Below are 57,671 nucleotides of genomic sequence, written 5' to 3' on the forward strand. Positions count from 1 at the left end.
TGCTAAAGTATTAATGCCTTCAATGCTATTTACATAATTATTTATAAGATGAAAAAAATAATATTATTGTCACTTTTTTTGAACATTGTTTCACTTTATGGTCAGAATAAAAAGGAAATTTCTAGGGATTGGACTTCTTTTAATCAGACAATAGATATTCAAACTGCATCATCAAAAAAATTTAAAGTCGTCGCTTCTGTCAGAGTCGATTCAGATGAACCAATGGCTTGGGCTGGGGTTTGGGCTAGGGTGGACGCTAAAAATGAAGAAGGTAGTTTTTTTGATAACATGAGCGATAGGCCCATTAAGAAAAAAGATTGGCAATCCTATACTATTGAGGGAACTATCGATGCTAATTCTAAATCATTGATTTTTGGTGGTTTGTGTTTGTATAATGGGAAATTCTACTTTGATAAATTTGAGTTATTTATCGAAAATGAGAAAGGAGCATTAGAGGCTGTTGAAATTTCTAATCCGAGTTTTGAGATGCTTGTAAAAAACAACGAAATCCCAAAATGGAATTTAGGCACATCTAATAATCAAATGATAAAAGTTAAAGAATATAAAATCACATCAAATAAAGCTAGTACCGCAGGTAATTATGGATTATTGATTGAGGGAAGTGGTATAAAAATTAAAGAGACTGGAAAAATAGGAAATATTAAAGGAGCTTCGCCTCAGGTAGCCGCAATGATTTCGATGCTTGAAAATCTCAAAGACAGAGTTGAAAATGTTGTGAAAAATATGGATCAATATGAATTAGATTATTTGCATGATGAGCAAGCGAATAGAATTGGTTCATTAATAATGCATTTGGCTGCAACTGAAGCCTATTATCAAGTTTTTACTTTTGAAAAAAGAGAGTTTAATATAGAAGAAAAGAAAAAATGGAATACTGCCTTAAATTTAGACCAAGGAGGTAGAGACGAAATTAAAGGCCATAATGTGCAGTATTATTTAGATATTTATAATGAAGTAAGAGCAAAAACAATAGCCGAGTTAAAACAACGAGATGATGCTTGGTTTGAAGAAGTTCAAACTGGTTATGACTGGACTAATCATTACTGTTGGTTTCATGTTATGGAGCATCAATCCAGCCATTTGGGACAGATTTTATTTCTTAAGAAACGAATTCCGCCTCAAAAAGAACTGAAATTAGAACAAAAACTTAAAAATTAAATTAAATCCGATAGTACGGATTATAAATCCGCGCTATCGATTCGCGGTGATTTAGGCTTCAATGTGTGCTAATCTGCTTAATTTATGGTTAAACTATAATAGCATGAATTTGTAATTCATCCTTATTGTCCCTTTCTTTATATTTGCAACTGTAATTAAAGAGTATAAACGATGGCAAAAGGACCCGAAAAAAACACTAAAAACAAGGCTTTACACACCAAATTACTAAACCGGAAAAAGGCTAAACTTCAAGAAGAGAAAAAAGAAAAATCCTTACGTTTGAAAGCTTTGGTTGCCAAAATGAATCAGCAAAAAAATGCTAATGATTCGGATTCCAAATAAATTATCTTCTTAATTTGCTGTCAAAATCAACAGCAACTCGATTATTTCTCCGAAATTTGCCGCAAACTCCTTAAACACAAAAACAAATGGAATTCGGTAGAATCATAATTTCAGAAACCGCAGCAAACAGCGAAAACCCACAAGACGTAATCAACTCTAATATTTCGGTGATTAACCTGATGCGCGAGGAAAAAATCGATGACGATTTGATTCACGAAGATGCCTTGATGAGTTATTACATGGATTATTATGTTTCGCAATGTACACAAGGAAATTTTGCTCAGTTTGTCTACAATTCAAAATGGAACATGGAGTTGAATGCACTTATAGCCGAAGGTTTGGAATTGTTGGGTGCCCAAAAGCATTTGGAATTATTTCAGGCACAATGCAAAAAAGTGAATTTGATGAGCAGTGTTAAAAGAGAAAAATTCTTTAAAAGCAAACTCGAAGGCGTAAATCCGATTCGTGATGTGATGAACAACGATACTTTTTTCGAAATAGAAGAAAATCTAGTGCACTTGAATGCTGATTTCTTAAAATCCCACCCTGATCTCGAAGTGCTTTCTGTAGATGAAATGTTTGCCGTTTTGGAAGAATTTGTAGGACATGAGATAAAAAGAGAGTAAGTTTTTATTTTTTTTACCACATAGAAAGATAGATTTTATAAACTTTCAAGGCGTTTCACTTTATTAGAGAAAATTAAGCTACGTGAACCCAAGGATTGGGCTATCGAATTCTTTTTTCTATGTATCTATGTGGTTAAATTTTTTAATCCGAAGTAAAAATAAAGGTTATAAGCTAAGTCAATAGAGCATACGACTTTTTCCAAAAAACTTTTGTCCCATTTCTATCAAACATTTCCTTAAATTTGCTTCCATTATTATAAAAGTTAGCGTTAAAAAAATCAAGCTATGTTACAAATCGCATTTATTAGAGAGAATCAAGAAAAAGTAATCACCGCTTTGGCAAAGAGAAACATCGATGCTACAAGTGTTGTTGAAGAAGTGGTACAACTGGATGAAAAACGTCGCGCTACGCAAGTGGAGCTAGACAACATTTTATCCGAATCTAATAAATTATCCAAAGACATTGGCGAATTGATGAAAGCCGGAGAGAAATCGAAAGCCGCAATTCTAAAAGAAAAAACAGTTTTAAATAAAGAGAAAAGCAAGAAATTAGCCGAAGCGGCTGATGAACTTGCGGCAGAACTTTTAGAAAAATTATATACATTACCCAATCTTCCTGCGGATATCGTTCCAGTTGGGAAAACACCAGAGGAAAACCTAAACGTTTTTGAAGAAGGTGAAATTCCGGTTTTGCACGAAGGCGCACAGCCACATTGGGAATTGGTGAAAAAATACGACATCATCGATTTTGAATTGGGTGTAAAAATCACGGGCGCAGGATTTCCGGTGTATAAAGGAAAAGGAGCAAGATTACAACGCGCTTTGATCAATTATTTCTTGGACAAAAACGCGGCTGCAGGATACAATGAAGTTCAGGTTCCGCACATGGTAAATGAAGCTTCGGCTTATGGAACGGGGCAATTACCGGACAAAGAAGGGCAAATGTACCATGATAAAACCGATGATTTATACTTAATCCCGACTGCTGAGGTTCCAGTGACGAATTTGTTTCGGGATGTGATTTTAAACGAAAATGAATTACCCGTTTTAACTACGGCTTATACACCATGTTTCCGTCGTGAAGCGGGATCTTACGGTGCACATGTACGTGGATTAAACCGTTTGCACCAATTTGACAAAGTGGAAATCGTTCGTGTAGAACATCCAGATAAATCGTATGAAGCTTTGGATGGCATGGTAGAACATATAAAAAACATTCTACAAGAATTGAAATTACCGTATAGAATATTGCGTCTTTGTGGCGGCGATATGGGATTCACATCAGCGTTGACCTATGATTTCGAAGTGTTTTCTACGGCTCAAGATCGTTGGTTAGAAATTTCATCTGTGTCTAACTTTGAGACTTTTCAAGCCAATCGTTTGAAATTGCGTTTCAAGGATAAAGATGGAAAAAACCAATTGGCACACACTTTAAACGGAAGTGCATTGGCTTTGCCAAGAGTTTTGGCCGGAATTTTAGAAAATTACCAAACTCCAGAAGGAATCGTAATTCCAGAGGTGTTGCGTCCGTATTGCGGATTTGATATTATTGACTAAATTAGTGTTCAGTCATCAGTGATCGGTGTTCAGTTTGTTTTTTGAACGATACATCGGTTGGCAAACTGAACACTGAATACTGAACACTTTTAACATGAAGCACTTTTTCCTTTACATCGCTTTGTCCTTCTCGCTTTTTGCTTTCGCCCAAAACGAACAATTAGCGCAGTATTATTATGATAAAGGCGATTTTGAAAAAGCTAAAATCAGTTATGAGGAATTACTCGAAAGTGTTCCTCAAAACTACCAATATTTTTTGCGAACCATTGATTGTTACCAACAACTATCACAGTTTGATTTTGCCCAAAAAGCAATACAGCAGCGTTTTGACAAATACAAACAAGGAGCGCTTCTGGTTGAATTGGGTTATAATTCCCAATTGCAAAAAGAGGATGCTAAAGCCAAAGATTACTACGATCAGGCTTTAGACAGAATTCAAAAAAATCCGAATGAAGTTTATGCTATTTCAAACTCTTTCGAGAAAAAAGTATTACTGGATTATGCCTTGAAATCATATCAGACAGCATCTCAATTAGCACCTAATTATAATTTTAATTATCAAATAGGCTTGCTTTACGGTCAATTGGGGAATGTGGAAATGATGATTTCTATATTTTTGGATGAAGCCTTTGCCAGTCCTCAACATTCAATTTTGATTCAAAATCAGTTGTCTCGCTTTATGTCAGGTGATGGTGATACTAATTTCAATGAATTATTGCGAAAAGCATTGATTTTAAGGGTTCAAAAAAGTCAAGACCTTTTTTGGAATCGGTATTTGAGTTGGTTTTATGTTCAACAAAAGGAGTTTTCTAAAGCTTTTATTCAGGAAAAAGCCATTTACAAACGCAATCCCGAATCCTTGTCTAACATTATAAATTTGGGACAACTTTCCATTGGAGAGGATAATGTAGATACTGCTAAGGAAATACTGGGTTTTGTTCTTGAAAACGCCAAAGATTTAGAGCTGCTGATTCAGGCAAATTCCTATTTGACTGAATTAAAAATAAAGAATGCGAAGGAAAAAGACTATCCGGGAATTAATGCGGAACTCGACGCTTTGTTGAAACAATATGAAATAAGTCCTTTTACCTTATCTTTGCAGCTGATTCAAGCTCGTTTTGTAACTTTTAATTTGAAAGAACCCGAAGAAGGTAAGGCAATAATAAAAAAAGCACTTGATTTACAGTTGAATGATTATGAAGTAGCGCAGGCCAAAATGGAATTGGCGGATATTTTGCTTTTCGAAGAAAAATTCAATCAGGCATTGCTTTATTATTCTCAGATTCAGATGGATTTGAAAAATGATGTCGTGGCGCATGAAGCAAGTTTGAAAGCAGCCAAAACTAGTTATTTCAAAACAGATTTTGAATGGGCATTAAAGCAGTTTAAGGAATTGAAATCGGCCAATACGCAATTGATCGCCAATGATGCGTTAGAATTTTTTTTGTTGATCAATGACAATACGGCTGCCGATTCGACACAAATGGCTCTGAAGGAATTTGCAAAGGGGGATTATCTTTTATATCAAAACAGAAATCAGGAAGCGTTGGCGCAATTTCAATTGATTTTGAAAAAATATAAAGGAGAGGAAATAGAAGCGGTTAGCTTATTACGGCTTGGTAAAATTTATGAAAAAACAGCAGATTATAATTTGGCTTTAAGTCAATACCAAGAAATAATAGACCACCACAGTGACGGAATTTACATTGATGAAGCGCTGTATTTTTCAGCAGAAATCTATAATAAGAAATTAGCGGCGCCAGAAAAGGCAAAGCCATTATACGAAAAGATAATTTTTAATTACGAAGACAGTATTTATTTTGTGGATGCCCGAATAAAATTCAGGGAATTGCGTGGAGATACGAGTCTTTAAATAAGATGTTTAGACTGTTTGGGTTATTAGAGGAATCTATTAATCTAAAAATCTATTAATCTGAAAATCTAACAAAAACATGATAATTTACAACGTTACCACAAACATACACGAAAGCGTTCATGACCAATGGTTAAGCTGGATGCAGCAAAAACATATTCCTGAAATTCTGGCTACGGGAAAGTTTTCTTCGGCTAGAATGGTAAAAGTTTTGATTGAAGAAGAAATGGGTGGAACGACTTATTCGGTACAATATACAACGGATAGCAAAGAAACTTTGGAAAAATACTATCAGGAAGATCAATCGAGGCTTCAAGCGGAAGCATTTCAATTATTTGCTGATAAAATGCTGTCATTTAGAACGGAATTAGAATTGATTTCGGAACACTAAATTTAGTATTCAGTTTTAGACGTTCAGCGAACAGTCAAGTAAGTTGTCTTTTGTCATAATGGTTTAAAGATAAGTTACAATCAAAATACATTTTGCGCCTTAGTGGCGAAATAACATTAAAAATAAAGCGAGCTTGCTTCGTGCCTCGCAATGATAATATGGAAAAAGTAAAAGCCAAAAAACACCTCGGACAACATTTCCTTAAAGATGAAAGCATCGCTAAGGATATTGCCGATACTTTGAATTTAGAAGGATACGACGATGTTCTAGAAATAGGACCGGGAATGGGTGTTTTGACAAAATATTTGTTAGACAAGCCAATCAATACTTATGTAATCGAAATTGATACGGAATCGGTTACTTATTTGGACGAAAATTACCCAAAATTAAAGAATAAAATTATTTCTAAGGATTTCTTAAAGTATAACATCAACGAAATTTTTGAAGGAAAACAATTCGCCATAATCGGGAATTTTCCGTATAATATTTCGACACAAATCGTTTTTAGAGCATTGGAATACCGAAACCAAATTCCTGAATTTGCTGGGATGTTTCAAAAAGAAGTAGCGGAACGTATTTGTGAAAAGAAAGGAAGCAAAGCCTATGGTATACTTTCTGTTTTAGCGCAAGCATTTTATGACGCCGAATACTTGTTTACGGTTGATGAAAATGTGTTTATTCCGCCGCCAAAAGTGAAGTCTGGAGTTTTGCGCCTGCGCAGAAAAGAGGATTTTAGTTTGCCTTGCGGCGAAAAATTGTTTTTTACAGTAGTGAAAACAGCTTTTCAACAACGTCGTAAAACGCTGCGAAATAGCTTGAAAACATTAAATTTATCTGATTCTTTAAGGGAAGATCCTGTTTTTAATCTTCGTCCGGAACAATTAGATGTAGCGCAGTTTATAGAACTTACTCAAAAAATAGAGGCCGATGGAGTTTAAAGTCAGCAAAGAATTAATTCTCGAATTAAAGCAGCACATTGTCAATAAAAATGATAAGGAACTCGAAGCCTTACTGAATGACATGCACCATGCCGATATTGCCGAGATTTTAGACGAGCTTGATTTTGATGAGGCCACTTATATTTTTAAGGTATTAGATAGTGATCAAACGGCAGAGATTCTTCTTGAGTTAGAAGATGATTTAAGGGAAAATATATTAAGTCGCCTTTCTCCAAAAGAAATTGCCGAGGAATTAGATGAGCTGGATACCAATGATGCAGCCGACATTATTGCGGAACTTTCCCAAGATTTAAAAGCCGAAGTAATCTCGGAGCTGAATGACGTTGAACACGCAAAAGACATCGTTGACTTGTTGCGTTACGATGAGAATTCTGCTGGGGGATTGATGGGAAAAGAATTGGTGAAAGTAAACGAAAACTGGAACGTTCTTACCTGTGTTAAAGAAATGCGTATTCAAGCCGAAAACGTTTCCCGTGTTCATTCTATCTATGTTGTAGATGACCAAAACCGATTGAAAGGAAGACTTTCTCTAAAAGATTTATTGACAACCTCCACAAAAACGCATATCAGCGACATTTATATAAGAAAGGTGAACTCAGTGAATGTGGATACCGAAGATGTTGAGGTGGCGCGAATCATGCAAAAATATGATTTGGAGGCCATTCCGGTGATTGATGAAATGGGACGATTAGTGGGGCGAATCACCATTGATGATATTATTGACGTTATTAGGGATGAAGCCGATCAGGATTACCAGTTAGCGGCAGGTATCTCTCAGGATATTGAGGCAGATGACAGTATTCTAGAACATACTAAGGCACGTTTGCCTTGGTTGGTTTTGGCTCTTTTGGGAGGGTTTATCTCCGTAAGGGTACTTGGATTGTTTGAAGGTGCAATGTTAGATCATGGCAAACTATTCTTTTTTACTCCTCTGATTGCCGCAATGGCAGGAAATGTAGGTGTGCAATCATCGGCAATTATAGTGCAAGGTTTGGCAAATAACACTTTGAGTGGCTCTTTGTTTAGCCGATTAGTGAAAGAGGTTTCTCTTAGTTTGCTTAACGGATTAATTCTTGCGGTTATATTGTTTTTGGGGAGTCATTTTCTTCTAAATGTTGAAGTTATTATTGGTGTAATTGTTACTATAGCATTAATTTCGGTAATTATAATTGCGTCACTTATAGGAACATTTGTGCCCTTGTTGCTCGATAAATTTGGTATTGACCCTGCATTAGCAACGGGTCCGTTTATAACAACAAGTAATGATATTTGTGGGATTCTCATTTATTTTTCTATTGCAAAAATAATTTTGGGATTCTAATTTTTAATAGCTCCTTTTTTAAACAATGAACTACTAATAATTGCTAAACTATTAACCAAAAACCAAAAAAACCAAAATGAAAGTACATATAATCGGAGGAGGTAATCTCGGGGTTTCCATAGCTTTGGGGTTGTCAAAATTTTCCAAAAACAATGAGATTACGATAACCAGAAGGAATACCACAAGCATAATGCATCTGGAAAAATGTGGAATTACTGTTTCAACAGACAATACCCTAAACATTCAAGAAGCGGATTTAATTATCCTTACGGTAAAACCGTATCAAGTGGATACGGTTTTGACAGAAATTCTTCCGAAAATAACTAATAAAACTATTGCTTCAGCTGTGAGTGGTTTGGATATTGTGGCGCTCCAAGATAAAACTAATAATGAGCATACGATTATTCGTATTATGCCTAATATTGCCGCCCAATTTGGAGAATCGGCAACTTGTATTTCTTTTCAGGAAAAAGACAAGGCTGCTGCCGAAAATATAATTGCACTTTTTCATGATTTAGGTACAGCACCTATAATTGACGAAAAATTAATGGATGCCGCCACTGTTCTTGCAGCCAGCGGAACCGCTTTTGCTTTGCGATACATAAGAGCTTCGATGCAAGCCGGAATCGAAATAGGATTTGATTGGAAAACAGCATTAGCTATTTCGGCGCAAACGGTAAAAGGAGCTGCAGAAATGCTAATGGAAGAGCAAGTACATCCCGAACAATTGATAGATAGAGTTACTACGCCTCAGGGTTGTACCATAGCAGGCTTAAATGACATGGAAATGCACGGATTTAGCTCTTCATTGATACGTGGAATCAAAACCTCATTAAAACAGATTAAAGGTTAGTTTTTAATTGTTTAGAATTGCTAATTAAAGTTTTTTCGAGAATTTAATAAAATAAATTTGTAGTTTATATCTTTCAAAATGAATTATTTGTGTGCATTTCGTCTGGCGTAAATAGCTTTATATCGAAAAGACAGGAATCTGTTTTTAATAAAATAAAATTTGACGTATATTAGTAATGCCTCTTCAATGTCTACGTTTACTTTTCGTATTGGTGTTTAATTTAACTCTAACTTAAAAAACATTATCATGAAAACATTATTTGACAGATTTTACGACAGGATTTCAAAATTTTTATTTGGAAATGAAAAAGTGATGAGATATTAAATGAAAAACAACTATCATTTAAAAGGGAGCAGCCTATGTAAAATGACTACTTAGAGTTTGAACTAATCAACATAAAAAAAGCCATTACTAAATTAAAATCAATTTAGTAATGGCTTTTTTATTTGTATAATCTATTTTCTTAAAAAGAATAAACCGGTGTTTTTTTGTTAATTTTGAAGACTAATCTTAGAAACATTTATGGATATTAAAATTCTTCACATCGATAGCAATAATCCTATTTTGATGGAGCAATTGCAAGAATTGGGTTTTGAAAACCACGAAGATTTTACTTCTTCTAAAGAAGAAATCGAATTAAAAATTAAGGATTACCAAGGCATCGTTATTCGTAGCCGATTCAAAATTGACAAAACCTTTCTGGATAAGGCCGTTAATTTGCAGTTTATAGCGCGCGTTGGTGCCGGTTTGGAAAGTATTGATTGCGATTATGCATTGACTAAAAACATTACGCTTATTGCTGCTCCTGAAGGAAATAGGAATGCGGTTGCCGAACATACTTTGGGAATGATTTTGTCACTTTTTAATAAATTGAATATTGCCGATAAGGAAATACGATCAGGACACTGGAATAGAGAAAGCAATCGTGGGTATGAGTTAGACGGAAAAACAGTTGGGATCATTGGTTATGGAAATATGGGAAAATCTTTTGCCAAAAAGCTGCGTGGCTTTGAGGTGGAGGTTTTGTGTTATGATATCTTGGACAATGTAGGAGATGCTAATGCAAAACAGGTTTCGCTACAAGAATTACAGCAAAAGGCGGATGTGCTTAGTTTGCATATTCCATGGACTCCCGAGACGAATAGAATGGTTAATGCGGAGTTTATAAATGCATTTGCGAAGCCTTTTTGGATTTTTAATACCTCAAGAGGTAAAAATATTATTACCGCCGATTTAGTGGATGCGTTGAGGTTAGGGAAGATTCTTGGTGCAGGTTTAGATGTTTTGGAGTACGAGAAACTATCATTCGAAACACTTTTTCAAGACAAAGAGACACCAGAAGCTTTTCAATATTTATTGGAAGCAGATAATGTAATTTTGTCGCCTCATGTTGCTGGTTGGACTTTTGAGAGTCATCAAAGATTAGCTCAGGTAATAGTCGATAAGATTAAAGCGAAATATTTTGAGGAAGTGCCAGAAATAGTCATAGAAAAGCGGGTTACAGGTATTGGCGGTGTTTTTTTTAAATCGAAAAATCCAAAAGAATTAGTCGCTTGGTATGCGAAACATTTAGGGTTAAAGACGGATCAGTATGGTTCTACTTTCTGGTGGAAAGATGACAAAGGAGAGGATTGTTCTACGCAATGGTCGCCATTTTCGGATGACACGACTTACTTTGCTCCAAGTGAAAAACAATTCATGCAAAATTTTCGTGTTCAAAATTTAGAAAATTTATTGTTGCAATTAAAACAAGAAGGAGTAACTGTAGTGGGAGATATGGAGTCCTTTGATTATGGTAAATTTGGTTGGATTGTTGATATTGAAGGGAATAAAATTGAACTTTGGGAGCCAGTAGATGCGGTTTTTAAATAATTTTTTTTATATTTAGTTCTTGAAAACCAATAAAATAACTAGCAATTTATGGAAGGAACAAAATATGAACATTGGAATAATCCTCAGCCGTTTCAAGAAGACAACAAGAAAATAGCGGCGGGTTTATTGGCTATACTTTTGGCACCTTTTGGGATCCATAAATTTTTATTAGGATATACCTCAGAAGGGATAGTTTGGCTAATAATCAGTCTTTGTACTTGTGGCTTTGTTACAAGTATTCTGGGAATTATAGAAGGAATAATTTATTTGACAAAATCAGATCAGGAGTTTTATCAAACCTATCAGGTTAACAAAAAAGGATGGTTTTAAACATAAAAAAGTCTCGATAATTCGAGACTTTTTTTATACTTGTTTTTGATGAAGACTGTTTTGGTTAATCTTCTTTATCTGCTGATTTTCGCTCCAGTTCTGCCTGAAATTCTTCCATTACGGGTTTCATGGTGCTTTCTGGAATATCGGCAATTCGAATGTACATTAGGCCATCAACTGCATTATTGAATAAAGGATCGACATTAAAAGCAACCACTCTAGCATTTTGTTTGATGTATTTTTTTATCAAAACCGGCAAACGCAAAATTCCAGGTTCAAGTTCGTCTATAATTTTATCAAACTTATTTAAGTCGGCTTCAGTTTCATTAAAAATGAAATCTTTGTCGGCATCTTTGAGTTTTACTTTATAGGCTTTCTTTGGATGAATGTATTGCGCTATATAAGGATCATAATAATTAGATTTCATGAATTCAATCATCAATGATTTAGAAAAATCAGAAAACTGATTACTGATACTCACACCGCCAAGCAAGAATTTGTGTTCAGGGAAACGCAAGGTGGTATGGATAATTCCTTTCCAAAGCAAGAAAAGAGGCATCGGTTTTTGTTGGTATTCCTTGATGATAAAGGCTCGACCCATTTCGATTGATTTGTGCATCATATCGTGCAATTCAGGCTCAAAACGGAAAAGTTCATTCAAGTAAAAACCTTCTATTCCGTGTTTTGGATAAATTTCTGAACCCAATCCCATTCTATAGGCTCCGGCAATTTTTTGAGCGTCTTCATCCCACAAAAACAAATGGTGATAGTATTTGTCAAATTTGTCCAAATCAATAGACTCGTTTGTTCCTTCTCCCACTTCTCTAAAGGTGATTTCTCTTAATCGACCAATTTCGTGAAGTACATTTGGAATTGCATCTGCTTCGGCAAAAAACACTTCGTAATTTTTGCTTTGCAAAAGTCTGCAGTCTGTTTTTCTTAAGGCAGCTACCTCAGAAATCATTTTTTCGCTATTCGCCGGAGTTACAATTTGTTTCGGGCTTTTAGGAATTTTCAAGGTTGGTGTAGTCAATAGTTTGCTTTCTTTTTCAAAAGGATTAGCAAGCATGTACGTTTTTTTTCTTAAGAATTCAGAATAGGTTTCAATGGTTTTGTATTCATTTTGCTCATTTACCGAAATCGGTTTACCAATACGCACTTTTATCACGCGATGTTTTTGGCTAAAAACCTCAGATGGCAATTTAGCAGTACGAAAAGTTCCACTTATTTTAGAAAGTAAATAAAACAGTCGGCTGTTTTTTGCGTGAAAATAAATAGGTACAACAGGAACCTGAGCTTTTCGGATCACTTTTATGGCGCCTTCTTCCCATGGTTTGTCAACCGTTAATTTTCCGTCTTTATAGCTTGAAACTTCTCCGGCAGGGAACATTCCCAGCGGTTTTCCATCGCTTAAATGACGTAAGGTTTCCTTAATTCCAACCACGCTCGATTTAGCATCTTTGTGATTTTCAAAAGGATTTACCGGCATGATGTATTTTTTGAGAGGCTCGATTCGATGCAATAAAAAATTAGCTATAATTTTGAAATTTGGCTCTCTTTCAAGCATTAATTTCAATAATAATACGCCATCGATTCCTCCAAGGGGATGATTAGAAATCGTTATATAAGCACCATCTTTTGGTAAACGTTTTAAATCCTCTTCAGGTATTTCAAATTTTATCTGTAAATCATCTAAAATGTTATTTAAAAAAGGAAGGTCTTTTAAATGTTTGTTTCTGTTGTATACTTTATTTAAAGTAGAGATTTTCAGTACTTTCATTAATAACCAGCCGGAAAAAGTTCCGAAAACCCCATATTTTTCAGCATTTATTACTTTTGCAACTTCTTTGGCGGTAACTAAACCCATTTATTTTCTGTTTATTTGAGCGAAAAACAAAGATAGAAAAAAACTCCGTTATCTGGCAATCGCCTTATTTGATTTTCCTGTTTTTTCTATAGTATCCTTTTTAATTTTTATTACTTTTGAAACACAAAATATATACAAATGAAGATTATCTCTTACAATGTTAACGGAATACGTGCTGCAATTTCTAAAGGATTTATTGATTGGTTGCAACAGGCAAATCCTGATGTGATTTGTCTTCAGGAAATTAAGGCAAATCCGGAACAAATTCCTTTATTAGATTTTGAATTAGCGGGGTATCCCTATCACTATTGGTTTCCTGCAACTAAAAAAGGATACAGTGGCGTGGCAATTTTATCAAAAATAAAACCTAATAATATTGTTTTCGGAACTGGAATTGAACACATGGATTTCGAGGGAAGAAATATCCGCGTTGATTTTGATGATTTATCAGTAATGAGTTTGTATTTGCCTTCTGGGACAAATAGCGAAAGATTGAATCACAAATTCATGTACATGGATGATTTTCATAATTATATTACGGATTTAAAGAAAGAAATTCCAAATCTTGTCATTTGTGGCGATTATAATATTTGTCATGAAGCTATTGATATTCATGATCCTATTCGAAATAAAAAAGTTTCTGGATTTTTACCCGAAGAAAGAGCTTGGCTAGATACTTTCTTGAATAATGGATTCATTGATAGTTTCCGATTTTTAAACAAAGAACCAGGAAATTATAGCTGGTGGACGGTGCGTGTCCCAACGGCAAGGCTTGATAACAAAGGCTGGCGTATTGATTATTGTTTGGTTAGTGAGCCTTTGAAAGAAAAGATAAAAAGAGCACTTATTTTGCCTGAAGCAAAACATTCGGACCATTGTCCCGTTATGGTAGAAATAGTATAAATTATAACCCCTTAAATTGTAAAAATGATTAAAAGAATTTCTCTAGGATTACTGATTGTAATGTTATCGACCTCCTGTGTATCGAAGAAAATTTATAATGATTTAGAAAATAAGTTCGCGGATTTAAAAAAAGAAAATAAAAGTATCTCTGATGAGAATACGGAACTTTTGAAAACCAAGAACCAATTAGAATTAGAGCGTGACGCATTAAAGGAGGAATTGAATAAAGTAAAATCGGAAAGGGATAAATTACTTGCGGATTATGATGCTTTGAAAAACAAAATGAATGTTTTGCAGGAGTCATACAAAGCCTTGGAAAAAAACAGTAACGAAGCTTTGCAATCTAATATGAACAAGAATCGTGATTTGCTGGCGCAGCTTGACGCGAAAGGAAAAGCATTGGCAATAGAGCAAGAACGTTTAAACAAAAGCGCACAAAGATTGCAGGAATTAGAAGGATTAATTGCTGCTAAGGAAGCAAATATGAGAAAGTTGAAGGAAACTCTTTCTAAGGCGTTGAATAGTTTTGAAGGTAAAGGATTGACTGTAGAGCAAAAAAACGGAAAAGTATATGTTTCTATGGAAAACAAACTGCTTTTCAACTCTGGTAGTTGGACTGTTGGTTCAGAAGGGAAGAAAGCGGTAGTTGCACTCGGAAAAGTGTTGGGAGAAAATCCTGATATTTCGGTTCTTATTGAAGGACATACAGATGATGATCCTTTTAATGGTTCTGGTCCAATTGCGGACAACTGGGATTTGTCAACTAAAAGAGCGACTTCGATTGTGGCTATTTTGAGTGAAAACAAAGCTATCAATAAGCAAAATCTTACTGCTGCAGGAAGAGGAGAATTTTCGCCACTTGGCAGTAATGCAACAGCCGAAGGAAAAGCAAAGAATCGTAGAATAGAAATTATCTTAACGCCAAGATTAGACGAAATTGCTGAAATGCTGAATGATCTTAACTAAGGTAAAAAGAATATAAAACTAAAAGGCTCAAAAGGATAACTTTGGGTCTTTTTTTATTGAAAATCAACCGGCTTTATAACCAATTTAAGCAAGTTGAGAGATTGTATTTTTTCGTAACTTTGGTGTTATAAATCAATAATTATGGGAGTTCCAGAATTAAAAAATAAAATTCAACTTCAATTAGAGCTTGCAGACGAACGTGTGCTTCGTATTGTATCATCCGTTTTTGATAATTATTTAAATGAAATTGTCTCTTGTGATTCAAAAGGAAATGCAATAACACTTTTAGAATACCATAATAAGGTAGAAGAAGGGTTGGAAGATGTCAAATACAAGCGAGTAACTTCTAAAGAAAAATTGGAGATTGAAATGAAGGATTGGGATAATGAGTAGCACTTCTTTTGAGGTTTTTTGGACACATAATGCTAAAGAAGACCTGAAAAATATCTATGTCTCATTGAAAGGAAATATTTCAAAAGAAGTAGCACGAAAAATTAGAGAAGAATTATTTAATAGCTCTGATCTGATTACTTTTCCGGAACAGTTTCAGCTGGATGAATATCGATCAGATTGTAGACGATTGATTGTAAGGGATTACAAAATATTGTATCAATTTAAGGATGATTCTATTTTCATAATTAGAGTTTTCAATACGCTTCAGGATCCATCAAAAAGTATGAGGTAGGCGAGTTTCTCAAATAATGTTTTAAAGGTTCAGGGTTTATGCTTTGAGCCTTTTTTGTTGTCTAAAAGCATAAACGTTTCTTAAAAATAGTTTAATTGGAATCCAAAAACAACGTATAAAATATACTTTTGTATCTTAATTTAGAATCTCAAATATGAAATATACTACTTTGCCCAACACTGATGTAAAAGTGAGTAAAATATGTCTTGGTACCATGACTTTTGGCGAGCAAAATACCGAAGCCGAAGGCCATGCTCAGATGGATTATGCCCTTGAAAAAGGGGTCAATTTTTTTGACACTGCCGAAATGTACTCGGTTCCGGGAAGAAAAGAGACTTATGGAAGTACCGAAAGAATAATAGGAACTTGGTTCAAAAAAACAGGAAATAGAGATAAGGTGGTTTTAGCGTCTAAAATTGCGGGTCCCAATCCTAATTTTGGATACATGCGCGAGAAGCTTGATTTTTCGCCAGAAAGTATAAAATATGCCTTGGATAATAGCTTGCAACGCCTACAAACGGATTATGTAGACTTGTATCAATTACATTGGCCGGAGCGCAAAACCAATTATTTTGGGCAACGCGGTTTTAAAGTTCAGGAAGATGCCTGGGAAGATAATATTCATGCGGTTTTAGAAACCTTAGACGGCTTTGTCAAAGAAGGAAAGATCAAGCATATTGGACTTTCTAACGAAACGCCTTGGGGGATTATGCGTTTTTTAGAAGAGAGTAAATACCATAATTTACCGAAAATAAAAACGGTTCAAAATCCATATTCTTTATTAAATAGACTTTTTGAAGTAGGTTCGGCAGAAGTTTGTCTAAGAGAAAATGTAGGTTTGTTGGCCTATTCACCATTGGCTTTTGGAGTATTGTCCGGGAAATTTTTGACGGGAGAGAGTCACCCAAATGCAAGGATTAATTTATTCCCAAATTATTCCAGATATAGTAGCGCTCAGTGTACCGAAGCGACCAAATTGTATAGCGAAATTGCAAAGAAAAACGGATTGACTTTAACCCAATTGTCATTGGCATTTATTGAACAGCAAACATTTGTGACCAGCACAATTATTGGTGCTACTACTATGGAGCAATTAAAAGAGAATATTGATACAATTAATGTGTCACTTTCGGAAGAAATTGTAGCGGCAATAAATCAAGTTCAGGCAATAATCCCGAATCCTGCACCGTAAATATTGGTTTTAACCACAAAGAGCACAAAGCTTTTTTACACAAAATCCACAAAGGAAAAATACAAAACAAATCCTTTGTGGTCTTTGTGGTTAAAAATCAAATTCCTCAATCGCAGGCAATGAATCTGTGGGAATCGAGTCTTTTACTTTTAATCGAAGATAGGATTTTGCAGGACCTGAAATATGCATTGGTTGGTGTTTGTAAATGGTGTCATCAAGACTCAAAAGACCTCTTCGGATCATGATGTTCGTTAAAAAAGACTCTTGTTTTACGGCAAATTCTTTCAGTGCTCCTTCATCGTTAAACTGGTACATGAATTTCCCAGGGCTGGGAATAATTCGGGCGAGAAACAAGCATTCGTTCAAGTTGAGTTCAGAGGGGTTTTTCTGGAAATAAAAACGACTTGCTTCGCCTATTCCATAAACATTTGGCCCCCATTCGATGATATTGAAATACACTTCCAGTATGCGTTCTTTGCTTGCTATTCGGTTGTTTTCCAATATGTAAACCAATAAGATTTCTTCCAGTTTTCGAGACAAGGTTTTTTCTCGGGTCAGGAAAACATTTTTTACTAATTGCATGCTTATGGTGCTGGCACCGCGCGAGAATTTCTTGGTTTTTATGTTTTTTATGATCGATTGTTTAAAGGCTTCATTGATAAAACCATGATGCGAAAAGAACGAAGGATCCTCGGTGGTTAACACGCATTTTCTTAAATAAGGGGAAATTTGCTCTAGAGGCGTGTAATTTGGATTGGTATTTCCAACTAAAATGGGACGTTGCAATACGTCTTTTATTATGGCACGATAAATAAATTCGCTGTTGAGTTTATTGAGATTCGCTTCTCCGTATTTGGTTATTTTTAAGTTTTCTTTTTTTAGATTACTATCAAAAACTAATTCTTTTGGTTTGTTTTTATTGTATTTAAAGTTTAACTTATAATCAAAAGAACCTTCGGCTTCCATGCCTTGAAAATGAGTAAAAAGTCCGTCAGGAAGAGAGGAAATGAAATCCTGAGCTTTCATTTTTGGAAGCGCTACTTTGAGTTTATAAATGGTGTCTTCCGAAGTTTCGTAAGCAACATAAGGATGAAATTTAATTTTATTGAGTTGCACGGTAGAACTGCTGTCTATAGAAATAAAATCACTACCTAAGAGAAAACGATAGTCAAATCGTGCGTTTTTGATAACGACGTCTTTACGGGCAATTTTTGGGTGGCGTATTTTTAAATTAGCGATTGAAGTGAAGCCGTCGATGTGCAATTCACCGCCGCTTCGGTCTATGTTTTCTATGTTTAATCGTATGGAATCAAAGCTGGAGATTAGATTGTAACGCTCGTCAAAATAAGGAACTTTGATGGCTCCTGTGTCGATATTATAGAAACGGATGTCTGCTTTTTTATTTCTGGGATCGGCAAATCCTTTTATTTTCCAGCGCTGAGCAAAAGTGTTGGTCTGTACATTTATAGCAGTTTCCAGTTCTTTGTCAAGAAGCACTAATTTCTTGATGTCGATGGTCGCTTTTTTTCCGTTATCGTTTAGTTTGAAAGTCAGATTTTCGATGCTCATATCTGTAGGAACGAGATTTAGCACTTTTGAAATAATTCGATAGGCAAAAGCAGCATAATCTTTTTTGTCATTGGAAGTTGGTTCCTTGTTGTCTTTTTTCAGAAAAGCGGCAAAGTTTTTCACATCGCCTTTTTGTGTTAGTTGTACCAATCCATTTTTGATTTCTAGAGTACCTAATTGAACTTCACCAAGCAACAAATGCCAAAGATTAACACTGGTTCTCATTTTTTGGATACTGAAAAGACTGTCGGCATTCTTAGGAGTCAGTGTTATTTCGGTCAAACTCACGCCCGAAATTCCTTCAAAAGTAGCTTCTTTTACGCTGAAATTACTGTCGTAGTTTTGTTCTATTTTGGTTGCTGCTTTTGCAATGGCTTGTTTTAAAAGGGAATCTCTAAAAGCGAAAAAGGCAATTGCTATAATTATGAAAAATACCGACAGTACTTTTAAAAGTAAAATTATTTTCTGTTTTCCGGTTTTCATGAATTATAAGGCATTTATTAGATAATTTAAGATTATCTAAAGTCATTTTTACAGCGCTTGCTAAGGAAGCAAATTTAAAGAAATAAGTTCTAAACAATTTTCTAAATTTTATTATTTCCTTGTTAAAATATAAAAACCGCAATGTTTTCATTGCGGTTTTATCGATTGATATAATTGGTTTGTTTATTGATTGTAGAATTTTTTGACTTTGGCCACGATTTGATTCGAAGTCATATTGTCGGCGGTTTCAACAGATTTGAGTTTGCTTGCAATTGCTGATTTATCTTCATTGATTTTCTTTTCCAGTTTTGTTTTTGTATCGGCTGGACCAAAAATATAAAGCTCATCCGCTCCATTTATGTTTGAAATAACGTCTTTTAGATAAGCATTGGTTTGGTGTTTTTTTCTTTCGTCAAATGATTTTTGAGAATCGATATGCTGATTTCCAAAAAAACTGCCTTTGTCACCTTCTTTATCATGATAGACACGATTTTCTAAATCCGATTGAATTTCGGTTATGCTTTCTTTTCCTCCATTTAAAGTTACAATTATTGCTTTTGTGGAGTCAATCCAAATACCAGCTTGCTTTTTCATCTTTTATGGTTTAAGTAATTAGACAATTTTAAATTTTAAAAAGGGAAAATGATATTTAACTTAATGTTACTGCCCAAAAACTGTTTTTATATGGGTCGCAAACTATTGTTTTTTTTCAGATAGTTGTGTCTTTTATAGGTTTTAAAAAAAAGAAAAGATTCGTTTTATAAAATTACAAAATATAAACAAGGTTAATGTTAAAATTAACATGTAAATAACTAATTTACAGTACTTAGTGTTGTTTTATCCAAAAAGCATACTTGCTACATCTTCAATTTTGGCTACCAATTCAATTTTGATTCCTGTGTTTTTCAAAGCTATTTTGTTGTATTTAGATACAAAAATGGTAGTGAAACCCAGCTTTTCGGCTTCCTGAATGCGTTGGTCTACGCGGTTCACGGGACGGATTTCTCCGGATAAGCCTACTTCTCCAGCAAAGCAAAAACCTTTGTTTACAGCAATGTCTTCATTTGAGGATAAAATGGCTGCGACAACGGCAAGGTCAATAGCAGGATCATCAACGGAAATTCCTCCTGTGATGTTAAGGAAAACATCTTTGGCTCCTAGACGAAAACCGGCACGTTTTTCCAGAACGGCAAGAATCATATTGAGTCTTTTGGCATTGTAGCCCGTGGTACTGCGTTGTGGGGTTCCGTAAACTGCGGTGCTTACTAGTGATTGAATTTCTATCATTAACGGGCGCATGCCTTCGAGTGTAGTAGCAATGGCGGTTCCTGATAATTCTTCGTCTTTGTGTGAAATTAATATCTCCGAAGGATTCGAAACTTCTCGTAAGCCGCTTCCCAGCATTTCATAAATTCCTATTTCGGCTGTAGAACCAAAACGATTTTTTAAAGAGCGCAATATTCGGTAAACATGATTTCTGTCGCCTTCAAATTGAAGCACCGTGTCAACCATATGCTCCAGAATTTTAGGACCGGCAATGTTTCCGTCTTTGGTAATATGGCCAATAAGAATCACGGGAATGTTGGTTTCTTTGGCAAATTTGATCAACTCGGCAGTGGTTTCTCTAATTTGAGAAATACTTCCCGCCGTTGATTCAATATAATCGGTGTGAAGGGTTTGAATCGAATCGATGATTACGATTTCGGGTTCAATGGCTTCAATTTGTTTGAAAATGTTTTGTGTTTTGGTTTCGGTAAGTATGTAGCAGTTGTCGCTGCTAGGTGTAATCCTTTCGGCGCGCATTTTTATTTGCTTTTGGCTTTCTTCGCCCGAAACATATAGGGTTTTATAAGGTAGCTTTAATGAAATTTGAAGTAAAAGCGTACTTTTTCCTATTCCGGGTTCACCGCCCAAAAGCGTAAGAGAACCAGGAACGATTCCACCTCCAAGCACGCGATTGAGTTCGGAATCAGTGGTGTCCATTCGGATTTCCTGAGTCGAATCGATTTCGGTAATTTTTAAGGGTTTTGGCGCTCTATTATTTGGAGTAGGTTCGCTTTTCCAAGCTACTTTCTCTTGTTTTTGTATGATTTCTTCTGCAATGGTATTCCATTCTTTACAGGCGTTGCATTGTCCTTGCCATTTAGCGTAGGATGTTCCGCAACTCTGGCAGAAAAAAGAGGTTTTAACTTTCGACATTATTTTTTGGTTATTAAACTTTTCATGTCTTCATATTTATTGAACATCATGTCCTTTGTCAGGTCACCGATTTCTTCTAATTGTGAGGCATGTTGGTATTTTGCGGCTGCTCTTTTTGGATCGTCCATTTTTTCATACATTAATCCCAATTCATAGGAAGCCAGCATTGATTTTGGATAGTTTTTATCGGCGATTTCAGCTAATTTATCTAACTCTCTGTAAGCTTTGTTCTTCAGAATGGCTGCTTCGATTGCTTTGAAATCATTCAATCTGATTTGGGGTTTTAAACTTAATTTGTTCGATATAATGTCGTATTTTTTTATCAAATAGTCAACATGTCCCTCTTGGAGGACAACAATTTTATCTGAAAACTCAGAAGAAGAAATTGGTTTGTACGAATCAAATATCTGATAGAGCGCATTTGGAATAGCAAATACTACTAACGAATAGTGTGATGCACCTTTGAATTCATCGTATTTGTAATCAACTAAGGTGTTTGAGGTCAATTTTATATTACCATCAAGTTTTTGTATGGGTTCTCGGAGTTGTTTAATATCGCCATCGGCTGAGGATTGGTAATAAAAAACGGTCTTCTTTAATTTAGAAAGTTTATCCGGTATTCGGTTTTCCATTTCTGGAGCCAATTCAGGACTTAGAGAAATATAGGCGTTGAATAATGGGTTTTCCTTGTATAGGAAAAAGTTCAAATAACCCGCTGTTGTATCGTGTCCTGCTATAATTCGGAATGGGGCTGTGCGGTATTTTTTTTCGATGTAAGGTAATAATTCACTACCAATGAATTCAAAAAAAGCGGCTCCTTTTTTAGAGGGTAAACCTTCGGTATCATCGTATTGACAATCCTGCATCCGAGTTTTCTTTTGGTTGATTCCAATAATAATTGTTTCTGGTAAATCATCCCAGTAGGCACCATAACTCAATGCTCCATAAAAAGGGTCGAATAAATAATCACCGTCTAATAAGACAAGGATGGGATATCTTTTAGTAGGATTGTTCTCGTAAGAATGAGGTAAGCTGATGGTGATTTCTCGCGGCTCTCCTAATTTGCTTGAATTGAATAGTTCTGTCTTTTTTTGTGAAAACATGCAAACGGAAAAAAAAAGCAATAAGAATGTCTGTTTCATAATTCAGGATTTTTTAGAAAAAGAAAAGGATTGTAAATGGAGTACCAATATAATACTTTAAATTAATAAAAAAGTAAGAGGTGTAAACTCAGGATTAGAATCAAGAGAGAATACGGATTTTTATTAAAAGTAAGGCATAACGCGATTCTCAAAATACAGCCGTAAATTGAAGAAACAGAAAATGAGAGGTTTGCAATATTTAGGTTAAAGAATTGTTTTCTTCGTTTGGAAAAATAATCCAAGGAGTAAAGCTTTTTGCTTCTTCAAAGTCAATTGTAGCGTATGAAATGATAATAATAATATCATCTTTTTGTACCTTTCTGGCTGCAGGGCCGTTTAAGGTTATTTCGCCGGAATTTTTCTCTCCTTTTATCGCGTAGGTTTCAAAACGTTCGCCATTATTGATGTTTACAATAGAAACTTTTTCTCCCTCAATGATGTTAGAAGCTTCTAATAGGGTTTCGTCTATAGTAATACTACCGATATAATTTAAATCAGCTCCGGTTACTTTTACACGATGTATTTTGGATTTTAAAACTTGAATTTGCATGCTACAAAAGTAAATTAATTTAATGAAATGGTGTCAATCAATCTAATATTATTGACAAAAACAGCTATAAAAGCGCGGTATTTTTTGCTGTCGCTTTTAGTTTCGCAAGGCGTGAGTGTTGCTTCATCGGCAATTTGAAAGTATTCTAGTTCAAAAGCGGGATTGTTGGCAAAGGTTTTTTCGACCCATTCTGTCACGTATTCTGCGCTTTTGGTTTGGAATTGTTCTTTAGCTTCTAATAGGGTTTTGAAAATGAAGCTGCTTTCTTCCTTTTGCTCTTCTGTCAGGCGTTCGTTTCTGGAACTCATTGCAAGGCCATTTGACGCTCTGTAGATTGGGCAACCAATTACATTTACTTCGAGATTGTTTTTTTGAACCATCTTTTTTATAATTTGCAACTGTTGGAAATCCTTTTCTCCAAAATAGGCATTGGTTGGCGTTACAATTTCAAAAAGACGTTTTACGATGGTGCCGACGCCATTAAAATGACCTGGCCTGAATTTGCCTTCCATCTGATTCTCTAGTCCGTCAAAGTCAAAATCTTGCGATAGTACTTTTCCTTCGTAAATATCGTCTACCGAAGGGGCAAAAACTATAATAGAATTGTTTAATTGAGCAATTTTTTGAGTGTCTTCTTCTAAAGTTCTTGGGTATTTTTCTAGATCTTCAGAGTTGTTGAACTGGGTAGGATTTACAAAAATGCTTACTACTGTATGTTCGTTTTCTGCCAGTGATTGTTGCATCAATGAAAGGTGTCCTTGATGCAAAGCACCCATAGTTGGGATAAATCCAACAGTGGAATTTTTGGTTTTAATGGATTTTAAATAATCCATTAAAGCCACTTTTCCATAGAAAATAGGCATGGTGTTTTTATTAAAATTAAGTGCAAACATAATATATTAGTCAATAACTGCATAAATTTTTGTAATTTTGCGTGGTTTTTATTACCAATAAACTAAGCAAATTATAATATGAAAGATAAGAGGATATTATACGTATCATCTGAAGTGGTGCCTTATCTGGCTGAAAATGAAGTTTCTTTGATGTCTTACGATGTTCCAAAGATGGTTAATGATCAGGGTGGGCAAATCAGAATTTTTATGCCAAGATATGGGAATATCAATGAAAGAAGACATCAATTACATGAAGTAATTCGACTTTCTGGGATGAATTTGGTAGTAAATGACTTAGATATGCCTTTGATAATTAAAGTGGCTTCTATTCCAAAAGAAAGAATTCAAGTTTATTTTATTGATAATGATGAGTATTTCAAAAGGAAAGCAACTTTTGCCGATGAAGAAGGCGTGATGTATCATGATAATGACGAACGTGCTATTTTCTTTGCTAAGGGAGTTGTGGAGACTGTCAAAAAATTAAATTGGGTTCCAGATATTATACATGTTCATGGTTGGATGGCTGCAATGTTGCCTATATACATGAAGCATTTTTACAAGAACGAGGCGCTTTTCTCGGATACTAAGATAGTTACCTCGGTATATAGCCAATCATTCGATAATAATTTGGATTTGGAAATGATAAATAAAGTTAAGCTTGACGGAGTTCCTGATGATGCTGTTTCTGATTTGTCAATTCCTAATTATGAGAATATTATGAAGGCAACGATTAAACATTCGGATGCGGTAATTATAGCTTCAAATGGTGTTTCTTCAAGTTTAACAAAATATATAGAATCTTCAGGAAAACCTTTTTTACCTTTCGTCCCTAAAGATGCATTCGCTGAGGCGTATACCAATTTTTATAACAACGAGGTTCTATAAATTTTAAACTTTTATTATTAAGTATGTACAACAATTCTTTTATCAATAAAATTCTAATAGTTGCTAGTGTTCTTTTTTTGTATTCCTGTGATAAAGACTATAATTCAATTGGGGATGGTTTAATAGGTGACAATCATTTTGATCTTAATGGTGAATTTTATGATGTTTTGGCTTACAACCAAAAAACAAGTGCAGTGCAATCAAATAACTTGCCTATTAATGCTTTAGGGATGTATGATAACGCTAATTTTGGAACCACTACGGCTAATTTTGCAACTCAGCTAACTTTAGATGCATTAAGTCCAACAATTGGTAAAAATCCTGTAATCGAAAGTGTTGTTTTGACAATTCCTTATTTCAGTACTTTAAAATCTACTGACGAGAAGGGTGATCATGTGTATACGCTAGATTCAATTTATGGCCCAAGTGATGCGAAAATTAAGTTAAGTGTTTATGAATCTGGGTACTTTATGAGAGATTTGGATCCTATTGGTGGATTTCAAGAGGCTCAAAAATACTTTACAGATCAAAATGCTAATTTTGATGATTTAAAAGGAAGTGTTCTTTTGAATGATGCTGCTAATGTTGCACAAAATAGTGCTTTTTTCTTTGATCCTGCTGAATATAAAGTAACTACTACCGTTGATGATAAAGAGACGGTAAATAGAACCCCCCCGGCAATGCGTTTAGATCTTAATAAGTCTTTTTTTAAGACTAAGATAATTGATGCCGTGGCATCTGGGAAGCTGGCTACAAACGAGGTTTTCAAAAATTATTTTAGAGGATTGTATTTCAAAATAGAGAAGTCTGGTAGTGATAAAGGAGCTTTGGCTATGTTGAATTTTAAATCAGGTAAGATCACTATTAAATACAAAGAAGATACATCTGATACTGATGCTACTAAGGTTGAAAAGGAAATTGTTCTTAATATGTCCGGAAATACAGTGAGCTTGCTGAGTAATGACTTCGCTGTTAATGGAACAACTTATGGGGCTTTGCCAAATAAAGGGAATACCGCTGATGGTGACGAGAAATTGTATTTAAAAGGGGGAGACGGTGCAGTTGCAGTTGTTGAGCTTTTTAGTAAGACAGATTTAAAAGGATATGATAGTGAAGGGAATTTAACAGGGCCTAATAATGTTTCGGATGAGTTAGATGATTTGCGTAATCTTAAGTCGGGTCAACAAAAGTTAGTAAATGAAGCTAATCTTGTTTTTCATATTGATGATGGGTTAATGGCAAACAGTAAGGAGCCGATGAGGGTTTATTTATTTGATATGGATAATAACACACCATTACTAGATTATTATGCCGATGGTACAAGCGGAGGAAGTAGTAAAAACGAGAAAGTTATTTTTGGAGGTTTGTTGGATAACACAAAGGCTGGGGATGGGATTTATAAGATTAGAATTACTAATCATGTTCGAAACCTTATTAAAGACAAGACTGCCAAAAATGTAAACTTAGGACTAGTTGTTGCAAATGATATAACTACGCCTTCAGTTGTATCTTATAAATTAAAGAATTCGGTTTCTCCGTTGTTTCAGTTGCCAGTGGCATCTGTGATGAGTCCTTTGGGGACTGTACTTCATGGAAGTAATAAGCAGAGTGTTCCAGATGCTAAAAGATTAAAGTTTCAAATTTATTTCACGAAATCTAATTAACTAAAATATGTGCGGAATTGTTGGATACATAGGCCACCGAGAGGCTTATCCCATTGTTATAAAAGGATTGAAAAGACTAGAGTATAGAGGGTACGATAGTGCTGGTGTCATGATATATGACGGTAAGGATGTAAAGCTTTGCAAGACTAAAGGTAAGGTTGTAGACCTTGAAGCAAAAGCGATTAAAGAAATCACTACTAACGGTAATATAGGTATTGGACATACGCGTTGGGCTACTCATGGTGTGCCTAATGATGTGAATTCGCATCCACATTGTTCTAATTCTGGTGAACTGGTAATTATCCATAATGGGATAATTGAAAACTACGCTCCTTTAAAAGAAGAACTAATCAAGAGAGGTTATGTTTTTCATTCAGATACAGATACTGAAGTGCTTGTTAATCTTATCGAAGAAGTACAAAAGAAAGAAAAACTTAAATTAGGTAAGGCTGTTCAAATAGCTCTTAACCAAGTGGTAGGTGCTTATGCTATTGCTGTATTTGATAAGAAAAATCCAGATGAAATTGTAGCGGCTCGTTTAGGAAGTCCACTAGCTATTGGTATCGGAGAGGGAGAGTATTTTATTGCTTCTGATGCATCGCCTTTTATCGAATATACTTCTAATGCTGTTTATTTAGAAGACGGCGAGATGGCAAATGTGAGGTTGCATAAAGCGATGAAAGTTAGAAAAATCAAAGATGACTCTTTGGTTGATCCTTATATTCAGGAGCTTCAGATGAACTTGGAGCAAATTGAAAAAGGAGGTTATGATCACTTCATGTTGAAAGAGATTTTTGAACAACCAAGTGTTATAAAAGATACCTATCGTGGAAGACTTCATGCAAATGAGGGAATTGTTCGAATGGCAGGTGTAGAGGATAATTTAGAGAAATTCCTGAATGCCGAGAGGATTATTATAGTTGCTTGTGGTACATCATGGCATGCCGGTTTGGTTGCTGAATATATATTTGAAGAATTCGCACGTATACCTGTTGAAGTTGAATATGCTTCGGAGTTTAGGTATAGAAATCCAATTATAAGCAGCAAAGATGTAGTAATTGCCATTTCTCAGTCTGGTGAAACAGCTGATACTATGGCTGCTATTAAGTTAGCTAAAGAAAATGGTGCCTTTGTTTTTGGGGTTTGTAACGTTGTAGGCTCTTCTATATCGAGGGAGACTCATGCGGGAGCTTATACCCATGCTGGACCTGAAATTGGTGTTGCTTCTACTAAAGCTTTCACAACTCAGATTACGGTATTAACGATGATTGCATTGCGTTTGGCAAAAGCCAAAGGAACTTTGTCTCATTCAGATTTCCACATGTATTTACAAGAACTTGAATTAATTCCTGAGAAGGTAAAAGAGGCTTTGGAAACCAATGATAGAGCAAAAGAGATTGCAGCAGTTTTTAAAGATGCGCCAAATTGTTTGTATTTAGGTAGAGGATATAATTTCCCAGTAGCACTTGAAGGGGCTTTAAAGCTAAAAGAAATATCATATATTCATGCTGAAGGTTATCCTGCGGCAGAAATGAAGCACGGGCCAATTGCTTTGATAGATGATCAAATGCCGGTAATTATTATTGCGCCAAAGCAAGGGCATTATGATAAGATAGTAAGTAATATTCAGGAAATTAAATCCAGAAGCGGAAGGATTATAGCAGTTGTTACTAAGGGTGATACGCAAGTTCGTGAATTAGCGGACTATGTTATCGAAATTCCTGAAACTTCAGATGCTTTGTCTCCGTTGATTACTACAATTCCTTTGCAACTTTTGTCTTATTACATTGCTGTAATGAGGGGTTGTAATGTTGATCAACCGCGTAATTTAGCAAAGTCAGTTACGGTTGAATAGATGATTTTGAGATAGATAATGAAAAGCGAGGCCTGTGCCTCGCTTTTTTTTTGATTTTTTTGAAAAATATTACTTTTGCGATATATCTCTTTTTTCCCATAAAAATTATATGTATGCATAGTATATATTATCTTTTTAACAATATTTCAATAATATATTCAATAAAGCAAAATAAAGAATAAGTTAAAATAATATAAAAATGTTGATGATAATTAAATTTTTTTTATGTTTTTTTATTGATATTGAAAATATTTGTATTTTGGCGATGTAAATCAATAAAATTTAACCACATGAGAATTTATTTGCTTTTTTTGTCTTTGTTTTTTTGTAGCATAAGTTTTGCTCAGAATTCGATTTCGGGTTCGGTTGTAGATAGTGGCAACCAAGCTGTTTTTGGGGCTAATATTAAAATTGTTGGAGGGGGTGCCGCTAATACGGTAACGGACAGTGATGGAAAGTTTACTTTAGTTTCTTCAATGAAGCCACCGTTCGTAATTGAAATTTCATGTGTTGGTTTCCTTTCAAAAAAGGTAAATGTTACCTCTAGTAACCAAAAACTGAATGTTGTTTTAAATGATGAGGAGACATTGCTTAATGAAATAGTGGTGTCGGCGTCAAGAACACCTGAGCGAGTTTTAGAATCTCCGGTTACTATCGAAAGGATGGGAATTGCTGATATCAAAAAGACTGCGTCTGCGAGTTTTTATGACGGTTTGGAGGATTTGAAAGAAGTTCAAATGAATACCAGTAGTTTGTCTTTTAAGTCGATTAATACTCGTGGTTTTGCCACGGTAGCTAATACGCGTTTTATGCAGTTGGTTGATGGAATGGATAATTCTTCTCCATTGTTGAATTTTGTATTAGGGAATATGATTGGTATTTCTGAAATCGATGTTCAAAGTGTGGAGTTGTTGCCTGGTGCGTCTTCTGCTTTGTATGGAGCTAATGCTTTTAACGGTATCTTGTTTATGAACAGTAAAAGTCCGTTCACAAGTCAAGGGATTACGGCTTACGCCAAATATGGTCAGACAGTTCAGCAAGCCGCCGGTTCTAATGATTATATTGATTATGGAGTTAGGATGGCGCATGCTTTTAGTTCTAAATTAGCTGGTAAGGTTAATTTTACTTACATGAGAGGTACAGATTGGCATGCAACGAATTATGATGATAAAATCACTCCTGGCAGAACCAGAAGTCATTATGGTTATGATGGTATTAATGTGTATGGGGATGAAGTTGCGACTGTAATAGCGGCTCCAACATTGCCTAGTGACAAGGTTTCAAGAACGGGTTATAACGAAGTGGATCTTACCGATAATAAGGCGAGTAATACTAAAATTGACTTTTCTCTTCATTACAGACCTTTAGGGAATGAAAATTTAGAAGTGATTTGGCAGAGTAAATTCGGTTTTGGTAATGCTGTTTATCAGGGAGCGAATAGGTATTATCTGAATGATTTTTTTATGCAGCAGCATAAAATAGAAGTTAAGGGTAAGAACTTTTTTGTGAGAGGCTATACGACAAATGAAGATGGGGGAAAATCCTATGATATGCTTTTTACGGGGATTAATATTAATAGAATGTGGAAAGCGGATAAAAACTGGTTTACAGATTATGCAACCGCTTATGCTCAGGCAACTTTGGCAGGTCAATTTCCTGAACAAGCACATGCTGGGGCTAGGAATTTTGCAGATTATAACATTTCGCCAACAGGACTATTGGGAGGAACGGTTTTAGCACCTTATGTAGATCCTGCGAATCCAAATGCGCCAAATGGTTCGCGTTTTTTACCGGGTTCTCCACAATTTAAAAATGCATTTAATACCGTTATTGCTGAGCCAAGCGTTCTTACAGGTTCAAAATTGGTGGATAATTCTAAGATTTATCATTCTGATGCAAACTATAACTTTAAAGATCTTATAAAGTTTGCTGAAATTCAACTAGGGGGGTCGTATAGACAGTATCAATTGAATTCTCATGGTAGGATTTATACTGATCTAAATGGTCCTATTTACTATAACGAATACGGTGCTTATACTCAGTTGACTAAAAAACTTGTAGACGAAAGATTGAAATTTACGGGCTCTATTCGTTATGATAAATCAAAAAATTTCGACGGTAATGTTTCTCCAAGAGTGTCACTTGTGTATACTGGAGGTGAAAGCAGAAGGCATAATTTCAGAGGATCTTTTCAAACGGGTTTTAGAAACCCATCTACACAAGATCAGTACATAGGATTTAATATTGGTAATGCGGTATTATTAGGTTCTGCGCCAGATAATTTAACTAGGTATTCTGAGGTTAGGGGTAATGACATTAATGGTAGTGGAACAATTTCTAGTTTTGGACAATCTATTCTTGGATCTAACACGGTAGTTCTGACAGGTTTAAATGCGTATAATAATTCCTATACTGCGACTTCTGTAGATCGTTTCAGTCATACAGGGGATGCGTCACTGTTAAGAAAGACGAATGTAGATTATGTGAAGCCAGAAAGGGTTAAAGCATTTGAATTGGGATACCGTTCGTTTATAAATAATGTTTCTGTTGATGTTAATGGATATTATAATATTTATAACGATTTTATTGGAAATTTAAATGTAGTAGCGCCTTATTATGGTACGACGAAAGATTCGCCAAATCCGACTGTTAATCCAGCTGATCCAGGGTTTCAAACGTTGGCCGCTCTAAAAGGGGGTGATTATAGGGCGTATCAATTGTATACTAATACTGATGTAGAGATTGAGTCTCTGGGTTTTGGGCTTGGTCTTTCTAAAAAGGTTTATATGGATTTTGAAGTGGGTGTTAATTATAATTATGCTGAATTTAAATTTGATCAAGCTAAAGATCCAAGCTTTGAAGCAGGTTTCAATACGCCAAAACATAGGGTAAAGGCGTCATTAGGAAATGAAAAGTTGTTCAAAAATCTTGGATTTAACGTAAGCGGAAGATGGAACAGTGAGTATTTATGGCAATCTACAATGGTTGATGGGATGATTGACGCTGCTACTGTAATTGATGCTCAGATTAATTATACTATACCAAAACTTAAATCAACATTGAAATTGGGTGCTTCAAATATTGGCGGAAAAGAATATACTCAAGTGTTGGGAGCTGGTTTGATAGGGCAACAATATTTTGCTTCTTGGACAATCAATCCGTAATTAATTTTATTAATAACATATAATATTAGTAGTATGATAAAAAATATCAAATGGTTGCTTTTGGTTTCTTTAACCTTTGTAGCTTGTAATAATGATGAAGTGGCGGTGAATCCAGATTCATCAGATGGTCAGCCGCTCACGGCTGGTTCGGCAAATTTTTCTAAATATGTAGCCTTGGGAGATTCCTTTGCTGCGGGTTATAGTGATGGTGCTTTGTTTAAAAAAGGTCAGGAGGGAGCCTATCCAAATGTTCTGGCTCAGGAATTTGCGTTAGTTGGAGGCGGGGCTTTTTCGACTCCATTTATGGCTGATAATATTGGGGGATTTTCAAGTGGAGGAATTCAGATTCCTCAGTTTGGACCAAGGTTGTATTTTAACGGAGTTGGACCGGTGCCTGTTTCGGGACCTTCAACAACAGAAGTAACAGCTCATTTGACGGGACCTTTTAACAATATGGGGTTGCCGGGTGCTAAGAGTTTTCATTTAGTGACACCTGGTTATGGCAGTTTGAATCCATATTTTGGACGCTTTGCTTCAAGTGCCACGACAACGGTTCTGGCTGATGCGGCAAGTCAAAGTGCTACATTTTTTTCTTTGTGGATTGGTGGCAATGATGTTTTGACTTATGCTACTTCTGGAGGTGTTGGGATTAATCAAACCGGAAATGCTAATCCAGCAACTTATGGGAATTATGACATTACAGATCCAAACGTTTTTGCAGGAGCTTTCTCTGCTTTGGTAACGGGTCTTACTGCTAATAATGCAAAGGGAGTCGTGGCTAATCTTCCTTATATAAATACTTTGCCTTATTTTACAACTGTTCCAACCAGTCCTTTGTCGCCTGCGGCTTTAGGAGGTGCGCTGGGAGTTGCGCAGGTTAATGGTTTGTATTCTCTTTTAAGAATGGCTTTAGGGGCGGCTGATGCTGATAGAATAAAATTGCTTTCGGCAACTTCGGCTAATCCGGTATTGATTAAAGATGAAAGTTTAGCGGATAAATCGGCTCAAATGATTCCTGTTCTAACGGGGTATTTTACGCAGCAGGGTGATCCTATGGCTGCTATAAATGCTACAGCATTTGCTTTAATATTTGGGCAAGCGAGGCAAGCGGCCCCAGGAGATTATGTGTTGCTTCCTACGAGTAGTGTTATAGGTACTACAGTTGCTGGCGCTCCATCGACAATTAATAAATTTGGAGTTAGTTATCCTTTGCAGGATGGACATGTTTTGACTGCAAATGAAACAATGCAAGTTAAAGTAGCTACAGATGCTTATAATGTAACTATTAAATCTGTTGCAGATAGCAAAGGCTTGGCTTTTGTGGATACTAAGGTTATTATGGAGAAATTGGTAAACGGAGGAATTGCTTCAAATGGTTATACGGTTACTAATGCTTTTGTGACCGGTGGTGCTTTTTCTCTAGACGGAGTGCATCCTAGTCCAAGAGGTTATGCTTTGATTGCCAATAAATTTATTGAAGCAATTAATATGACTTATGGGTCGAATTTAAAAGGAGTTGATATAAGTAATTATCGAATATTGTTTCCAAGGTCACTTTAATTTAAAGTTCTTGATGCAAAAAAAACGAAAAACCATTCGTCGCGAGTCGAATGGTTTTTGTTTTTTTTTACCGCTTTATCGGGTTCGGCTTGTGTTTTTGAGCAATACTTTAAATTTTCATTTATTTTATATAAAAATTATTGATTTTTTATTTTTAAAAATTATCTTTGCACTCTGAAAAAAGCGTCTAATCGATATGTTTCGATTGATTTCATTTCATAAACCTAAATAGCTATTTAATAAATACATAAGTAATGTCAAAAGTAATAGGAAAAGTTGCCCAGATCATTGGTCCAGTAGTTGATGTAGTTTTCAACGGTAAAGATGTTGAACTTCCAAAAATTTATGATTCATTAGAAATCACAAAAAAAGACGGTACTTTGTTAGTGCTTGAAGTACAATCTCACATTGGTGAAAACACAGTTCGTACCATTTCGATGGACTCAACAGATGGTTTGAGTAGAGGTTATGAAGTTGTTGGAACAGGAAATCCTATTCAAATGCCGATTGGAGCAGATGTTTACGGTCGTTTGTTCAACGTGGTTGGAGATGCTATTGACGGTTTGCCAGAATTGCCTAAAACAGGTGAGAATGGAATGTCAATTCACCGTCAAGCACCAAGATTTGAAGATTTGTCAACTTCATCAGAAGTTTTATTCACAGGTATTAAAGTAATCGATTTGATTGAGCCTTATGCAAAAGGAGGTAAAATTGGATTGTTTGGTGGTGCTGGTGTTGGTAAAACAGTATTGATTCAGGAGTTGATCAACAATATTGCAAAAGGTCACGGTGGACTTTCTGTATTCGCAGGAGTAGGAGAAAGAACGCGTGAAGGAAATGACTTACTTCGTGAGATGTTAGAGTCAGGAATTATAAAATACGGTGATGATTTCATGCACTCTATGGAAAATGGAGGATGGGATTTATCTAAAGTAGATTTACCAGGAATGAGAGAGTCAAAAGCTACTTTCGTTTTCGGACAAATGAATGAGCCACCAGGAGCTCGTGCTCGTGTAGCACTTTCTGGACTATCTATCGCTGAATATTTCCGTGATGGAGCAGGAACAGATCAAGGAAAAGACGTATTGTTTTTCGTTGATAACATCTTCCGTTTTACACAAGCAGGTTCTGAGGTTTCGGCTCTTTTAGGTCGTATGCCATCTGCGGTAGGATACCAACCAACATTAGCAACAGAAATGGGTGCGATGCAAGAGCGTATTACATCTACAAACAAAGGATCTATTACATCTGTACAAGCGGTTTACGTTCCTGCGGATGATTTAACTGACCCGGCGCCAGCAACAACGTTTGCTCACTTAGATGCTACTACTGTATTGTCTCGTAAAATTGCTGAGTTAGGTATTTATCCAGCGGTTGACCCGTTAGATTCTACTTCAAGAATTTTGACTCCACATATCTTAGGAAATGAGCATTATGACTGTGCGCAAAGAGTAAAAGAGATTCTTCAAAAATACAAACAATTGCAAGATATCATTGCGATCTTAGGTATGGAAGAATTATCTGAAGAAGACAAATTATCTGTTTCTAGAGCACGTCGTGTACAACGTTTCTTGTCTCAACCATTCCACGTTGCAGAGCAATTTACAGGATTGAAAGGTGTTTTAGTTGATATTAAAGATACTATCAAAGGATTTAACATGATTATTGATGGTGAATTAGATCACTTGCCAGAATCAGCTTTCAACCTTAAAGGAACTATCGAAGAAGCTATCGAAGCTGGAGAAAAAATGTTAGCAGAAGCTTAATATAATTATGAATTATGAGTTATAAATTAGGGGTTTCTACTCACTTAATAACTCATAACTTATAACTCATAACTAAAAGAAAATGATTTTAGAAATAGTATCACCGGAAGCATCTTTGTTCAAAGGAGAAATAACATCAGTATCTGTACCTGGAGTAGATGGAGCTTTTCAGATTTTGAATAATCACGCGCCTATAGTTTCATTACTTCAAAAAGGAATTGTGAGTATTACAGCTCCAAGTTTTAAGTTCAGTAAAGAAACAGCAGCATTGTTCTCGAAAGTAAATGATCAGAACTATACTTTAGCTATTTCTTCTGGAACTATTGAAATGAAGGATAATAAAGTGATTGTTTTAGCTGACTAAAACAATTTGAAAATTAATAAAAAAGCCAAACATTATTGTTTGGCTTTTTTTGTTTTCAGCTATACGTTTCAATCTTTTTTTAATTAAGAAGAATAAACGACAAAATTTCTGCCGATTTCTAGGTTAAAAATGTAGGAAGAGAGAAGTTATTCATCTTTCACGTACTCCATAATATCTCCGGGTTGACATTCAAGAATTTCACAAATCATTTCTAAAGTTGAAAACCGAATTGCCTTTGCTTTTCCCGTTTTCAAAATAGAAAGATTCGCCGTTGTAATACCAATTCGTTCCGCTAATTCGTTGGAACGCATTTTTCTTTTGGCAAGCATCACGTCTAGGTTTACAATGATTGGCATAGTTATATTGTTAGTTCGTTTTCTTCTTTCATATTCTTTGCAATCTTAAAAATTTCACTTATTACCATAAAAAACAATCCTAAACTAACAGAAATTAGAAATGAATCATAACTACCAAAATCTAATGAAAAATAATCTAAATGATGACTTTCAATGATTTTATATGTAAAAATTGAGAAACTGCTAATCACTGAAGAAGCCACAATTAATTTTCCAATTAAATTAAAAAGTCGAACAACTTCATTATTGAAAACTTCTCTTTTTTGAAATAAATCAACAACTTTTCTTAATAAATAAATGCTGTATAAAAAAAGTAGACTACTGATTACATTTATAAAAACAAATACTTTTGAAAAAATAGTTGGGTTAGTAATCTCTTGATCTTTAATTTTTATAGGATAATTCATATCTGATCGAAATAAATATAATGGTAAAAAAAGAATAAGTCCAATTACAGCGATAAGTGTAAAGAACCAGAAGACGTCCAATGCAGCTTTTAAAATGTTTAATTTTCTCATATTTATAGTTATATGTTGATTACAAATATATTAAAATTATTGTAAAACGATAATAAAACACTTAAAAACAATAATTATTTTTTTGATCGGAGAGAATCAGTTTTTACCCATATTGTCTTTGTTCCATTTATCAGCCTTATTTTTATAACTTTGCTCTTATGAAGTTTTCAAAAAATCTTTCCGCTAAACTCGATACCCGAAAGCAAAACCTTACTTTTCGTAATTTGCCATCTTCGGCTGATTTAATCGATTTTTCATCGAATGATTATCTTGGGTTTTCAAAATCAGAATCAATTTTTCAGAATGTACATCAATACTTAATTGCTGCTGATTGTATTCAAAATGGAGCCACAGGTTCTCGGTTGCTGTCGGGAAATCATAAGGTATACCCAGAAGCAGAATCTTATATTGCTCAATTTCATCAGTGTGAGTCTGCATTGATTTTTAATTCGGGATATGATGCCAATGTTGGTTTTTTTAGTTCAGTGCCTCAAAAAGGAGATCTGGTTTTGTATGATGAGCTTTGTCATGCTTCCATTCGGGACGGAATTCAATTATCAAATGCTAAAGCTTATAAATTCAATCATAATGATTTTGAAGATTTAGAGAAATTGATTTTGCGTTGTCGAGACTTGCAGAATAAAGGGGTGGTGGTAAATGAAATTTATGTCGTTACAGAGTCTGTTTTTTCAATGGATGGCGATACGCCTAATCTTTTGGAATTAGTGCGGCTTTCGGGCGAATATGATGCTAATTTAGTCATTGATGAGGCGCATGCTCTTGGTGTATTTGGAGATTCTGAAACTTTGGCAGGACAAGGTTTGGTTCAAGAGCTTGGTCTGCAAGATAAAGTTTTTGCTCGTATTATGACTTTCGGCAAAGGATTGGGTTGTCACGGTGCTGCAATTTTAGGGAGCCAAGATTTAAAAGACTATTTGGTTAATTTTGCCAGAAGTTTTATCTATACTACAGGACTTTCGCCACATGCTGTTGCTACAATTTTGGTAGCTTATCAGCATTTGAATAAAGATAAAAAGAATATTCAGGCACTTCGTGAGAATATCATTCACTTCAATCAGCAGAAAAATTTATTGGGATTAAAACCGCTTTTTGTTCGAAGTAAATCTTCTATTCAATCGGCTATTATTCCAGGAAATGAAAGTGTAAAATCCATAGCCAAGCAAATTCAAAAACAGGGTTTTGATGTCAAAGCCATTTTGTCTCCAACTGTTCCCGAAGGACAGGAACGCCTACGTTTTTGTTTGCATAGCTTTAATTCTAAAGAAGAAATTTCGGCTGTAATGGCTTGTCTTTACTCACTTCTATAAGATTTATTTTGTTTTTTTGTAACGTTTTTGTTTTTTGATTACTTACGAGTTGTAATCAAAAAAATATAACCATTATGAAAACAACAAAAAAATTTAGCGAAAGAAATTATTTTGGTCCAATCATGATTCTTTTCAGTTCAATTGGATTAGGATATTCCTTAGTAAACCAATTTGTGTATGATAAGCCAAAATCTGAAATCTTACTTATGATGTCTTGTTTCTTTTTGGCAGGAGTTTTTTCAATCCTAAGAACAAAATACAGTAAATAATCAAGCGAGTTTCAATCATCAAAATAATCATCAACTAATAAATCAATCAAAAATGAAAAATGTATTCAAATCAGCAATTGTACTTATTGTGTCAGCATTCGGACTTACAACTAATGCGCAAACACAACCAACCGAAAACTCATTGTTGTGGGAAGTTTCCGGTAATGACCTTACAAAACCTTCTTATTTGTATGGAACAATGCACATGATGTGTGAAAAGGATTTTTTGATTAAAGATAAAGTGAAATCTGCTTTTGAAAAATCGGGAGTATTGGCTTTAGAAATCGATTTTGATGAGCCGTCAGAACTGCAATTCATGCAAGATATGGCAACTTCTAGTGAGTCTTTGAGTAAAGTTTTGAGCAAAGAAGAATATCATAAATTAGACGAGTTTTTAAAAGGAAGAATGGGTCTTACTGCCAGTCAATTTGAAAATTCTAATTTAATAACCATAATGAGTATTGTTATGATGAAAGCATTAAATTGTCCTCCAAAAATGTTTGAATTTGAGTTTATGGGAATGGCAGCAAAAAGAAAAATTGAAATTATTGGTCTGGAAAAAGCACAAGAACAGATTTCTTGTTTTGAAAACTCATATTCTAACAAAGAGTTTATAGATCAATTGGAGTTTTATGATACTAATTTTTTTGATGAAATGTCAAAAATTTATAATTCGGAAAAGTTAGATGAATTGTATGCTATTGCTGTTGATGAGAAATTTATGGACAAGGAAGCAAAAAGACTAATGTTAGATAATAGAAATAAAAATTGGGTTGTAAAAATGCCTGAGCTAATGAAAAAAGAAAGTGTGTTTTTTGCTGTGGGAGCAGCACATTTAAGCGGAACTTATGGGGTGATTAATTTATTGAAAGAGAAAGGATATAAAGTAAAACCAATACTGAATTAGGATTTTGAAAGTAAATGAACAAGAGTTTTTAACCCGCATAGATCGGCATAAAGGAATGCTTCATAAGGTTTCTAAAATGTACATGGACAACTTTGATGATCAGCAAGATTTGTTTCAGGAAATTGTTTGTCAGCTTTGGAAAGCCTACGGAAGTTTTAGAGGAGAAAGTCAGTTTTCAACTTGGATGTATCGCGTCGCTATTAATACTGCAATTGTGTTCTTGAAGAAAGAAAAACGGAAAGTGGATAAGTATCAGATTGCTTCGGAGAATATTCGGTATGACGATGGGGATTCTGCTGTAAAAGAAAGTCAAATTGAGCATTTTTATCGGGCAGTTCAAAAATTGGGTAAAATTGATAAGGCTATTGTTTTCTATCAACTCGAAGGATTTTCACATAAGGAAATTGGAGAAAATCTAGGAATTACTGAAGGGAATGCTAGGGTAAAATTGAACAGGGCAAAAGAAAAATTAAAAGAAATTATAAAAAATCAAGGTTATGGACTTTAAAGATATACAATCAGCTTGGGATAACGAGAATACGGATAAGGTGGTTTTGCCATCTAATCTAGAGAAAATACAAACGGCAAATACGCCATTGGAAAAAATTAGAAAGAATCTGAAAAATGAACTTGTTTATCAAGTTTTATCAGTTTTTATAATTGGGTTTTGCCCTTTTTTAAATGATTTTCCTCAGCAAATGATAGTTCCTTTTTACTTGTTGTTTTCCATTTTTGTGGCTGTGTGTATTTATTATTTGGTAAAATTGTATTTGTTCTACAAGAGACTAAATAATACAGCATTAAAAACTAAAGATAATTTGTACGAAACCTATTTTGATATACGTCTGAATATGGAGTTGTATAAGACTTTTGGCTTTGCCTTAACGCCTTTCATGGTTTTGTTTCTGGTTGGTTTTCTAAATTATAAACTATCAGAGAAATCTGAAATTGTTATCAGTAATTTAGATAATTCATATTTGGGCGCATTGTTTGTAATTGTTGCAGTCTCAATCTTGTTTATGGGATTGGCTTTAGAATGGTGGGTACATCATTTTTATGGTAAATACGCCAGAGAAATAAAAAAAGTAATCGACGAGTTAAAAGAATAATAATTTAAACCCATCTTAACGATGGGTTTTTTACTTTTGCATAAAATATAACAAATGAAACTATTCATTACAGGAATTGGAACAGATGTTGGTAAAACGATTGCTTCTGCAATCATAACGGAAGCCTTGGAAGCTGATTATTGGAAGCCTATTCAAGCTGGAGATCTTGAAGATTCGGACACTCATAAGATCAAACGTTATGTGTCTAATGAAAAAACTAAATTTTTCGACAATAGTTATTCCTTAAATACGCCGGCGAGTCCGCATCTTGCGGCTGAATTGGATCATATTGTGATTGACTTGAAAAAAATTACAGAACCAATTACTCAAAATCATCTTGTAATAGAAGGTGCCGGAGGTGTTTTTGTGCCGCTTAATGATTCCGATTGTGTGATTGATTTGATACAAGCTGATCATAAAGTGATTGTCGTTTCACGTCATTATTTGGGAAGTATCAACCATACGTTACTCACCATAGAAGCCTTGCAAAACAGAAAAATTAATATTGCCGGAATTGTATTTAATGGAGAGGAAAACAAATCTTCAGAAGCTATAATCCTGAATAAAACTGGTGTAAAATATATAGGCCGAATTGATCAAGAACCTTATTTCGATAAAAATGTAATTCGGGAATATGCTGAAAAATTCCAAGAAACACTTTTGAATTTATAAATTAAGAAGAGAGAAATCAGAATGAAGAGGTTTTAATAATTGGTTAATCTTTTCTTTTTTCTTGTACTTCTTTTATCCAAAAAAAATGAACTTAACAGAAAGAGACAGCCAATATCTTTGGCACCCTTATACACAACATAAAACGGCCTCACTTCCTATTGCTATTAAAAAAGGGGAAGGCGCTTTGCTTTGGGACGATAATGATAAAGAATATATCGATGCCATTGCTTCATGGTGGGTAAATCCGTTCGGGCACAGTAATAAATTTATTGCCGATGCGATTTATAAACAGCTTACCACATTAGAGCACGTTCTTTTTGGTGGATTCACCCATGAGCCGGCAGTAGTTTTGTCTGAAAAGCTTATCGAAATTCTGCCAAAAAATCAGAAAAAAATATTTTTTTCAGATAATGGTTCAACTGCTGTGGAGGTTGCAATAAAAGTGGCTTTGCAGTATTTTTTTAACAAAGGAGAAACAAGAACTACTATAATTGCTTTTGAGAATGCCTTTCATGGCGATACTTTTGCGGCAATGGCGGCAAGCGGAATTTCCTTTTATACTCAGGCATTTCAAGGAATGTTTATTGATGTGGTGCGAGTTCCTGTCCCGGTGCAAGGAAAGGAACAAGAAAGTTTTGATGCTTTGAAAAAGGTTATCAAAAACAACAATTGTGCAGGTTTTATATTTGAACCTTTGGTTCAGGGAGCAGCCGGAATGGTGATGTATGAACCAAACGCTTTGGATGAATTAATAAAAATTTGTCAGGATAATAATGTGCTAACAATTGCCGATGAAGTGATGACGGGTTTTGGAAAAACAGGAAAAACCTTTGCGATAGATTATATAAAGCAAAAGCCGGATATGATGTGCTTGTCTAAGGCGCTGACAGGAGGTACAATTCCGATGGCGATTACCACTTTTACCCAAGAAATATTCGAAGCTTTTTATGATGATGATATCAATAAAGCCTTGTTTCATGGACATACGTTTACAGCAAATCCAACAGGCTGTGCGGCGGCTTTGGCTAGTTTAGAATTGTTGCATACTAACGAAATGCAAAATGATATTGCCAGGGTAAATCAGTGTCATTTAAATTTTCAAGAAAAGATAAAATCACATCCAAAAGTGGAGACAACTCGCGTTTTAGGTGTCATTTTCGCATTGGAAATAAAAAAGCAAAACGACGAGAGTTATTATGGAACCATGCGTACAAAATTGTACGATTTTTTCATTGAAAACGGAATAATTATGCGACCAGTGGGTAACATAGTTTATATTTTGCCTCCTTATATTATTACAAATGAACAATTGCAAAAAGTTTATCAAGTTATTGAGCAGGCTATAGAAATGGTCTAGAACTCATTTTTATAAGTTCTTTAGTAACTATAATTTTTTCAAACCCTTGTGAACTTTGCAAAAATCTTTGCAACCTTTGCTATTAAATAAATAAACACTTTGTCTCAAATTATCTCCATAACTGCAATCGCTTCTATTTCTCCTTTAGGAAACAAACCAAGTGTTATTTGGCAGAATTACTTAAAGGATAAACACTTTTTTGATAAGCAGGTTTTAGATCATAAAGAAACGCTAGTTGCAATGCTCGACGTTGATTCTAAGGAACTTGTTGGTAAAATGCGCGATTCAGACATTAAATACAAATCATTGGATAAATCGGTTTTGTATGCCATGGCAGTTTCAAAAAAAGCGGTGCAAAGTGCTGGTTGGAATCAAAAGGATGTTTTTGGAATCAATATAGGTTCATCAAGAGGTGCCACTGATTTGTTCGAGAAACATTATCAAGAATATTTAGAAACGGGCAAAGCGCAAACATTGGCTTCGCCTACAACAACCTTGGGTAATATTTCTTCTTGGGTTGCTCATGATTTGCAAAGTAATGGACCGGAAATTTCTCATTCTATCACTTGTTCGACGGCTTTACATGCTCTTTTGAACGGTGTTGCTTGGTTGCGCGCCGGAATGGTTGATAAGTTTCTGGTGGGCGGAAGTGAAGCTCCTTTGACTGATTTTACGATAGCTCAAATGCGAGCATTGAAGATTTATTCTAATAGCGAAGAGGAGTATCCAAATCGGGCTTTGGATTTAGAAAAAAAGCAAAATACCATGATCTTAGGTGAAGGCGCAGCCGTTTGTTGTCTCGAAAGTGGGAAAAAAGAGAATGCATTGGCTTTTATTGAAGGAGTTGGTTATGCAACAGAAATTTTGGAGCATAATATTTCTATTTCTGCTGAGGCAACTTGTTTTCAGAAATCTATGAAAATGGCTTTAGAAAACACTAATCCTTCTGAAGTTGATGCGATTGTCATGCATGCTCCGGGAACCATAAAAGGCGATTTAACGGAGTATAGGGCAATCGAGAAGGTTTTTGGCTCAAGGCTGCCTTTACTGACGACTAATAAGTGGAAAATAGGGCACACCTTTGGCGCATCGGGGATATTGAGTGTTGAGTTGGCTATTATGATGATGCAACACAATACTTTTGTTGGTGTTCCTTTTGCGAAAGCTCAAAATCAAACAAAAGTTATTAAAAAAGTATTAGTGAATGCAGTTGGTTTTGGCGGGAATGCAGTCAGTGTTTTATTGTCATTGTAAAATGGTTTACATCTGTTCTAATTCTTTCATTTTCTCGTAAACCAGATTGCTTTCAAATCCGCGTCTTAACAGATAGTCGCAAAATTTCTTCCGTTTTTTTTGAACGTTGGCTTCTCGTATTGATTCCCAATGTTTTTCCGCCAGAGTATTAAATGTTGTGGAATATTCCTCGGCGCTAATCTCCTTTAGGGCAATGTTAATCAGCGTTTGATTGATTCCTCTTTGCTTTAATTCATTTACAATTCTAATTTTTCCCCAATGTTTGATGCGATGTTTGCCTCTGGCAAAGCTACAAGCAAAACGTTCCTCGTTTAGAAAATTGTCATTAATAAGATGTGCAATAATAGTATTAATCTCTTCTGAATCCATTTTCATACTTCTTAATTTCTGCTCTACTTCTTCATGACACCGCTCTTGGTAGGCACAATAATGCTCTATTTTGTGAATAGCTTCCTTAATGGAGAAGATGTCTTTCATTTTTGTGGTTTAAAGATTAACAATCGGTAAAAATAGTTGTTTCTAAGCAAAAATTCTTTAAGATGTAGGGTTTTAGATTTCTCATGGTTTTATTTGATGTAAAGCATTATAAGTAAATAAGTTATGTATTTGTTTTTAAGTGCGATACGACAGGTATAATGGTGTTTTAACGGTTTATTTGTGTTGGTATCTCATGAATTTTTAATTTAGACTGTATTTTTTGTTAATTTTTTAACAATGGTGCAAAATGCATTTCTTTTATATCGCTAAGTCCTAATTTTTATGGAAAAACAATTACATCAGCAAAAAAAAATATTCATTGTATTGTTGATTTTAAATTTATTATTTACAAGTGTTATATCTGCGCAATGTGCTATTTCTACGACCACATATTCTAGTAGTCTAAGTTGTGGAAGTGGTTCATTGAGTTCATGTGGAGGGATTGTAAATATTGGGAATGGAACAAATCCTATTTCTTTGATAATGGACAGTGATTTAGATTTGACTACTTGTGGTGTTGTTCAGTTAATAGTAAATAATGCAACTCTTGATTTTTCAACTGCAAATAAGAGATTATATCTATCTGAAGGTTCTTCAATTGTATTTGTTAATGGAGGAACTTTAAACCCAGCTGGAGGAAATGGTGGCGGGTGCACTGGGAATGATAGAGTGTATATAGGAGGTACATTATTAGCCACTTGTCAAGGTGGTGCGGGTTTATTGGGATTCGATGATTTAGTATCTCTAGGAGGAACAGGTAAAGCTACGTCAAATTCTCCGGTTTGTTCGGGGAATTCTATCAATCTATCTGCAACCCCGCCTCCGAATGGGAGTTTTATTTATTCATGGTCCGGTCCAGGACTTGCTGCTACGCCTTATAGTACTAGTTCAAATTATTCTTTTATAGCTACAACAACTCCTATTACAAGCAGCGTTTATACTGTGTCAATGAAAAGAACTTCTGATAGTAAAATTATTACTGCAAATACAACTGTTTTGGTCAGTCAATCTCCAGTAATTATTACGCAACCTTCTAATCAATTAGACTGTGAGGGTAGCTCTGTTAGGTTTAAGGTGGTTGCATCTGGTTCCGGATTGACCTATACTTGGCAGCGTAAAAAACCAACGGATGGTAGTTTTATAACTATTCCAGTCAGTGAGACTAATACAACTTATCCGTCTACAGGCGAAATTAGAGTTGACAATGTAGGTAGTGCCCAATATCCAGATGGAGCACAATTTCAGGTTGTTGTTTCTAATGGGATTTGTACTGTCACCTCAAGTATCGCAACCCTTTCAGTAAACGAAATAATTAATGTAAGCTCACCGCCATTAACGCCCTCTCAATCGGTATTAGATGTAACACTTTGTTATGGAGCTAATTATTCTTATGCAGTTACGACATCTTATCCTTCAAACGTTGTTTCATACAAATGGAAGAGGTCAGTTGTTTCTGGGACATGGACTGATGTTATTGATGGAGGTCATTTTTCGGGTGCTACAACTGCTACTTTGAATATAATTGGTGGGACTCCTGGTGAGTCAGCTGAATACCGTGTTTATATTACATTTAAGGCATCGGGTGCTGATTGTAATACGAGCAGTGACTCTCGAACTAGGGCAATTACTTTTCTTCCACAGTTGACAACTCCGATAACGACAATTGTGCAGCCTAATTGTACAACAGCAACGGGGTCGATAACCGTAACGGTTCAAAGTCCGACGGACTTCTATAGTTTTGATAATGGGAATAGTTTTCAAGCTAGTAATGTCAAATCAGGTTTGGTTGTCGGAACGTATAAGATAATCATTAAAAACATTGCGGGTTGTTTCTCTAGTGTAAGTACTGCTGTAATTAATCCGCAGCCTTTGATCCCTTCAGCACCAATAATTGTAACTATAACTCAGCCGAATTGTACTTTAGATACAGGAAGTGTTGTGTTAAATGGTTTGCCTTCATCAGGAATATGGACATTAATATGTTCGGGAACACTTAGTGCTACTACTACAGGAACAGGGACAAGTACTGCGATAACAGGCTTGACTGATGGAGGAGTTTATACTTTTACGGTTTCAAATGGAACATGTACTTCAGTAGCATCAGCTAGTGTAAATATTGACGCTATTTCAACTATGACTAGTACATGGAATGGTTCTGCTTGGATAAATGGTATTCCTGATAATTCTAAAAGAATAGTCTTTTCGGGAGATTATTCTTCTACTTCTGATGTAGCAGGATGTTCTTGTAAGGTTGTTGCAGGTGCTAATGTGGTTATAAATTCAGCTCATACTTTAACAGTAACTAATGATATAAAAGTGCTAGGTACTTTAACATTCGAAAACAATTCCAGTTTAGTTCAAATTAACGATGCAGCAATAAATTCAGGTTCTATTGTATATAAGCGAAATACGGCTCCTGTAAAAAGATACGATTTTACTTATTGGTCTTCTCCGGTTGCGGGGCAAACATTGTATAATTTATCTCCGAACACATTATTTGATAAATATTACAGTTTTGATCCCGATAAAGGCTGGGTGATCCATTATAATGGAAATGTAACAATGAATCCTGGACAAGGGTATATTATTAGAGCGCCACAGTATTTTAGTATTACTGTAGCCAGCGTAGATGCTAATCCTAAGTTTATAGGAGTGCCAAATAACGGTATTAAAGCTGTTTCTGTATCCGCTGATAAGTCCTATCTGATTGGGAATCCGTATCCCTCAGCTGTTGACGCGGATCAGTTTTTGATCTATAATTCAGCTGCTTTAGAAGGGACTCTTTATTTCTGGACGCATAACTCGCCTCCTAGCAATGCCGTGGTTGGTAATGCGATATATAATTATACTGATAATGATTATGCTTCCTATAATCTTACTGGAGGGACTAGAACCAGTATTTCTGCCACGAAGGATTCAGATCCAAATGATCCCAATGACAATAATAATTTAAATTTGCCAACAGGGAAAATTGCGGCAGGACAGTCTTTCTTTGCGACCAGTAGTGCCTCGGGTGGGATGGTTACATTCAATAATAGCATGCGTATTTCAGGAGGTTCATCTGGTATTAATAATGCGCAGTTTTTTAGGTTTAATACAACTTCAAAATCAAACGATACCAATGCAATTGAGAAAAACCGAATTTGGCTCAACTTGTCTAATCAGCAAGGAGTTTTTAAGCAGACTTTGATAGGTTATGTTACTGGAGCTACTAATGGCTACGAAGGTTTTTTTGATGGTATAAGTTACGATGGAAATCAGTTCGTGGATTTTTACAGTATAAATGAGAATGTGAATTTAGCGATTCAAGGCCGTGCTTTGCCGTTTCGGGAGAATGACACAATATCATTAGGATATAAGACTGTTTTAAATGGCAATTTTCAGATAAGTATTGATCAAACAGACGGAAAATTAGTATCGCAAAATGTGTTTTTAGAAGATAAGTTGATGCATGTTGTTCATGATCTAAAAAAGAGTTCCTATGATTTTGTAAGTGAAAAAGGAACTTTTAATAATAGGTTTGTACTGCGTTACAGTGATAAACCTTCGTTGATACTTGATCCGGGAATTGATGAAAAAGTATTTGTTTCAGTTGTGAATAAGGAATTAAAGATCAGTTCATTTGATGGGTTGATAAAAGAGGTTGCAATTTATGATATTGCTGGTAGTAGGGTTTTTTATAAAGTGGATGTGAATAGTGAAAACTTGGTTGCTTCTAACTTGGTTTCAGGACTTCAAGTATTGATTGTAAATGTTGTTTTGCAAAACGGGTTAGCTTTTAGTAAGAAAATAATTTATTAGACCCTTTAAATAATATTTTTTTTATCGTAGAATGTTTGCTGTATAGAATAACAGTTTAGATGCGAAATAGTTAAAAAAAAACCCAGCTTGTTATAAGCTGGGTTTTTTTATTTTATTTCAGGATTTACTTTCCTTTAGCGGATGCTTCAAGATTTCTTTCAATGGTGTGCCCAGGGCGTGACCATTTTGGTTTTTCACCTAAAGATTGAAATTCAGAGTCTTTTGCTTCAACCGTTTTTGGTTGAACCACTTTGGTAAAAGGTTTTTGAGGATTCAAACCTAGCATTTCAAACATTTTCATGTCTTCGTTTACATCTGGGTTTGGAGTGGTTAGAAGTTTATCACCTGCAAAAATTGAGTTGGCACCAGCAAAGAAACACATAGCTTGTCCTTCACGGCTCATATTCATTCTACCTGCTGATAAACGTACTTGAGTCTCAGGCATGATGATTCTGGTGGTAGCTACCATGCGTATCATTTCCCAAATTTCGACTGGTTTTTCTTCTTCCATGGGAGTTCCTTCAACAGCAACCAATGCATTAATTGGCACCGATTCCGGTTGAGGATTTAATGTAGAAAGAGCCACAAGCATTCCGGCTCTGTCATCAATGCTTTCTCCCATTCCAATTATTCCGCCGCTACAAACAGTAACGTTTGTTTTGCGTACATTTTCTATAGTTTGCAAACGATCTTCAAAACCGCGAGTAGAAATTACTTCTTTATAATATTCTTCAGAAGTGTCTAAGTTATGATTATAGGCATATAAACCTGCTTCTGCCAAACGTTGTGCTTGATTCTCAGTAATCATTCCTAGGGTGCAGCACACTTCCATGTCCATCTTATTGATGGTACGAACCATTTCTAAGACTTGGTCAAATTCAGGTCCGTCTTTTACGTTTCTCCAAGCGGCACCCATACATACACGTGATGAGCCTGTTGATTTAGCTCGTAAAGCTTGTGCTTTTACTTGACTAACTGACATCAAATCATTGCCTTCAACACCAGTATGGTAACGAGCAGCTTGCGGGCAATACCCACAATCTTCGGAGCATCCACCGGTTTTAATAGATAATAAGGTTGAAACTTGAACCACGTTTGGATCATGGTGTTCTCTATGGATTGAAGCTGCTTCGTAAAGCAAATCCATCATAGGTTTATTGTATATCGCGATAATTTCTTCTTTGGTCCAATTATGTTTTGTGATACTCATTGTATGCTATTTTTTAATGCACCAAAAGTAGTTAAATTGTTCTAATGAACAATGTAATGCGCCTTAAAAACGATTTGGATTATTGTTGGGTTAAGGTTCGTCGGTTGTGAATCGATTGTTCCAATACAGCATCAATAGCATGGTAACAATAACAGAGGAAGCTATGCCTTCAAATAGCAAACAAATTGAATAAGTATTTATTGATGGGTGTCCTGCGAATAAAAAGGTTCTTGGTAGTGTTTGAATATAAGAATCCCCTCCTTTTATATGGCTATAAAGGACTAGCCCAATAGCGCTTAAAAACACGCCTACAAGTGAAGTGATTATTGCCGAGGCAGCATTTTCGACGAATCTTTTTTTGCCTTGTGAAAGATTCATTTTAATAGAGCGGTTAACACCGTAAAAGACAAAAAAGATGTTAATCAGTCGCAAGTAAAATAAATTGGAATAGCTTAGTGCTTCCATAAACAAAAAAAAGATTGCAATAAGAGAAAAAATAATGAATCCGTTTTCTAATTCTTTTGGTAGTTTCATGTTGTTAATTATTAAAAATGAACCTTAATAAAATACCGTAAATTGCTGTTCTTTAAAATAGTTTTTTTAGTAGCTTAAGTTTCTGTCTAGTCAGAAGGGTATTGTTTTTTCCAATACAGCATTAGAGAAAATGTAACAATAACTGCAGATACGATTCCTTCAAAAAGCAAAGAAATACTATAAGTCATAACGGATGGTTTTCCAACAAATAAAAAGGTTTCCGGTAATGTTTGTATATAGGAATCGCCGCCTTTGTAGTAGATATAGGTTATGAGTCCTATGATGCTTAAAAACACTCCGGTTAGGGAAGTCAGTAGGGCTGATACAGCATTGTAGGGGAATATCGTCTTGCCTTCGAGAAAATTTGTTTTTAAAGTTCTGTTTGCGCCATAAAAAACAAATAGGATGTTAAATAGTCGTAAGTAAACCAAATCGGCGAGACCTAAAGCTTCCATTAACAAAAAATAGAGACCGATTCCAATAAAAATAATACATCCGTTGTATAGTTCTTTTGGTAGTTTCATATTGTTTAATTTTAAAAAGTTAAAAAAATATCTTTTTGATAAACAGGGCAATACATCTCAAATTTACGTAAAATATTTGAGATATGTTAAGGTTTTTTTTACTAATTATTAGTGTTTTTTTAGGTATTCTATCGCTTTGTTTTTGTCTTTTTCTAATTGCGTTTTTAACGATTCAATTGAGTCAAATTTTTGTTCCGGTCGAAGGTATTGAAGTATCGAAACAGATAATTCTTGCCCATATAATTCGGAATTAAAATCTAAATAATGAATTTCTATTGATAAATGGTCTCCTCCAACTGTAGGGTTAAAGCCGATATTCATTATCCCAAAAACTGTTTTTTGGTTGATTGTGCTTTTTACGACATAAACGCCATTTAAAGGAATCAGTTTGTAGTCTTCCTTTATGTTTAGGTTTGCAGTGGGAAAGCCAATGGTTCTTCCAAGGCGCTTTCCTTCTAATACGGTGCCTGTCAGAAAATAGTCATAACCCAGATACTGATTTGCCAGAGTCATGTTTCCTTCGGATAGTGCTTTTCTGATTTTGGTTGAACTCACAGAAATAGCATCTATTTCTTGAACAGATATTTGTTCAACTTCAAATCCATATTGTTTTCCAAAACCTATTAAATCGTCAATATTTGCGGTGCGATTTCTTCCAAAGCGATGGTCGTGGCCAATGATGATTTTGTGAATGTTGAATTGATTAACGAGAATGTCACGAACAAATTCTTCGGCTGTTAATCTTGAAAAATTTTCGTCAAAAGGATGAATAACAAGGTTTTCGATTCCTGTTTTTTCAAGCAAATTTATTTTCTCGGAGATAGTATTCAATAATTTGATATCAGATTGATTTTGTAAAACCATTCTGGGATGAGGAAAAAAAGTGAGAACCAGACTCTCGTATTTGTTGTTTTCGGTATTCTGGGTTACTTTTTCCAGAATCTTTTTATGACCAATATGAACTCCATCAAAAGTGCCGAGGGTAAGGATCGTTTTTTTTGTGGAGCTGAATTCTTGTATGGATTGAAAAATATTCAAAGCAATTGTTTTATAATGCTGCAAATTTATGTTATCTATTTTAAATCTAACGGTATTGCGTATGGTTTTCAATAGATTTTGTTTTGTTTTTAAAAAAAACTCGAAAAGCTGTCAAATTGAATCATTTGTTGGGTTAATTTTTAGGAAACCTAAAAAGGTGTACTTCATTTGGATAAAATGGTTTATTTTTGAGTGTATATTTTCAATCTATGAAAAAAATTATATTTTGCTTGTTTGTTATACTCTCTGGTTCAGTGATTCATGCTCAAAAGGAATCGCCTTGGAAAAGGATTAACAGAGTGGCAACATCAGATTATCAAAGGAATGGAACGGATCGAACCGCTGAAAAAGAATTGTTTTTTCAATTGGATCAAGTGATGTTGAAGCAGTCTTTGAATGCTTTGGGCAGTAAAACAGATAAAAAACAATCAAAGCAAATTAAAATTCCGAATAGAAATGGAGTTTTAGAGGAATTTTTAGTTTGGGAATCTTCAAATTTTGATCCTGAACTGCAAGCGAAATATCCTGATATTAAATCTTATGCTGGAATTGGGGTTACGGATTCTAGAGCTTCTTTAAATTTTAGCCTTTCTCCTGACGGAATTCAAACTATGGTTTTGAGAGCGGATAGTGATTCGGAATTTATAGAGAATTCATCTGACGATAAAAATGTTTATGTTCTTTTTAATTCCAAAAGCAGAGCTATGGGGAATCTGCCTTTTGTTTGTAAGACCGAAGATATAGCGCTTAATAAGCAATTGTTGGGTAAGGCAAGCAAAATTTCGGCTAATTCTAAAGTTTTTAAAACGTTGAGGTTGGCTTTGTCTTGTACTGGGGAATATGCTACTTATCATGGCGGTACCGTTGCGGGAGCTCTGGCGGCGATGAATGCAACTATGACAAGAGTAAATGGGGTTTTTAATCGAGACTTGGCGGTCAAATTGCAACTAATCGCTAATAATGATCTAATCGTTTATACTAGCGCTATTGCTGATCCTTATTCTGATGCGGCTAAAGGTGTAGATGGTAGTTGGAGTCAAGAGTTGCAGGATAATTTAACTAATGTGATTGGAAATGATAATTATGATATAGGACATTTGTTTGGTGCGTCTGGCGGTGGGGGCAATGCAGGTTGTATTGGTTGTGTTTGTGTAAATCCTACAATTGGAGAGCCATTAGCAAAAGGGAGTGCATACACTTCTCCTGGAAATGGGAATCCCAAAGGCGATGCTTTTGATATCGATTTTGTAGCTCATGAAATGGGGCATCAATTGGGGGCAAATCACACTTTTTCTGAAAGTATTGAAGGAACAGGAGTTAATGTAGAGCCGGGTAGTGGTTCTACAATTATGGGATATGCGGGAATCGCTGATAATAATATTCAAAATAACTCTGACGACTATTTTGCTTATGTCAGTATTATGCAAATACAAAATAATCTTGCCTCAAAAGATTGCCCTATATCGGTTAATTTAGATAATAATCCTCCTGTTGTGAGCGCTGGTCCGGATTGGACAATTCCAAAGGGAACTGCCTTTGTTTTAACAGGTACGACTTCTGGTTCTGATAGTAATGCGATAACTTATTGTTGGGAACAAAATGATGATGCTAAGACCCAAAGCGGTTCAAGCAGTATAGCTTTTCCTGCTAAACCTGACGGTCCTCTTTTTAGGTCATTAAAGCCGAGTAGTTTAGCCGTTAGGTATATGCCTGCGCTTGGCACGGTGCTTTCTGGTAGGTTAAGTTCAACATGGGAATCGGTTTCTTCTATAGCACGAACGCTTCATTTTACTTTAACGGCAAGAGATAATGCATCTTTAGGAACTGCTCAAACCAGTACCGCGGCTATGGTTGTAAATGTGAGTGGGGCTGCTGGACCATTTGAAATTACATCTCAAAATTCAGAGAATTTAAGTTGGTTTCAGGGTGAAAACACATCGATAACCTGGGGCGTAAACGGCTCTAATGCTTTGCAGGGATCGACTAATGTGAATATAAAGCTTTCCACAGATGGTGGATTGACTTTTCCGATAATTTTAGCATCAAATACACCAAATGATGGCTCGGAGATTATTACCGTTCCTGATATTGTTGCTAAAAACTGTAGAATTTTAGTTGAACCAACGGCAAATATTTATTATGCCATAAATAGTAAAGCTTTCGCAATAGGATATTCAATTGTTTCTTCTTGTGATACTTATACTTTTGCACCAACTCCTTTTGCTATACCGGAATCGGCAACGTATGCAACTAGAAAGATTAATGTTCCGGCTTCAGCGGGAGCAATAGTTGATGTAAATCTGTCAGTAGGCTTTTCGCATACGTATGTATCGGATGTAAGTATAGATGTTGTAAATCCTCAAGGAACTACTGTGAAATTATTTGAAAAAAATTGTGAGGCAACTGATGGTACTTTGTTGTTAGATTATGATGATTTAGGGGACGCTCTTTCTTGTGGTAAGGCTACAGCTCAAAAAGTTTCGCCTTATGAGCCATTGGATGTTTTTAATGGGCAAAATCCGCAGGGTGAATGGACTTTTAGAGTTCGGGATATTTATTTGGGAGATACGGGAACTTTAGATTCAGCTTCTATTACTATTTGTACGCAAACTTATACTTTAATAGAGCCGGATTTTAAATTTTCTGAAATTATTTCATACCCCAATCCTTCTGATGGTAATGTCACCGTACAATTTATGAGCAAAAATACGACAGGTGTCAAGATTTTGCTTCATAATATGTCGGGTAAGGAGTTGTTTAATAAAGAGTACGAGAGCAAGTTTAATTTTGATGAGAATATACAATTGCCACAATTAGGATCAGGAATTTATTTATTGACTGTTTTTGATGGCGATAGGAGAGAAGTAAAGAAAATAATAATCCAATAAAAGATGTAAAAAAAGGGGATTTAATCCCCTTTTTATTTTCCGTTAAAAGCAGTCATGGTGTTTCCTAAGCCTGCTGTTCCAAATGATTTGATAATTTCGGAAGCTATTTCCAGTCGTTCCGGAAGAGCCGTTTTTTCATCGTCATCCCATTCTCCCAGTACATAATCGACCTGTTTTCCTTTTTTGAATTCGTCGCTGATGCCAAATCGGAATCGAGTATATTGATTGTTGTTTAGAATTAGGTTGATGTTTTTTAGACCGTTGTGTCCGCCGTCGCTTCCTTTTGGTTTGATGCGAATGGTTCCGAATGATAAATTTAAATCATCTGTGATGACCATTAGGTTTTCCAAAGGAATATTTTCTTTATCCATCCAATATTGAACAGCTTTTCCGCTCAAATTCATATAGGTGTTTGGTTTTAAAAGCAGAAAAGTTCTTCCTTTAAATTTATATTCGGCTAAGGATCCTAATTTTACGGTTTCAAATTGAATTGCTTCTTTTTTGGCAAAGTGATCCAGTATTTTAAAGCCGATATTGTGTCTTGTGTTTACGTATTCGGCGCCGATGTTGCCTAGCCCTACTATTAAAAATTTCTTCATATATGCTGTATTGTCTGCTGTTTTTGTTGATGAAAACAGTGTTTGTATCCATTTTATCATCCTGCAAAAGTAAGCTAATTTGAAAATGTTTGCAAAAATTCGAATAGTTGGCTGTCTAGCCCCGATGGAAGTGAAAATCCCACGCTTTTTTGCGTGGATTGTAGCGTACAGCGGGTATTGGATTTGCCGATAATGCCTTGTCTTTCGCTTCAGGGTATAAAAAAAGCACCAGTTTTACAACTGATGCTTTTATGATTGATTGAAAAAAGATTATTTTTTCTTTCCTTTTGCAGGTGCTTTTGCAGCTTTTGCAGCTTCTTGAGCCGCTTTCATAGCCGCACGAGAAATCTTCACTTGACAGATAACAGTGTTGTCTGGGTGCATGATTTTGAAGTTTGGAGTAGGTACTTTAGTTACATATAACTTGTTACCCATGTCTAGAGGAGTAATGTCAGCTTCAATAAAATCTGGAAGATTTTTTGGTAAAGCTTTAACTTTAAGTTTACGGTTACCAATACGTAAATCTCCACCAGCCATAACTCCTTTAGAGTTACCAACGAATTTTACAGGAATTTCGATAGTGATTTCTTTGTCATCATATAGTTGAAAGAAGTCAATATGTAAAATTTTGTCAGACACCGGGTGAACCTGAATGTCTTGTAAAATTGCATTGAATGATTTTCCATCACCAAGTTCGATCACAACTGTGTGAGCGTTTGGAGTGTAAACCAAGCTTTTGAATGCTTTTTCTTCTGCTGAAAAGTGTACTGGTTGATCTCCTCCGTATAACACGCAAGGAACCGCTCCAGCATTACGTAAGGCTTTAGTTGCTACTTTGCCCACGCTTTCTCTTTCTGATCCTTTAATTGTAATCGATTTCATTTTGAAAATTTTATATAGTTATTAATTAAACTCTTGTTTGTAGCAATCAGCTTTGGCTTTATGCTTTTTGTAGTGGTTGCTTCGTTTCTCGCAACAACTACATTATGAATTTTCCACTGATGGAATTGTTGTGGTGCACCATGTGCATAACTTCGGCAAAAAGAGGTGCACAACTCAACACTCTTATTTTTTTTGATTCTTTCTTCAACGGAATAGAATCAGTAACGATTAATTCTAGTAATTTAGAATTTTCTATTTTTTCGTAAGCACTTCCTGATAAAATGGCGTGAGTGCAAATCGCTCTTACGCTCAATGCTCCTTTTTCTATCATTAAATCGGCGGCTTTCGCCAAAGTTCCTCCAGTGTCAATCATGTCATCTACTAAGATTACATGTTTGCCTTTTACCTCACCAATTAATTCCATAGTGTCGATAATATTGGCTTCTTTTCTTTGTTTGTAACAGATAACTACGTCCGATTCTAAAAATTTAGAATAGGCATAAGCTCTTTTTGAGCCTCCCATATCTGGGGAAGCAATTGTCAAATTTTCTAATCCTAACTCTTTCACGTAAGGTAAAAAGATTGTAGATGCGAAAAGATGGTCTACTGGTTTTTCAAAAAATCCTTGAATTTGATCTGCATGCAAATCCATGGTCATTACTCTTGTTGCGCCAGCAGCGTCTAATAAATTTGCCACTAGTTTAGCTCCTATCGGAACTCTCGGCTTATCTTTTCTGTCTTGTCTTGCCCATCCAAAATAAGGTATTACGGCAGTTATGTGTCTTGCAGAAGCTCGTTTTGCAGCATCGATCATCAGTAATAATTCCATCAGATTATCTGCGGTTGGAAAAGTCGAACAAACGATAAAAACGCGTAATCCTCTGATAGATTCTTCGTAAGAAGGTTGAAATTCACCATCACTGTATTTAGACATGGTTACTTTTCCTAACGGGATTCCGTATGCTTTTGCAATTTTTTCGGCTAGATAGACACTTTGTGAACAAGCAAAAATTTTAGCTTCCGGTTCTAGATGTGACATTTAATTTGTTGTTTTGTAGTTAGTTGTGAGTGTGTCGTTTTAACGAGGTGCAAATTTATGAAATTTATTCAACTCTGAAAGGAAAATTTTAAGTATTTTTAGTAGATTTTCTGATTTTATTTTTTACATTTGCACCGTGTTAAAGGAAAAGACGTTTAGCTACCACTAAATGTCTCTTTATTGCGTTGAGATAATTGTTATTATCTCTGTCTGCTAAGCCCGGATGGCGGAATTGGTAGACGCGCTGGTCTCAAACACCTGTGGGAAACCGTGCCGGTTCGACTCCGGCTCCGGGTACGTAAAAGCCTCTTAATCGTTTGATTAAGAGGCTTTTTTTATTTTACACCTTTTTTATTACATATGTTACAATTCCCCAAATGATTAATTCATTTTCTTCGGTTACTTTTATCGGTGTGTAATTTGGATTTTCTGGCATCAGGTAGAGGCAGTCTTTTTCGAGTTGGATGCGTTTTACGGTAAATTCCCCATCTATAAAGCAAATGGCAATTTTATTGTTTTGTGGTTCCAGACTTCGATCTACAATTAGTACGTCCTTGTCATTTATTCCAGCATCAATCATAGAATTGCCTTTGACTCTAATATAAAAGGTAGCCAATGGATTCTCGCTTAATTCTTTATTTAGGTCAATGTTGTTTTCCATAAAATCAGCAGCAGGAGAAGGGAATCCTGCCGAAACTCCGTCCGGGATAAAAGGAATTTTTAGTTCGCTTTCATAATCTGGATGGAAAAAGCTAAGTTTTTGTTCTTTCTTTATAGACATTTTATTTCGAGTATATCTTTAAAATCGGTGGTGTATTTTGGTGATAAATGATTTTGATTCATATTCCAAGTCAAACTTAAATCCTGGGTTGCCATTTTTACTTGAGTGTATCCAATTTTCTTGTTTAACGTATCCATTACTTTCATCAACGCCAAATGTTTGGGGTTTTCGTCCTCAAACAATTGAAATTGTTTTTTGTCCTCATCGATGAGTCCGCTAACAATTACTCCTGCTTTTTTAAATTTTAAATGCTCATTCCCTTTATGTAGCTTTTTTAATAGTTCAATAGCCGCATTCGAAATTGTCAAACTTGAATTGGTTGCAAAAGGCAGCGTAATCGCCACATTAAAATAATATTTTGACGTTTTAACTGTGTGTTTGTCAATTACTAACATGACGATAATGGTATGACAGCAGGACTTTTGTTTTCTTAATTTTTCGGCGCAAACCACAGCAAAAGTGGTAATACGTTCTCTGAGTAAATCGTAATCAGATATTTGTTTCGGGAAACTTCGAGTGATGGCAATGCTTTTCTTCTGGTCAGATATAGATTCTAAGTCCATCACTGATTTTCCTTCGAGTTCATATTTCAGTCGAAGACCAATTACACCCATTTCTCTTTTGATCCAAGCTTCGTGTTGTGGTTGGATAAAATCGAATGCGGTATTGATGTTTTTTAATCGGGCTTTTTTAGTGGTTCTATAACCGATGCCCCAAACATCTTCAATTTTTGTCCATTTCAGTGCTTTGATTCTTTTCTCATTACTATCTATTATATAAACACTTTGGGTTCTGTTTTGGAATTTTTTGGCAATTTTATTGGCAACTTTAGATAAAGCTTTGGTTTCTGCAAAACCAATAGAAACTGGAATCCCAACCCATTTGTGAACTCTTTTTTTCATTTGAATACCATAATGATGAAAATCCGGGATTGCCATTCCGTCAAAATTCAAGAAAGCTTCATCGATACTATAGATTTCAATGTTGGGAGTGAATTGTCCTAATATTGACATTACACGATGGCTTAAATCACCATAAAGGGCATAATTGGATGAAAATAATTTTACATTTTTTTCCCGAACTAAATCTTTAATCTGAAATGCCGGAGCGCCCATTGG

The 57,671-nt window shown here is 35.3% G+C and carries 51 protein-coding genes, 1 tRNA gene and 1 pseudogene (1 of these 53 cut by a window edge); 34 read left to right on the top strand and 19 right to left on the bottom strand.

Features of this window, described 5'->3' with window-relative positions; all coding sequences use genetic code 11:
- Positions 1-48: 48 nt before the first annotated feature.
- The 11 genes and pseudogenes from ACMDB5_RS04560 to ACMDB5_RS04610 all read left to right on the top strand — a co-directional run bounded on the left by ACMDB5_RS04560 (position 49) and on the right by ACMDB5_RS04610 (position 11,303).
- Positions 49-1,179, top strand: coding sequence for a DinB family protein (locus ACMDB5_RS04560; RefSeq protein ID WP_413999835.1), 1,131 nt, complete (start codon positions 49-51; stop codon positions 1,177-1,179).
- Between the two features lie 171 nt (positions 1,180-1,350).
- Complete coding sequence (locus ACMDB5_RS04565) at positions 1,351-1,521, top strand: hypothetical protein (RefSeq protein ID WP_413999836.1); 171 nt, start codon at positions 1,351-1,353, stop codon at positions 1,519-1,521.
- Between the two features lie 86 nt (positions 1,522-1,607).
- Entirely contained in the window at positions 1,608-2,147 is a 540-nt protein-coding gene (locus ACMDB5_RS04570; RefSeq protein WP_413999837.1) for a hypothetical protein, read from the top strand.
- A gap of 285 nt (positions 2,148-2,432) precedes the next feature.
- Complete coding sequence (gene serS / locus ACMDB5_RS04575) at positions 2,433-3,704, top strand: serine--tRNA ligase (RefSeq protein WP_413999838.1); 1,272 nt, start codon at positions 2,433-2,435, stop codon at positions 3,702-3,704.
- Between the two features lie 94 nt (positions 3,705-3,798).
- Positions 3,799-5,577 (top strand): hypothetical protein, encoded by a 1,779-nt coding sequence (locus tag ACMDB5_RS04580; RefSeq protein ID WP_413999839.1) that lies wholly within the window; start codon positions 3,799-3,801, stop codon positions 5,575-5,577.
- A gap of 79 nt (positions 5,578-5,656) precedes the next feature.
- A complete protein-coding gene (locus tag ACMDB5_RS04585; RefSeq protein WP_413999840.1) occupies positions 5,657-5,968 on the top strand; it encodes a DUF4286 family protein in 312 nt (103 codons plus the stop codon).
- 158 nt (positions 5,969-6,126) lie between these two features.
- Positions 6,127-6,906: a 16S rRNA (adenine(1518)-N(6)/adenine(1519)-N(6))-dimethyltransferase RsmA gene (rsmA, locus tag ACMDB5_RS04590; RefSeq protein ID WP_413999841.1), complete on the top strand. Its 780-nt coding sequence runs from the start codon at positions 6,127-6,129 to the stop codon at positions 6,904-6,906.
- Positions 6,896-8,248 carry a magnesium transporter gene (mgtE, locus tag ACMDB5_RS04595; RefSeq protein WP_413999842.1) on the top strand — a complete coding sequence of 451 codons (1,353 nt, stop codon included), beginning with the start codon at positions 6,896-6,898 and terminating at the stop codon, positions 8,246-8,248. Before rsmA ends, mgtE begins: the two co-directional genes overlap by 11 nt.
- 76 nt (positions 8,249-8,324) lie before the next feature.
- Entirely contained in the window at positions 8,325-9,101 is a 777-nt protein-coding gene (gene proC / locus ACMDB5_RS04600; RefSeq protein ID WP_413999843.1) for a pyrroline-5-carboxylate reductase, read from the top strand.
- A 522-nt stretch (positions 9,102-9,623) separates the two neighbouring features.
- Positions 9,624-10,562 (top strand): annotated as a pseudogene (locus tag ACMDB5_RS04605) (2-hydroxyacid dehydrogenase); the annotation flags it as partial.
- A gap of 459 nt (positions 10,563-11,021) precedes the next feature.
- The gene (locus ACMDB5_RS04610) at positions 11,022-11,303 is read left to right on the top strand and encodes a TM2 domain-containing protein (protein WP_413999844.1); all 282 of its coding nucleotides are present in this window, start codon (positions 11,022-11,024) and stop codon (positions 11,301-11,303) included.
- Between the two features lie 64 nt (positions 11,304-11,367).
- Here the strand turns inward: ACMDB5_RS04610 and ACMDB5_RS04615 are convergent, their stop codons facing one another.
- The gene (locus ACMDB5_RS04615; protein ID WP_413999845.1) at positions 11,368-13,170 is read right to left on the bottom strand and encodes a GNAT family N-acyltransferase; all 1,803 of its coding nucleotides are present in this window, start codon (positions 13,168-13,170) and stop codon (positions 11,368-11,370) included.
- 138 nt (positions 13,171-13,308) lie between these two features.
- Here ACMDB5_RS04615 and ACMDB5_RS04620 point away from each other — a divergent pair, with 138 nt between their 5' ends.
- From ACMDB5_RS04620 to ACMDB5_RS04640, 5 genes are all read left to right on the top strand, one after another.
- Entirely contained in the window at positions 13,309-14,073 is a 765-nt protein-coding gene (locus tag ACMDB5_RS04620) for an exodeoxyribonuclease III (RefSeq protein WP_413999846.1), read from the top strand.
- Positions 14,074-14,097: 24 nt separating this feature from the next.
- Positions 14,098-15,039, top strand: a complete 942-nt coding sequence (locus ACMDB5_RS04625) for an OmpA family protein (RefSeq protein WP_413999847.1) — start codon at positions 14,098-14,100, stop codon at positions 15,037-15,039.
- A 141-nt stretch (positions 15,040-15,180) separates the two neighbouring features.
- Positions 15,181-15,432 (top strand): hypothetical protein, encoded by a 252-nt coding sequence (locus tag ACMDB5_RS04630; protein WP_413999848.1) that lies wholly within the window; start codon positions 15,181-15,183, stop codon positions 15,430-15,432.
- A complete protein-coding gene (locus ACMDB5_RS04635) occupies positions 15,425-15,724 on the top strand; it encodes a type II toxin-antitoxin system RelE/ParE family toxin (RefSeq protein WP_413999849.1) in 300 nt (99 codons plus the stop codon). Before ACMDB5_RS04630 ends, ACMDB5_RS04635 begins: the two co-directional genes overlap by 8 nt.
- A 154-nt stretch (positions 15,725-15,878) precedes the next feature.
- Positions 15,879-16,916: an NADP(H)-dependent aldo-keto reductase gene (locus ACMDB5_RS04640; RefSeq protein ID WP_413999850.1), complete on the top strand. Its 1,038-nt coding sequence runs from the start codon at positions 15,879-15,881 to the stop codon at positions 16,914-16,916.
- 90 nt (positions 16,917-17,006) lie between these two features.
- On the opposite strand, the gene ACMDB5_RS04645 is transcribed toward ACMDB5_RS04640, so the two are convergent.
- The 6 genes from ACMDB5_RS04645 to panC all read right to left on the bottom strand — a co-directional run bounded on the left by ACMDB5_RS04645 (position 17,007) and on the right by panC (position 23,752).
- On the bottom strand, positions 17,007-18,968 hold the full coding sequence (locus ACMDB5_RS04645; RefSeq protein WP_413999851.1) for a transglycosylase domain-containing protein: 1,962 nt from the start codon (positions 18,966-18,968) through the stop codon (positions 17,007-17,009).
- A 183-nt stretch (positions 18,969-19,151) separates the two neighbouring features.
- Positions 19,152-19,562, bottom strand: a complete 411-nt coding sequence (locus tag ACMDB5_RS04650) for a hypothetical protein (RefSeq protein ID WP_413999852.1) — start codon at positions 19,560-19,562, stop codon at positions 19,152-19,154.
- Between the two features lie 243 nt (positions 19,563-19,805).
- Positions 19,806-21,167 carry a DNA repair protein RadA gene (gene radA, locus ACMDB5_RS04655; RefSeq protein WP_413999853.1) on the bottom strand — a complete coding sequence of 454 codons (1,362 nt, stop codon included), beginning with the start codon at positions 21,165-21,167 and terminating at the stop codon, positions 19,806-19,808.
- A complete protein-coding gene (locus ACMDB5_RS04660) occupies positions 21,167-22,309 on the bottom strand; it encodes an alpha/beta hydrolase (RefSeq protein ID WP_413999854.1) in 1,143 nt (380 codons plus the stop codon). Before ACMDB5_RS04660 ends, radA begins: the two co-directional genes overlap by 1 nt.
- 199 nt (positions 22,310-22,508) lie before the next feature.
- The gene (gene panD, locus ACMDB5_RS04665) at positions 22,509-22,859 is read right to left on the bottom strand and encodes an aspartate 1-decarboxylase (RefSeq protein WP_413999855.1); all 351 of its coding nucleotides are present in this window, start codon (positions 22,857-22,859) and stop codon (positions 22,509-22,511) included.
- Between the two features lie 14 nt (positions 22,860-22,873).
- Positions 22,874-23,752: a pantoate--beta-alanine ligase gene (gene panC, locus ACMDB5_RS04670; RefSeq protein ID WP_413999856.1), complete on the bottom strand. Its 879-nt coding sequence runs from the start codon at positions 23,750-23,752 to the stop codon at positions 22,874-22,876.
- A gap of 78 nt (positions 23,753-23,830) precedes the next feature.
- Between panC and ACMDB5_RS04675 the strand changes: the two genes are divergently transcribed.
- The 7 genes from ACMDB5_RS04675 (at position 23,831) to ACMDB5_RS04705 (ending at position 35,010) form a co-directional block, all read left to right on the top strand.
- Complete coding sequence (locus ACMDB5_RS04675; protein ID WP_413999857.1) at positions 23,831-24,637, top strand: glycogen/starch synthase; 807 nt, start codon at positions 23,831-23,833, stop codon at positions 24,635-24,637.
- 23 nt (positions 24,638-24,660) lie between these two features.
- Positions 24,661-26,301: a DUF4270 domain-containing protein gene (locus ACMDB5_RS04680; protein ID WP_413999858.1), complete on the top strand. Its 1,641-nt coding sequence runs from the start codon at positions 24,661-24,663 to the stop codon at positions 26,299-26,301.
- 7 nt (positions 26,302-26,308) lie between these two features.
- The gene (glmS, locus tag ACMDB5_RS04685; protein WP_413999859.1) at positions 26,309-28,156 is read left to right on the top strand and encodes a glutamine--fructose-6-phosphate transaminase (isomerizing); all 1,848 of its coding nucleotides are present in this window, start codon (positions 26,309-26,311) and stop codon (positions 28,154-28,156) included.
- A gap of 290 nt (positions 28,157-28,446) precedes the next feature.
- A complete protein-coding gene (locus tag ACMDB5_RS04690) occupies positions 28,447-31,320 on the top strand; it encodes a TonB-dependent receptor domain-containing protein (protein ID WP_413999860.1) in 2,874 nt (957 codons plus the stop codon).
- A gap of 33 nt (positions 31,321-31,353) precedes the next feature.
- Entirely contained in the window at positions 31,354-32,880 is a 1,527-nt protein-coding gene (locus tag ACMDB5_RS04695; RefSeq protein WP_413999861.1) for a G-D-S-L family lipolytic protein, read from the top strand.
- 254 nt (positions 32,881-33,134) lie between these two features.
- Positions 33,135-34,646 carry a F0F1 ATP synthase subunit beta gene (gene atpD / locus ACMDB5_RS04700; RefSeq protein WP_413999862.1) on the top strand — a complete coding sequence of 504 codons (1,512 nt, stop codon included), beginning with the start codon at positions 33,135-33,137 and terminating at the stop codon, positions 34,644-34,646.
- Between the two features lie 82 nt (positions 34,647-34,728).
- Positions 34,729-35,010, top strand: coding sequence for a F0F1 ATP synthase subunit epsilon (locus ACMDB5_RS04705; RefSeq protein WP_413999863.1), 282 nt, complete (start codon positions 34,729-34,731; stop codon positions 35,008-35,010).
- 146 nt (positions 35,011-35,156) lie between these two features.
- Here the strand turns inward: ACMDB5_RS04705 and ACMDB5_RS04710 are convergent, their stop codons facing one another.
- Together ACMDB5_RS04710 and ACMDB5_RS04715 are read right to left on the bottom strand one after the other, a co-directional pair.
- Positions 35,157-35,366, bottom strand: a complete 210-nt coding sequence (locus ACMDB5_RS04710; protein WP_413999864.1) for a helix-turn-helix domain-containing protein — start codon at positions 35,364-35,366, stop codon at positions 35,157-35,159.
- 2 nt (positions 35,367-35,368) lie between these two features.
- Positions 35,369-35,884 (bottom strand): DUF2975 domain-containing protein, encoded by a 516-nt coding sequence (locus tag ACMDB5_RS04715; protein ID WP_413999865.1) that lies wholly within the window; start codon positions 35,882-35,884, stop codon positions 35,369-35,371.
- Between the two features lie 158 nt (positions 35,885-36,042).
- Here ACMDB5_RS04715 and ACMDB5_RS04720 point away from each other — a divergent pair, with 158 nt between their 5' ends.
- The 8 genes from ACMDB5_RS04720 (at position 36,043) to ACMDB5_RS04755 (ending at position 42,780) form a co-directional block, all read left to right on the top strand.
- Positions 36,043-37,212, top strand: a complete 1,170-nt coding sequence (locus tag ACMDB5_RS04720) for an aminotransferase class I/II-fold pyridoxal phosphate-dependent enzyme (protein WP_413999866.1) — start codon at positions 36,043-36,045, stop codon at positions 37,210-37,212.
- A 74-nt stretch (positions 37,213-37,286) separates the two neighbouring features.
- Positions 37,287-37,481, top strand: a complete 195-nt coding sequence (locus ACMDB5_RS04725; RefSeq protein ID WP_413999867.1) for a hypothetical protein — start codon at positions 37,287-37,289, stop codon at positions 37,479-37,481.
- 52 nt (positions 37,482-37,533) lie between these two features.
- Positions 37,534-38,388 carry a TraB/GumN family protein gene (locus tag ACMDB5_RS04730; protein WP_413999868.1) on the top strand — a complete coding sequence of 285 codons (855 nt, stop codon included), beginning with the start codon at positions 37,534-37,536 and terminating at the stop codon, positions 38,386-38,388.
- A 55-nt stretch (positions 38,389-38,443) separates the two neighbouring features.
- Positions 38,444-38,896 carry an RNA polymerase sigma factor gene (locus ACMDB5_RS04735; protein ID WP_413999869.1) on the top strand — a complete coding sequence of 151 codons (453 nt, stop codon included), beginning with the start codon at positions 38,444-38,446 and terminating at the stop codon, positions 38,894-38,896.
- Positions 38,886-39,497 carry a hypothetical protein gene (locus tag ACMDB5_RS04740; RefSeq protein WP_413999870.1) on the top strand — a complete coding sequence of 204 codons (612 nt, stop codon included), beginning with the start codon at positions 38,886-38,888 and terminating at the stop codon, positions 39,495-39,497. The genes ACMDB5_RS04735 and ACMDB5_RS04740 overlap by 11 nt, the downstream gene beginning before the upstream one ends.
- A gap of 54 nt (positions 39,498-39,551) precedes the next feature.
- On the top strand, positions 39,552-40,169 hold the full coding sequence (gene bioD / locus ACMDB5_RS04745) for a dethiobiotin synthase (protein ID WP_413999871.1): 618 nt from the start codon (positions 39,552-39,554) through the stop codon (positions 40,167-40,169).
- Positions 40,170-40,254: 85 nt separating this feature from the next.
- On the top strand, positions 40,255-41,526 hold the full coding sequence (gene bioA / locus ACMDB5_RS04750) for an adenosylmethionine--8-amino-7-oxononanoate transaminase (RefSeq protein WP_413999872.1): 1,272 nt from the start codon (positions 40,255-40,257) through the stop codon (positions 41,524-41,526).
- 99 nt (positions 41,527-41,625) lie between these two features.
- Positions 41,626-42,780, top strand: a complete 1,155-nt coding sequence (locus tag ACMDB5_RS04755) for a beta-ketoacyl synthase N-terminal-like domain-containing protein (protein WP_413999873.1) — start codon at positions 41,626-41,628, stop codon at positions 42,778-42,780.
- A 6-nt stretch (positions 42,781-42,786) separates the two neighbouring features.
- Here the strand turns inward: ACMDB5_RS04755 and ACMDB5_RS04760 are convergent, their stop codons facing one another.
- Positions 42,787-43,257 (bottom strand): regulatory protein RecX, encoded by a 471-nt coding sequence (locus ACMDB5_RS04760; RefSeq protein ID WP_413999874.1) that lies wholly within the window; start codon positions 43,255-43,257, stop codon positions 42,787-42,789.
- Between the two features lie 282 nt (positions 43,258-43,539).
- Between ACMDB5_RS04760 and ACMDB5_RS04765 the strand changes: the two genes are divergently transcribed.
- Positions 43,540-47,058 carry a T9SS sorting signal type C domain-containing protein gene (locus tag ACMDB5_RS04765; protein ID WP_413999875.1) on the top strand — a complete coding sequence of 1,173 codons (3,519 nt, stop codon included), beginning with the start codon at positions 43,540-43,542 and terminating at the stop codon, positions 47,056-47,058.
- A gap of 124 nt (positions 47,059-47,182) precedes the next feature.
- Here ACMDB5_RS04765 and bioB read toward each other — a convergent pair whose 3' ends face one another.
- From bioB to ACMDB5_RS04785, 4 genes are all read right to left on the bottom strand, one after another.
- Positions 47,183-48,268 (bottom strand): biotin synthase BioB, encoded by a 1,086-nt coding sequence (gene bioB, locus ACMDB5_RS04770; protein ID WP_413999876.1) that lies wholly within the window; start codon positions 48,266-48,268, stop codon positions 47,183-47,185.
- A gap of 90 nt (positions 48,269-48,358) precedes the next feature.
- Positions 48,359-48,802 carry a hypothetical protein gene (locus ACMDB5_RS04775; RefSeq protein ID WP_413999877.1) on the bottom strand — a complete coding sequence of 148 codons (444 nt, stop codon included), beginning with the start codon at positions 48,800-48,802 and terminating at the stop codon, positions 48,359-48,361.
- Positions 48,803-48,888: 86 nt separating this feature from the next.
- Entirely contained in the window at positions 48,889-49,326 is a 438-nt protein-coding gene (locus ACMDB5_RS04780; protein ID WP_413999878.1) for a hypothetical protein, read from the bottom strand.
- 108 nt (positions 49,327-49,434) lie between these two features.
- The gene (locus ACMDB5_RS04785; protein ID WP_414000360.1) at positions 49,435-50,364 is read right to left on the bottom strand and encodes a bifunctional riboflavin kinase/FAD synthetase; all 930 of its coding nucleotides are present in this window, start codon (positions 50,362-50,364) and stop codon (positions 49,435-49,437) included.
- Between the two features lie 209 nt (positions 50,365-50,573).
- Between ACMDB5_RS04785 and ACMDB5_RS04790 the strand changes: the two genes are divergently transcribed.
- Complete coding sequence (locus ACMDB5_RS04790; protein ID WP_413999879.1) at positions 50,574-53,252, top strand: reprolysin-like metallopeptidase; 2,679 nt, start codon at positions 50,574-50,576, stop codon at positions 53,250-53,252.
- A gap of 32 nt (positions 53,253-53,284) precedes the next feature.
- Here the strand turns inward: ACMDB5_RS04790 and pth are convergent, their stop codons facing one another.
- The 3 genes from pth to ACMDB5_RS04805 all read right to left on the bottom strand — a co-directional run bounded on the left by pth (position 53,285) and on the right by ACMDB5_RS04805 (position 55,772).
- Positions 53,285-53,911, bottom strand: coding sequence for an aminoacyl-tRNA hydrolase (gene pth / locus ACMDB5_RS04795; protein ID WP_413999880.1), 627 nt, complete (start codon positions 53,909-53,911; stop codon positions 53,285-53,287).
- A 210-nt stretch (positions 53,912-54,121) separates the two neighbouring features.
- The gene (locus ACMDB5_RS04800) at positions 54,122-54,733 is read right to left on the bottom strand and encodes a 50S ribosomal protein L25/general stress protein Ctc (RefSeq protein ID WP_413999881.1); all 612 of its coding nucleotides are present in this window, start codon (positions 54,731-54,733) and stop codon (positions 54,122-54,124) included.
- A gap of 97 nt (positions 54,734-54,830) precedes the next feature.
- Positions 54,831-55,772, bottom strand: coding sequence for a ribose-phosphate pyrophosphokinase (locus ACMDB5_RS04805; protein ID WP_413999882.1), 942 nt, complete (start codon positions 55,770-55,772; stop codon positions 54,831-54,833).
- 217 nt (positions 55,773-55,989) lie between these two features.
- On the opposite strand from ACMDB5_RS04805, the gene ACMDB5_RS04810 reads away from it, so the two are divergent.
- Positions 55,990-56,069: transfer RNA gene (locus tag ACMDB5_RS04810), tRNA-Leu, on the top strand.
- A gap of 43 nt (positions 56,070-56,112) precedes the next feature.
- Here ACMDB5_RS04810 and ACMDB5_RS04815 read toward each other — a convergent pair.
- A complete protein-coding gene (locus ACMDB5_RS04815) occupies positions 56,113-56,553 on the bottom strand; it encodes a LexA family protein (RefSeq protein ID WP_413999883.1) in 441 nt (146 codons plus the stop codon).
- A protein-coding gene (locus ACMDB5_RS04820) for a Y-family DNA polymerase (protein WP_413999884.1) crosses the window boundary here: on the bottom strand, positions 56,544-57,671 show its 3' portion. Its footprint extends 147 nt past the window's final position; only the last 1,128 of its 1,275 coding nucleotides appear in the window; its start codon lies off the right edge, out of view — the gene reads right to left on this strand; it ends in the stop codon at positions 56,544-56,546. The genes ACMDB5_RS04815 and ACMDB5_RS04820 overlap by 10 nt, the downstream gene beginning before the upstream one ends.

This window comes from Flavobacterium sp. W1B (assembly GCF_047344965.1).
GTDB lineage: Bacteria > Bacteroidota > Bacteroidia > Flavobacteriales > Flavobacteriaceae > Flavobacterium.

Coding starts and splice junctions, on each gene's coding strand:
- ACMDB5_RS04560 (WP_413999835.1), top strand. CDS start 49: ATGAAAAAAATAATATTATTGTCACTTTTTTTGAACATTGTTTCACTT.
- ACMDB5_RS04565 (WP_413999836.1), top strand. CDS start 1,351: ATGGCAAAAGGACCCGAAAAAAACACTAAAAACAAGGCTTTACACACC.
- ACMDB5_RS04570 (WP_413999837.1), top strand. CDS start 1,608: ATGGAATTCGGTAGAATCATAATTTCAGAAACCGCAGCAAACAGCGAA.
- serS (WP_413999838.1), top strand. CDS start 2,433: ATGTTACAAATCGCATTTATTAGAGAGAATCAAGAAAAAGTAATCACC.
- ACMDB5_RS04580 (WP_413999839.1), top strand. CDS start 3,799: ATGAAGCACTTTTTCCTTTACATCGCTTTGTCCTTCTCGCTTTTTGCT.
- ACMDB5_RS04585 (WP_413999840.1), top strand. CDS start 5,657: ATGATAATTTACAACGTTACCACAAACATACACGAAAGCGTTCATGAC.
- rsmA (WP_413999841.1), top strand. CDS start 6,127: ATGGAAAAAGTAAAAGCCAAAAAACACCTCGGACAACATTTCCTTAAA.
- mgtE (WP_413999842.1), top strand. CDS start 6,896: ATGGAGTTTAAAGTCAGCAAAGAATTAATTCTCGAATTAAAGCAGCAC.
- proC (WP_413999843.1), top strand. CDS start 8,325: ATGAAAGTACATATAATCGGAGGAGGTAATCTCGGGGTTTCCATAGCT.
- ACMDB5_RS04610 (WP_413999844.1), top strand. CDS start 11,022: ATGGAAGGAACAAAATATGAACATTGGAATAATCCTCAGCCGTTTCAA.
- ACMDB5_RS04615 (WP_413999845.1), bottom strand. CDS start 13,170: ATGGGTTTAGTTACCGCCAAAGAAGTTGCAAAAGTAATAAATGCTGAA.
- ACMDB5_RS04620 (WP_413999846.1), top strand. CDS start 13,309: ATGAAGATTATCTCTTACAATGTTAACGGAATACGTGCTGCAATTTCT.
- ACMDB5_RS04625 (WP_413999847.1), top strand. CDS start 14,098: ATGATTAAAAGAATTTCTCTAGGATTACTGATTGTAATGTTATCGACC.
- ACMDB5_RS04630 (WP_413999848.1), top strand. CDS start 15,181: ATGGGAGTTCCAGAATTAAAAAATAAAATTCAACTTCAATTAGAGCTT.
- ACMDB5_RS04635 (WP_413999849.1), top strand. CDS start 15,425: ATGAGTAGCACTTCTTTTGAGGTTTTTTGGACACATAATGCTAAAGAA.
- ACMDB5_RS04640 (WP_413999850.1), top strand. CDS start 15,879: ATGAAATATACTACTTTGCCCAACACTGATGTAAAAGTGAGTAAAATA.
- ACMDB5_RS04645 (WP_413999851.1), bottom strand. CDS start 18,968: ATGAAAACCGGAAAACAGAAAATAATTTTACTTTTAAAAGTACTGTCG.
- ACMDB5_RS04650 (WP_413999852.1), bottom strand. CDS start 19,562: ATGAAAAAGCAAGCTGGTATTTGGATTGACTCCACAAAAGCAATAATT.
- radA (WP_413999853.1), bottom strand. CDS start 21,167: ATGTCGAAAGTTAAAACCTCTTTTTTCTGCCAGAGTTGCGGAACATCC.
- ACMDB5_RS04660 (WP_413999854.1), bottom strand. CDS start 22,309: ATGAAACAGACATTCTTATTGCTTTTTTTTTCCGTTTGCATGTTTTCA.
- panD (WP_413999855.1), bottom strand. CDS start 22,859: ATGCAAATTCAAGTTTTAAAATCCAAAATACATCGTGTAAAAGTAACC.
- panC (WP_413999856.1), bottom strand. CDS start 23,752: ATGTTTGCACTTAATTTTAATAAAAACACCATGCCTATTTTCTATGGA.
- ACMDB5_RS04675 (WP_413999857.1), top strand. CDS start 23,831: ATGAAAGATAAGAGGATATTATACGTATCATCTGAAGTGGTGCCTTAT.
- ACMDB5_RS04680 (WP_413999858.1), top strand. CDS start 24,661: ATGTACAACAATTCTTTTATCAATAAAATTCTAATAGTTGCTAGTGTT.
- glmS (WP_413999859.1), top strand. CDS start 26,309: ATGTGCGGAATTGTTGGATACATAGGCCACCGAGAGGCTTATCCCATT.
- ACMDB5_RS04690 (WP_413999860.1), top strand. CDS start 28,447: ATGAGAATTTATTTGCTTTTTTTGTCTTTGTTTTTTTGTAGCATAAGT.
- ACMDB5_RS04695 (WP_413999861.1), top strand. CDS start 31,354: ATGATAAAAAATATCAAATGGTTGCTTTTGGTTTCTTTAACCTTTGTA.
- atpD (WP_413999862.1), top strand. CDS start 33,135: ATGTCAAAAGTAATAGGAAAAGTTGCCCAGATCATTGGTCCAGTAGTT.
- ACMDB5_RS04705 (WP_413999863.1), top strand. CDS start 34,729: ATGATTTTAGAAATAGTATCACCGGAAGCATCTTTGTTCAAAGGAGAA.
- ACMDB5_RS04710 (WP_413999864.1), bottom strand. CDS start 35,366: ATGCCAATCATTGTAAACCTAGACGTGATGCTTGCCAAAAGAAAAATG.
- ACMDB5_RS04715 (WP_413999865.1), bottom strand. CDS start 35,884: ATGAGAAAATTAAACATTTTAAAAGCTGCATTGGACGTCTTCTGGTTC.
- ACMDB5_RS04720 (WP_413999866.1), top strand. CDS start 36,043: ATGAAGTTTTCAAAAAATCTTTCCGCTAAACTCGATACCCGAAAGCAA.
- ACMDB5_RS04725 (WP_413999867.1), top strand. CDS start 37,287: ATGAAAACAACAAAAAAATTTAGCGAAAGAAATTATTTTGGTCCAATC.
- ACMDB5_RS04730 (WP_413999868.1), top strand. CDS start 37,534: ATGAAAAATGTATTCAAATCAGCAATTGTACTTATTGTGTCAGCATTC.
- ACMDB5_RS04735 (WP_413999869.1), top strand. CDS start 38,444: ATGCTTCATAAGGTTTCTAAAATGTACATGGACAACTTTGATGATCAG.
- ACMDB5_RS04740 (WP_413999870.1), top strand. CDS start 38,886: ATGGACTTTAAAGATATACAATCAGCTTGGGATAACGAGAATACGGAT.
- bioD (WP_413999871.1), top strand. CDS start 39,552: ATGAAACTATTCATTACAGGAATTGGAACAGATGTTGGTAAAACGATT.
- bioA (WP_413999872.1), top strand. CDS start 40,255: ATGAACTTAACAGAAAGAGACAGCCAATATCTTTGGCACCCTTATACA.
- ACMDB5_RS04760 (WP_413999874.1), bottom strand. CDS start 43,257: ATGAAAGACATCTTCTCCATTAAGGAAGCTATTCACAAAATAGAGCAT.
- ACMDB5_RS04765 (WP_413999875.1), top strand. CDS start 43,540: ATGGAAAAACAATTACATCAGCAAAAAAAAATATTCATTGTATTGTTG.
- bioB (WP_413999876.1), bottom strand. CDS start 48,268: ATGAGTATCACAAAACATAATTGGACCAAAGAAGAAATTATCGCGATA.
- ACMDB5_RS04775 (WP_413999877.1), bottom strand. CDS start 48,802: ATGAAACTACCAAAAGAATTAGAAAACGGATTCATTATTTTTTCTCTT.
- ACMDB5_RS04780 (WP_413999878.1), bottom strand. CDS start 49,326: ATGAAACTACCAAAAGAACTATACAACGGATGTATTATTTTTATTGGA.
- ACMDB5_RS04790 (WP_413999879.1), top strand. CDS start 50,574: ATGAAAAAAATTATATTTTGCTTGTTTGTTATACTCTCTGGTTCAGTG.
- pth (WP_413999880.1), bottom strand. CDS start 53,911: ATGATAAAATGGATACAAACACTGTTTTCATCAACAAAAACAGCAGAC.
- ACMDB5_RS04800 (WP_413999881.1), bottom strand. CDS start 54,733: ATGAAATCGATTACAATTAAAGGATCAGAAAGAGAAAGCGTGGGCAAA.
- ACMDB5_RS04805 (WP_413999882.1), bottom strand. CDS start 55,772: ATGTCACATCTAGAACCGGAAGCTAAAATTTTTGCTTGTTCACAAAGT.
- ACMDB5_RS04815 (WP_413999883.1), bottom strand. CDS start 56,553: ATGTCTATAAAGAAAGAACAAAAACTTAGCTTTTTCCATCCAGATTAT.